The sequence below is a fragment of the Cytobacillus sp. FSL R7-0696 genome, from assembly GCF_038006865.1.
Taxonomy (GTDB): domain Bacteria; phylum Bacillota; class Bacilli; order Bacillales; family Cytobacillaceae; genus Cytobacillus; species Cytobacillus kochii.
On the sequence record NZ_JBBOWA010000001.1, the window covers coordinates 346,030 to 403,700 of the forward strand.

General features: G+C 36.1%; 55 protein-coding genes and 1 pseudogene (2 of these 56 only partly in view). 20 read left to right on the forward strand and 36 right to left on the reverse strand.

The window, feature by feature from the left end; genetic code table 11:
• The 4 genes from MKX29_RS01850 to MKX29_RS01865 form a co-directional block, all read right to left on the reverse strand.
• On the reverse strand, positions 1 to 887 hold the 5' portion of the coding sequence (locus tag MKX29_RS01850; protein WP_341103611.1) for an amidohydrolase. Its footprint begins 289 nt before the window's first position; only the first 887 of its 1,176 coding nucleotides appear in the window; its start codon is at positions 885 to 887; its stop codon lies beyond the left edge, outside the window.
• A 1-nt stretch (position 888) separates the two neighbouring features.
• Positions 889 to 2,115, reverse strand: a complete 1,227-nt coding sequence (locus MKX29_RS01855) for a Zn-dependent hydrolase (protein WP_373370952.1) — start codon at positions 2,113 to 2,115, stop codon at positions 889 to 891.
• A 31-nt stretch (positions 2,116 to 2,146) separates the two neighbouring features.
• The gene (locus MKX29_RS01860; protein WP_341103615.1) at positions 2,147 to 3,337 is read right to left on the reverse strand and encodes a hypothetical protein; all 1,191 of its coding nucleotides are present in this window, start codon (positions 3,335 to 3,337) and stop codon (positions 2,147 to 2,149) included.
• A gap of 292 nt (positions 3,338 to 3,629) precedes the next feature.
• Complete coding sequence (locus MKX29_RS01865) at positions 3,630 to 4,775, reverse strand: DUF2515 family protein (protein WP_341103617.1); 1,146 nt, start codon at positions 4,773 to 4,775, stop codon at positions 3,630 to 3,632.
• Between the two features lie 99 nt (positions 4,776 to 4,874).
• Here MKX29_RS01865 and shc point away from each other — a divergent pair, with 99 nt between their 5' ends.
• Complete coding sequence (shc, locus tag MKX29_RS01870) at positions 4,875 to 6,752, forward strand: squalene--hopene cyclase (protein ID WP_341103619.1); 1,878 nt, start codon at positions 4,875 to 4,877, stop codon at positions 6,750 to 6,752.
• Between the two features lie 90 nt (positions 6,753 to 6,842).
• Here shc and MKX29_RS01875 read toward each other — a convergent pair whose 3' ends face one another.
• From MKX29_RS01875 to purU, 4 genes are all read right to left on the reverse strand, one after another.
• Entirely contained in the window at positions 6,843 to 8,264 is a 1,422-nt protein-coding gene (locus tag MKX29_RS01875) for an amidohydrolase (protein ID WP_224935664.1), read from the reverse strand.
• 20 nt (positions 8,265 to 8,284) lie between these two features.
• Complete coding sequence (locus tag MKX29_RS01880) at positions 8,285 to 8,977, reverse strand: small-conductance mechanosensitive channel (RefSeq protein WP_289433233.1); 693 nt, start codon at positions 8,975 to 8,977, stop codon at positions 8,285 to 8,287.
• Positions 8,978 to 8,989: 12 nt separating this feature from the next.
• Complete coding sequence (locus tag MKX29_RS01885) at positions 8,990 to 9,712, reverse strand: DUF5058 family protein (RefSeq protein ID WP_341103623.1); 723 nt, start codon at positions 9,710 to 9,712, stop codon at positions 8,990 to 8,992.
• A gap of 231 nt (positions 9,713 to 9,943) precedes the next feature.
• Complete coding sequence (gene purU / locus MKX29_RS01890; protein ID WP_341103625.1) at positions 9,944 to 10,843, reverse strand: formyltetrahydrofolate deformylase; 900 nt, start codon at positions 10,841 to 10,843, stop codon at positions 9,944 to 9,946.
• 267 nt (positions 10,844 to 11,110) lie between these two features.
• Here purU and MKX29_RS01895 point away from each other — a divergent pair, with 267 nt between their 5' ends.
• Entirely contained in the window at positions 11,111 to 11,488 is a 378-nt protein-coding gene (locus MKX29_RS01895) for a hypothetical protein (protein WP_095370035.1), read from the forward strand.
• A complete protein-coding gene (locus MKX29_RS01900) occupies positions 11,485 to 12,033 on the forward strand; it encodes an endolytic transglycosylase MltG (protein ID WP_224935656.1) in 549 nt (182 codons plus the stop codon). The genes MKX29_RS01895 and MKX29_RS01900 overlap by 4 nt, the downstream gene beginning before the upstream one ends.
• A gap of 161 nt (positions 12,034 to 12,194) precedes the next feature.
• Here MKX29_RS01900 and MKX29_RS01905 read toward each other — a convergent pair whose 3' ends face one another.
• Positions 12,195 to 12,356: a hypothetical protein gene (locus MKX29_RS01905; RefSeq protein WP_224935654.1), complete on the reverse strand. Its 162-nt coding sequence runs from the start codon at positions 12,354 to 12,356 to the stop codon at positions 12,195 to 12,197.
• Positions 12,357 to 12,575: 219 nt separating this feature from the next.
• On the opposite strand from MKX29_RS01905, the gene MKX29_RS01910 reads away from it, so the two are divergent.
• Both MKX29_RS01910 and MKX29_RS01915 read left to right on the forward strand, forming a co-directional pair.
• Positions 12,576 to 12,905, forward strand: a complete 330-nt coding sequence (locus MKX29_RS01910; protein WP_224935652.1) for a hypothetical protein — start codon at positions 12,576 to 12,578, stop codon at positions 12,903 to 12,905.
• A gap of 87 nt (positions 12,906 to 12,992) precedes the next feature.
• On the forward strand, positions 12,993 to 14,195 hold the full coding sequence (locus MKX29_RS01915) for a CynX/NimT family MFS transporter (RefSeq protein ID WP_341103629.1): 1,203 nt from the start codon (positions 12,993 to 12,995) through the stop codon (positions 14,193 to 14,195).
• A 42-nt stretch (positions 14,196 to 14,237) separates the two neighbouring features.
• Here the strand turns inward: MKX29_RS01915 and MKX29_RS01920 are convergent, their stop codons facing one another.
• Positions 14,238 to 15,098, reverse strand: a complete 861-nt coding sequence (locus tag MKX29_RS01920) for an AraC family transcriptional regulator (protein WP_341103631.1) — start codon at positions 15,096 to 15,098, stop codon at positions 14,238 to 14,240.
• Between the two features lie 277 nt (positions 15,099 to 15,375).
• Here MKX29_RS01920 and MKX29_RS01925 point away from each other — a divergent pair, with 277 nt between their 5' ends.
• Complete coding sequence (locus MKX29_RS01925; RefSeq protein ID WP_341103633.1) at positions 15,376 to 17,049, forward strand: BCCT family transporter; 1,674 nt, start codon at positions 15,376 to 15,378, stop codon at positions 17,047 to 17,049.
• A gap of 27 nt (positions 17,050 to 17,076) precedes the next feature.
• Here the strand turns inward: MKX29_RS01925 and hemG are convergent, their stop codons facing one another.
• A complete protein-coding gene (hemG, locus tag MKX29_RS01930; protein WP_341103635.1) occupies positions 17,077 to 18,462 on the reverse strand; it encodes a protoporphyrinogen oxidase in 1,386 nt (461 codons plus the stop codon).
• Positions 18,463 to 18,645: 183 nt separating this feature from the next.
• Between hemG and MKX29_RS01935 the strand changes: the two genes are divergently transcribed.
• Both MKX29_RS01935 and MKX29_RS01940 read left to right on the forward strand, forming a co-directional pair.
• Positions 18,646 to 19,335: an ABC transporter ATP-binding protein gene (locus tag MKX29_RS01935; RefSeq protein WP_224935641.1), complete on the forward strand. Its 690-nt coding sequence runs from the start codon at positions 18,646 to 18,648 to the stop codon at positions 19,333 to 19,335.
• Complete coding sequence (locus MKX29_RS01940) at positions 19,332 to 20,666, forward strand: ABC transporter permease (RefSeq protein WP_289433226.1); 1,335 nt, start codon at positions 19,332 to 19,334, stop codon at positions 20,664 to 20,666. Before MKX29_RS01935 ends, MKX29_RS01940 begins: the two co-directional genes overlap by 4 nt.
• An 86-nt stretch (positions 20,667 to 20,752) precedes the next feature.
• Here the strand turns inward: MKX29_RS01940 and MKX29_RS01945 are convergent, their stop codons facing one another.
• The 7 genes and pseudogenes from MKX29_RS01945 to kynU all read right to left on the reverse strand — a co-directional run bounded on the left by MKX29_RS01945 (position 20,753) and on the right by kynU (position 27,014).
• Positions 20,753 to 21,817 (reverse strand): C45 family autoproteolytic acyltransferase/hydolase, encoded by a 1,065-nt coding sequence (locus MKX29_RS01945; protein WP_289433225.1) that lies wholly within the window; start codon positions 21,815 to 21,817, stop codon positions 20,753 to 20,755.
• Between the two features lie 233 nt (positions 21,818 to 22,050).
• A complete protein-coding gene (locus MKX29_RS01950) occupies positions 22,051 to 22,473 on the reverse strand; it encodes a GNAT family N-acetyltransferase (RefSeq protein ID WP_224935635.1) in 423 nt (140 codons plus the stop codon).
• 94 nt (positions 22,474 to 22,567) lie between these two features.
• Complete coding sequence (locus MKX29_RS01955) at positions 22,568 to 23,467, reverse strand: hypothetical protein (protein WP_341103641.1); 900 nt, start codon at positions 23,465 to 23,467, stop codon at positions 22,568 to 22,570.
• Positions 23,464 to 24,006 (reverse strand): signal peptidase I, encoded by a 543-nt coding sequence (locus MKX29_RS01960; RefSeq protein ID WP_308937080.1) that lies wholly within the window; start codon positions 24,004 to 24,006, stop codon positions 23,464 to 23,466. Before MKX29_RS01960 ends, MKX29_RS01955 begins: the two co-directional genes overlap by 4 nt.
• 266 nt (positions 24,007 to 24,272) lie before the next feature.
• Positions 24,273 to 25,124, reverse strand: a complete 852-nt coding sequence (kynA, locus tag MKX29_RS01965; RefSeq protein WP_445662687.1) for a tryptophan 2,3-dioxygenase — start codon at positions 25,122 to 25,124, stop codon at positions 24,273 to 24,275.
• A complete protein-coding gene (kynB, locus tag MKX29_RS01970) occupies positions 25,121 to 25,759 on the reverse strand; it encodes an arylformamidase (protein ID WP_224935629.1) in 639 nt (212 codons plus the stop codon). Before kynB ends, kynA begins: the two co-directional genes overlap by 4 nt.
• Positions 25,759 to 27,014: pseudogene (gene kynU / locus MKX29_RS01975) on the reverse strand (kynureninase). Before kynU ends, kynB begins: the two are co-directional and overlap by 1 nt.
• A gap of 190 nt (positions 27,015 to 27,204) precedes the next feature.
• Here kynU and MKX29_RS01980 point away from each other — a divergent pair.
• Together MKX29_RS01980 and MKX29_RS01985 are read left to right on the forward strand one after the other, a co-directional pair.
• Positions 27,205 to 27,654, forward strand: coding sequence for a hypothetical protein (locus MKX29_RS01980; protein WP_095370049.1), 450 nt, complete (start codon positions 27,205 to 27,207; stop codon positions 27,652 to 27,654).
• Positions 27,642 to 27,929 carry a YxcD family protein gene (locus tag MKX29_RS01985; protein WP_224935623.1) on the forward strand — a complete coding sequence of 96 codons (288 nt, stop codon included), beginning with the start codon at positions 27,642 to 27,644 and terminating at the stop codon, positions 27,927 to 27,929. The genes MKX29_RS01980 and MKX29_RS01985 overlap by 13 nt, the downstream gene beginning before the upstream one ends.
• A 68-nt stretch (positions 27,930 to 27,997) precedes the next feature.
• On the opposite strand, the gene MKX29_RS01990 is transcribed toward MKX29_RS01985, so the two are convergent.
• Together MKX29_RS01990 and MKX29_RS01995 are read right to left on the reverse strand one after the other, a co-directional pair.
• Positions 27,998 to 28,963, reverse strand: coding sequence for a bile acid:sodium symporter family protein (locus MKX29_RS01990; RefSeq protein WP_341103645.1), 966 nt, complete (start codon positions 28,961 to 28,963; stop codon positions 27,998 to 28,000).
• Positions 28,964 to 30,379, reverse strand: a complete 1,416-nt coding sequence (locus tag MKX29_RS01995; protein WP_341103647.1) for an FAD-binding oxidoreductase — start codon at positions 30,377 to 30,379, stop codon at positions 28,964 to 28,966.
• A gap of 175 nt (positions 30,380 to 30,554) precedes the next feature.
• Between MKX29_RS01995 and MKX29_RS02000 the strand changes: the two genes are divergently transcribed.
• Both MKX29_RS02000 and MKX29_RS02005 read left to right on the forward strand, forming a co-directional pair.
• Positions 30,555 to 31,271 (forward strand): FadR/GntR family transcriptional regulator, encoded by a 717-nt coding sequence (locus tag MKX29_RS02000; protein ID WP_224935617.1) that lies wholly within the window; start codon positions 30,555 to 30,557, stop codon positions 31,269 to 31,271.
• 49 nt (positions 31,272 to 31,320) lie between these two features.
• On the forward strand, positions 31,321 to 31,797 hold the full coding sequence (locus MKX29_RS02005; protein ID WP_224935615.1) for a glutathione peroxidase: 477 nt from the start codon (positions 31,321 to 31,323) through the stop codon (positions 31,795 to 31,797).
• Positions 31,798 to 31,897: 100 nt separating this feature from the next.
• Here MKX29_RS02005 and MKX29_RS02010 read toward each other — a convergent pair whose 3' ends face one another.
• The 4 genes from MKX29_RS02010 to MKX29_RS02025 form a co-directional block, all read right to left on the reverse strand.
• Complete coding sequence (locus MKX29_RS02010) at positions 31,898 to 32,869, reverse strand: proline dehydrogenase family protein (protein WP_224935611.1); 972 nt, start codon at positions 32,867 to 32,869, stop codon at positions 31,898 to 31,900.
• A 398-nt stretch (positions 32,870 to 33,267) separates the two neighbouring features.
• The gene (locus MKX29_RS02015; RefSeq protein WP_341103650.1) at positions 33,268 to 33,978 is read right to left on the reverse strand and encodes a LutC/YkgG family protein; all 711 of its coding nucleotides are present in this window, start codon (positions 33,976 to 33,978) and stop codon (positions 33,268 to 33,270) included.
• Positions 33,968 to 35,404 carry a LutB/LldF family L-lactate oxidation iron-sulfur protein gene (locus MKX29_RS02020; RefSeq protein WP_095370056.1) on the reverse strand — a complete coding sequence of 479 codons (1,437 nt, stop codon included), beginning with the start codon at positions 35,402 to 35,404 and terminating at the stop codon, positions 33,968 to 33,970. Before MKX29_RS02020 ends, MKX29_RS02015 begins: the two co-directional genes overlap by 11 nt.
• 9 nt (positions 35,405 to 35,413) lie before the next feature.
• Positions 35,414 to 36,139: a (Fe-S)-binding protein gene (locus tag MKX29_RS02025; RefSeq protein ID WP_224935606.1), complete on the reverse strand. Its 726-nt coding sequence runs from the start codon at positions 36,137 to 36,139 to the stop codon at positions 35,414 to 35,416.
• A 334-nt stretch (positions 36,140 to 36,473) separates the two neighbouring features.
• Between MKX29_RS02025 and MKX29_RS02030 the strand changes: the two genes are divergently transcribed.
• From MKX29_RS02030 to MKX29_RS02045, 4 genes are all read left to right on the forward strand, one after another.
• The gene (locus tag MKX29_RS02030; RefSeq protein ID WP_224935604.1) at positions 36,474 to 36,941 is read left to right on the forward strand and encodes an RNA polymerase sigma factor; all 468 of its coding nucleotides are present in this window, start codon (positions 36,474 to 36,476) and stop codon (positions 36,939 to 36,941) included.
• A gap of 2 nt (positions 36,942 to 36,943) precedes the next feature.
• Positions 36,944 to 38,134, forward strand: a complete 1,191-nt coding sequence (locus tag MKX29_RS02035; protein ID WP_224935601.1) for a hypothetical protein — start codon at positions 36,944 to 36,946, stop codon at positions 38,132 to 38,134.
• 3 nt (positions 38,135 to 38,137) lie between these two features.
• Positions 38,138 to 39,487, forward strand: a complete 1,350-nt coding sequence (locus tag MKX29_RS02040) for an MFS transporter (protein WP_341103654.1) — start codon at positions 38,138 to 38,140, stop codon at positions 39,485 to 39,487.
• Between the two features lie 100 nt (positions 39,488 to 39,587).
• Positions 39,588 to 39,746 carry a hypothetical protein gene (locus MKX29_RS02045; protein WP_224935597.1) on the forward strand — a complete coding sequence of 53 codons (159 nt, stop codon included), beginning with the start codon at positions 39,588 to 39,590 and terminating at the stop codon, positions 39,744 to 39,746.
• Between the two features lie 86 nt (positions 39,747 to 39,832).
• On the opposite strand, the gene MKX29_RS02050 is transcribed toward MKX29_RS02045, so the two are convergent.
• The 6 genes from MKX29_RS02050 to MKX29_RS02075 all read right to left on the reverse strand — a co-directional run bounded on the left by MKX29_RS02050 (position 39,833) and on the right by MKX29_RS02075 (position 46,055).
• Positions 39,833 to 41,125 (reverse strand): globin-coupled sensor protein, encoded by a 1,293-nt coding sequence (locus MKX29_RS02050; RefSeq protein WP_224935595.1) that lies wholly within the window; start codon positions 41,123 to 41,125, stop codon positions 39,833 to 39,835.
• 278 nt (positions 41,126 to 41,403) lie between these two features.
• Positions 41,404 to 42,105, reverse strand: a complete 702-nt coding sequence (locus tag MKX29_RS02055; protein ID WP_224935592.1) for an ABC transporter ATP-binding protein — start codon at positions 42,103 to 42,105, stop codon at positions 41,404 to 41,406.
• Positions 42,098 to 42,853: an ABC transporter ATP-binding protein gene (locus MKX29_RS02060; RefSeq protein ID WP_251163084.1), complete on the reverse strand. Its 756-nt coding sequence runs from the start codon at positions 42,851 to 42,853 to the stop codon at positions 42,098 to 42,100. The genes MKX29_RS02055 and MKX29_RS02060 overlap by 8 nt, the downstream gene beginning before the upstream one ends.
• Positions 42,853 to 43,842, reverse strand: coding sequence for a branched-chain amino acid ABC transporter permease (locus MKX29_RS02065; protein ID WP_289433211.1), 990 nt, complete (start codon positions 43,840 to 43,842; stop codon positions 42,853 to 42,855). Before MKX29_RS02065 ends, MKX29_RS02060 begins: the two co-directional genes overlap by 1 nt.
• A complete protein-coding gene (locus MKX29_RS02070; RefSeq protein WP_224935586.1) occupies positions 43,839 to 44,699 on the reverse strand; it encodes a branched-chain amino acid ABC transporter permease in 861 nt (286 codons plus the stop codon). Before MKX29_RS02070 ends, MKX29_RS02065 begins: the two co-directional genes overlap by 4 nt.
• A gap of 132 nt (positions 44,700 to 44,831) precedes the next feature.
• Positions 44,832 to 46,055 (reverse strand): ABC transporter substrate-binding protein, encoded by a 1,224-nt coding sequence (locus MKX29_RS02075; RefSeq protein ID WP_289433208.1) that lies wholly within the window; start codon positions 46,053 to 46,055, stop codon positions 44,832 to 44,834.
• Positions 46,056 to 46,844: 789 nt separating this feature from the next.
• Between MKX29_RS02075 and MKX29_RS02080 the strand changes: the two genes are divergently transcribed.
• Both MKX29_RS02080 and MKX29_RS02085 read left to right on the forward strand, forming a co-directional pair.
• On the forward strand, positions 46,845 to 47,942 hold the full coding sequence (locus MKX29_RS02080; protein ID WP_444507177.1) for a CotS family spore coat protein: 1,098 nt from the start codon (positions 46,845 to 46,847) through the stop codon (positions 47,940 to 47,942).
• Positions 47,939 to 49,297: a glycosyltransferase family 4 protein gene (locus MKX29_RS02085; protein ID WP_341103662.1), complete on the forward strand. Its 1,359-nt coding sequence runs from the start codon at positions 47,939 to 47,941 to the stop codon at positions 49,295 to 49,297. The genes MKX29_RS02080 and MKX29_RS02085 overlap by 4 nt, the downstream gene beginning before the upstream one ends.
• Positions 49,298 to 49,726: 429 nt before the next feature.
• Here the strand turns inward: MKX29_RS02085 and MKX29_RS02090 are convergent, their stop codons facing one another.
• From MKX29_RS02090 to MKX29_RS02100, 3 genes are read right to left on the reverse strand one after another with little or no spacing between them, the layout of a single operon-like run.
• On the reverse strand, positions 49,727 to 50,917 hold the full coding sequence (locus MKX29_RS02090; RefSeq protein WP_341103664.1) for a glycosyltransferase family 4 protein: 1,191 nt from the start codon (positions 50,915 to 50,917) through the stop codon (positions 49,727 to 49,729).
• Positions 50,917 to 51,870 (reverse strand): NAD-dependent epimerase/dehydratase family protein, encoded by a 954-nt coding sequence (locus MKX29_RS02095; protein WP_251163091.1) that lies wholly within the window; start codon positions 51,868 to 51,870, stop codon positions 50,917 to 50,919. Before MKX29_RS02095 ends, MKX29_RS02090 begins: the two co-directional genes overlap by 1 nt.
• Positions 51,867 to 53,147 (reverse strand): UDP-glucose dehydrogenase family protein, encoded by a 1,281-nt coding sequence (locus MKX29_RS02100; protein ID WP_341108172.1) that lies wholly within the window; start codon positions 53,145 to 53,147, stop codon positions 51,867 to 51,869. Before MKX29_RS02100 ends, MKX29_RS02095 begins: the two co-directional genes overlap by 4 nt.
• 208 nt (positions 53,148 to 53,355) lie before the next feature.
• Here MKX29_RS02100 and MKX29_RS02105 point away from each other — a divergent pair, with 208 nt between their 5' ends.
• Positions 53,356 to 54,183, forward strand: a complete 828-nt coding sequence (locus tag MKX29_RS02105; RefSeq protein ID WP_341103666.1) for a UTP--glucose-1-phosphate uridylyltransferase — start codon at positions 53,356 to 53,358, stop codon at positions 54,181 to 54,183.
• Between the two features lie 328 nt (positions 54,184 to 54,511).
• Here the strand turns inward: MKX29_RS02105 and MKX29_RS02110 are convergent, their stop codons facing one another.
• Complete coding sequence (locus MKX29_RS02110) at positions 54,512 to 55,597, reverse strand: CotH kinase family protein (RefSeq protein ID WP_341103668.1); 1,086 nt, start codon at positions 55,595 to 55,597, stop codon at positions 54,512 to 54,514.
• A 157-nt stretch (positions 55,598 to 55,754) separates the two neighbouring features.
• On the opposite strand from MKX29_RS02110, the gene MKX29_RS02115 reads away from it, so the two are divergent.
• Positions 55,755 to 55,916 carry a hypothetical protein gene (locus MKX29_RS02115; protein ID WP_341103671.1) on the forward strand — a complete coding sequence of 54 codons (162 nt, stop codon included), beginning with the start codon at positions 55,755 to 55,757 and terminating at the stop codon, positions 55,914 to 55,916.
• 186 nt (positions 55,917 to 56,102) lie between these two features.
• Here MKX29_RS02115 and rlmD read toward each other — a convergent pair whose 3' ends face one another.
• Together rlmD and MKX29_RS02125 are read right to left on the reverse strand one after the other, a co-directional pair.
• A complete protein-coding gene (rlmD, locus tag MKX29_RS02120; RefSeq protein WP_341103673.1) occupies positions 56,103 to 57,500 on the reverse strand; it encodes a 23S rRNA (uracil(1939)-C(5))-methyltransferase RlmD in 1,398 nt (465 codons plus the stop codon).
• A 17-nt stretch (positions 57,501 to 57,517) separates the two neighbouring features.
• Positions 57,518 to 57,671, reverse strand: the 3' end of a protein-coding gene (locus MKX29_RS02125) for a DNA-3-methyladenine glycosylase family protein (protein WP_341103675.1). It continues 710 nt past the right edge of the window; 154 of the gene's 864 nt are visible here — the last part of the coding sequence; its start codon lies beyond the right edge, outside the window — the gene reads right to left on this strand; the stop codon is at positions 57,518 to 57,520.

Below are 57,671 nucleotides of genomic sequence, written 5' to 3' on the forward strand. Positions count from 1 at the left end.
GTCCCTCTCGTATACTCAACCACTGCTTTGCCACCGTATAGACCAGCAACATGATTTGCATAGTGAGTTAATTGCTCCTCTATGTGATCTCTGACTGCAGGTTCAAAACAACGAACGGTTCCCTCAAGTTTAGCATTTTCGGCAATGACATTAAATCTAGTTCCAGACTCAAGCTTTCCTACCGTTACAACTGCTCCTTGCTGTGGATCAATTGTTCTTGAAACAATCGACTGCAGATTCATCACAAAGGAAGAAGCCATCACTATTGCATCTATACAATCATGTGGAATTGCACCATGTCCCCCTTGGCCTTGAAAAGCTACATGAAAAATATCAGCAGATGCAAATTGAGGTCCCGCGGTACAAGCAATTTTATTTGTGTCCATTTGGGACCAAATATGAATACCAAACACATGATCAACCTCTGTCATTGCTCCTTGCTCGACCATTGCTAATGCACCTCTGGCTGCTTCTTCAGCTGGTTGAAAAATAAGACGAACACTTCCACTTAATTCTTCCTTCATACTATTTAGAACATCCGCTGCTACTAATAGCATGGCTGTATGTGCATCATGGCCACAAGCATGCATTTTCCCTTCTACTTGTGATGCGTATGATAATTCTGTATTTAGCTCTTCTACAGGCAAGGCATCAATATCCGCTCTTAAAGCTACTTTTTTTCCAGGCTTACTGCCAGTAATTTCAGCAACTATACCAGTCGGTTTCATTCTCCGATAAGGAACTTGTAAATCTTCCAAGTAGTTAGCAATAAACTCTGTTGTCTTTATTTCTTCCCATGATAATTCTGGCTCACTATGAAGCTTTCTTCTTAATTGAATCACTTCATTCGCTCTCGCAAGTATTGCCTCTTTAATATAATTGTTCATCCTAGTTCACCTCCGTGAGATGTTTTGCTGCTTCAAATAAAACATAAACTGCTTTTTCAATATCTTGATGGTCTGACCATTCTTCAGGGCAGTGGCTTAATCCATCTTTGCTTGGGATAAAAATCATAGCCGCCTTCGTTTGTTCAGCAAATACCATGGCATCATGTCCAGCCCCACTGAAAATCGATTGATGAGATATTTTATATTTCTCGCAGCCCTTTTCTAATTGCTTCTTCATCTCATCATCTAATATTGTTGGTGACATATATAATTGTTCTGCAATAGAGATGGATATTTTCTCACTTTGTAACTGACGAATAAAAGTTTGTGTTTCCTCTAGTAGAGTTTTCAATTTAGCTTCTTCTGTTGACCGTAAATCAATCGTAAATGTAACCGAACCAGGGATAACATTTGCTCCATTCGGATAGACTGATAGTTTACCAACTGTAACGACAGTCCCTTCTCCGTAAGATTCAGCAATCTTTGGCAGCTTAGCAATCATATGTGCTGCCATTACAAGCGCATCTGCACGACCATCCATTGGTGTTGTTCCTGCATGACCTGCCTTTCCCTTAATTGTTATCTCCAATTGTGATAAACCCACAATGCCTTCTACGATACCAATTGAGGTCTTCTCATTTTCTAAAATCGGTCCTTGTTCAATATGCAGTTCTAAGTACGCCTTCATCGTATCTCTGTCACGCTTCTTTACGAGGTCTGGGTTCAAACCAATACTCTTCATCGCTTCAACTGTAGAAACTCCTTGTGAATCCGCCAACTCTCTAAATGTCTGGTCTGTAAGCTTACCAGTTATACTTCTAGAGCCCATTAACCCGCCACCAAACCTTGACCCTTCTTCTTCTACTAGTGCCACAACTTCCAATGGATACTTAGGTTTAATGCCATTCTCTTGGAATAGCTTTGCCACTTCCAATCCAGCTATCACCCCAGCAGGGCCATCATAATCACCACCATGTGGAACAGAATCAAAATGAGAGCCGATTAAAACGCTTGGCCCATTCACCTCTCCAGCCAATTTACCAAAAATGTTCCCTACACCATCTTCCGATACAGTTAATCCGTAGTCTCTCATGACTTCCTTCAAATAGTTTCTTGCTTGTAAATCTTCATTTGAATAAGTTAGTCTCGTTGTACCGTTTCCAGGCGTACTTGTATACTGACCAAGTGTTTTTATATGTTGATCAATTCGAGTTAATACATTACTCAACATTCATCACTCCTTCATTTCGATTGCGAATTTATAAGAATTGCACAAATAGACCTGCTAAAATAACCGATACGATCGTGACGGTTATAAACCCGCCCACTAACATTGGTGGCAACATATGACTAGTGAGGATATTTCTTTCCTCTTCATCATCTGTTAACGATTTAATTACTTCATTGGTAATAATGTAATCCGCCGGAAATCCATATAATGCCGTTAAAGATACAGCAAAGGCCATCTCTTTACTCACCTTAAGCATCTTACCGACGATCATTGAGAAAATGTACATACCGATTACACCAATGACGATTGTCGCAATTAAAGGATAAATTATTTCTAGCATCATACTTGGTGTTGCTTGCTTTAGTCCATCAAAGATAAATAACATCAGTGCCATAATTGCGAAACCAAATCCATTTGCTTTTTGTAACGACTGCTTCTCTAAAAATCCAAAACTTGTAGCAATCACACCAAATAATAAACAGAGGACAAACGGACTAATTGAAACAACCGGGGCTAATACAGTTGACACAAGATAGGCAAAGAAAGCAACAATACCTAGACGGAAAAACTTAAAAAAGTCTGTATTGTACTTCTCAGGTAGCCATTTAAACAACTTTAATTCTACTTCTTCAGTTGTGGCTGCTGTCTCCTCAACAGAATCCTTTATTTTCAATTCACCTTTACGTACTTGCTGAAGAAGCTTTTTCCCTTCCTTTTTCAAGACAAAGGATGTCAGTGGATAACCAGCAAAACCTTGCATAACGTAAATGACAATGGCAAATACGGATAAAGATACAAGTCCCGCTTCGGCAGCTGCGTCTGACATCAATAATGCCGATACCACACCACCAACAAGTGGTGGAATAGCCACTACCATTGTTTGAAAATCAAAAAGTAGTACACCAATAGTAAATAAAATGACAATAATGCCCAAGATTCCAGAAAGAGCAATCACTAACGTTTTCCACTGCTGCTTTAATTCCCGTAAAGAAAGCAATGTACCCATATTGGTAATGAGCAAATACATTAATAATGTTGCTACAGACGATGGGATACCAGCGACTTCAACAATATCCGTAGGGAAGAACGTCCAATATCCAAGGAGAAATAACGAAGCACATATAAACATGGATGGCACCCATGCCTTTGTTCTGGTAGCTACCACATCCCCAATAAATAAAATTCCAATTACAATTACAAAAGCCATTAGCTGAGACATACATGCCACTCCTTTAAATTCGATTTTGATATTTTACAATAGTATCACGCTCCTTTTTAAATTAAAAGAACATTTTGTCTTTTATTATTATTTTTAATAATCTTTTTATTTGAAAGCGCTTTTATTTCTATAAATTCACTTAAATAGCATATAATTGTTAGCTAGTTCATCACTTCTCTTAACATGAAATAAAGGTAAACGATTACTGTCACCTATTACGCATAGTAAGAATTAAAAGTGTTGTTCCAAAAAAAAAGACATACCCCCTGAATTAAAAAGGTATGTCTTTGCATTACGATAATAAACTTTTCGCAGCAACTGCTAGCTCCAATCTTTCTAAGGATTTCATATACGCCAGTTTCACGTTATGATCTTTTACATTCATTTCTTTAAATAGCATTTTTACTATGCCCTCATTCTTAAACCAATCTTCTACCCCCGGCTTCTTATGACTAGTATCTTTCCATACATGAACAAGTACAGGACTAAATAACTTTTTCGCACCGCTTTTTAAATGACCATCTGCAATTCTTGGCTTATAGGTTTTTGTCGGTATTCCCTCCTGAACGACGCAATAGACATTCCTCCAGTAATCACTCCTTGACCCTGTATGGGGATGTTGGTTCGCCCACTTCACAAAGCTTCGTAGTTGAGAAGGGTTTTCGTATAGAAGTGTGTACAATTTAAACCCTAATTCTATTCTCTGATTCAACTTTGTAAATAAATGAACAACTAAACCTTTTAACTGTGATATCCCATGTGTCTGATACGGAAAAAGAATATAGTTAAAAGCAAAAACATCTTGTAATTTGAACTCAAGTGTTGAAGTCACTTCTTCTTTAAAAATTGGGTTTTGTACCACCCTTTTTTCGATATAGTTTTGTTCATTAATAATAAGCGCATGCGTAAGTATCTGTGATTGCTTTTTCTTCCAAAAAATGGACCATACAGCTTGCATAAATGAAGAGACTCCTAAATGAGAGAGCAAATGAAATAACGGCTTACTTTGTCTGACACTTTCCTCGTATAGCAATAACTGTGGATATGCATCTTGAAAAATCAACCAATTGGCTCGTTCCATAAATTGAAAGAACGCATTCTGTTCTGCCTCACTTAATATCTTTGATAATAAATCCCCCTTTAAATCTGTCATATTCCATCCTGCATTTCTGGAGACAAAATGGGCTAGCAAAGCCCAATGCACTTGGGGGTATTTCAAATAAAACGCGAGATAAGCATTCGTTCTTGTCACATTATTGAGATTACAAGCTGTTGTTTGTTGGATTATTTTTTCTAGAATCTGTTGTTCGTCAAGATCAAGTTCAATTATTGAATTCTGCTTGTTTTTCTTTAATAAGGTCACTAATTCTTTTTTTAGCTTTCTCCTAGTAATAGAAGATTTTAAGCTTTTTCTTCGCCATTTATAAATTAAAAACATGGAAAACACCACCATTATGAATGATAATTTTGTCCAATGAATACTCATGTATTAATATTGCTTACATTGTGAGGAAAAGTAACGAAAAGGGTGAATATCATGAAGGTCTCAAATGGAATCAATCATTTAATTTCTACTTTAAGAGCTGACCAAACAGCTTCGGGTACTTGGGAATATCCTTTTGAATCTAGTATATCCACTGATACGTATATGATTATTTTATTAAGAAGTTTGGAAATTGATGATGAAGAGATGATAAAACAATTGGTTAAAAGGATACTAAGTAAACAAGAGGGAAACGGAGCATGGAAACATTATTACGATGAAAGAGGAGGCAGTCTTTCCTTAACTGTCGAGGCATATCATGCATTGTTGTATTCAGGTTATATCAATAAAAAAGATGATCGAATGAAAAAAGCGAAACGATTCATTCTACAACAAGGAGGTATAGAGGAAACCCATTTCCTAACCAAGCTGATTCTTACCATCACAGGGCAGTATGAATGGCCAAAGTTCTTTCCCCTACCAATTGAACTAATGCTTATCCAGCCTGTCATGCCAATCAATTTCTATAGCATCTCCGTATACGGCAGAGCAAATATAGTTCCCATTATGGTTATCGCAGAAAAGAAGTTTCGTTTTCGAACAGCTGGCAGTCCAGATTTATCAGATCTGTTCACTTCAAGAGAGGAAGCAAATTTTAGTTGGTCCCGTTCCTCCGAATGGCGAACCATACACAAAACAATCAAATCAAGTATTAAGAAAATGATAGGCCTACCACAAGAATTACACCAACTGAGTATGAGCCGTGCAAAACAATATATGATGAATCACCTAGAACCAGACGGGACCTTATTTGGCTATATTAGCTCGACATTTTTAATGGTGTTTGCATTACTTTCATTAGGACATAAAAAAGATGATCCGTTAATCGAGAATGCGGTAAAAGGATTATATGGATTCAAAACACAAGTAAAGGGTCATACACATATCCAATTCACTACTGCTTCTGTATGGAATACAAGCTTGCTCAGTTATTCTTTACAAAAAGCTGGATTAACACCAAATGATCCAATGATAAAGAAAGCAACTAATTATTTACTTAGTAGACAACAATATAAATTTGGAGATTGGATCATTCATAATCCCAAGACTAAACCAGGAGCTTGGGGGTTTTCTAACATCAACACTTTTCAGCCAGATACTGATGATACCTCGGCCACTCTTCGTGCAATTACAAACCCTGCAAAAATCGATGGTAACATAAAAGACGCTTGGAATTTAGGCGTGAATTGGCTCGTTTCCATGCAAAATGATGATGGCGGTTGGCCAGCTTTTGAAAAGAATACCAATAATAAGTTACTAGCTTTAGTACCAATCCAAGATAGTGAATTTATTCTCACCGATCCAAGCAGTGCCGATTTAACAGGAAGAGCCATGGAGTTTTTAGGCAATTACACACAAATGCCACACCAACATTCTCATTTCGACAAAAGTATTGAATGGCTTAAAACACACCAAGAAAAGAACGGTTCATGGTATGGCCGATGGGGCATTTGCTATATTTACGGGACTTGGGCAGCTCTTACGGGATTATCAGCAATTGCATATGATAATAAAAGTGAAATGATCAAGAAGGCTACGAGTTGGCTCCGATCCATTCAAAATGCTGATGGAGGTTATGGGGAATCCGCTTTAAGTGATAAACAAAAAAAATATATCCCATTAGGTGATAGTACGCTCACACATACTGCATGGGCCATAGATGCATTAATTTCGGTAAGTCAGAAGCCAGATGAGACAATTAAAAGAGGCATAAAATACCTCCTCACATCTTTGGACAATGACGATTGGCGCGAAGACTACCCTGCAGGGCAAGGCCTCGCTGGTGCTATTTATTTTCATTATCACAGTTACCGTTACATTTTCCCTCTTTTAGCCTTATCACACTATCGTGAGAAATATGGAGAGGAATGAGGAAATCAAAATTAAAAAGGCCTTAGCAATTTTCTAATGAATATTGTTAAGGCTTATCTCTCGATCATTCCTATCCTATCAACTTCCTTGCTACATACGAACTGATTCTTTCATGCTATTTAACGATGGTGGTCGTAAATCATTAGGAATTGCTGCTTCATATTTCTTTCCAGCAGTCTCTTTAACAAACTCTTCTCTTGCCACATCGATTAAATTTGTATCCGTCAATAAATCAAATAAAGTTAATGCCATTGATTTTGCTGCTAAATGCATCCCCTTCAGTCCAATGGATGACCCATAAGAAGCTGTAGCCTGCCAAGAATGGGGTTGAACACCAACTGGTGCACAAGTTGTCATGATTTGACCTACAGGTGTAATCCAGCTTACATCACCAACATCTGTTGATCCACCTATACATTGCCCTTTCAAATGTTTGAAATGATTTTTACCCGTTGGTAATAGACTTTCTAGTTCAATACCGAACTGCTTCTTGGACATTTCAACAACATCGTTATCAACTGTTTCTACCAGCTTTTCTGCAAATTTTAATTCATCTTGATTAAATGAAAACGACACACCTTCCATATTTTTTAACATTACCTTATTAAGTGTGTCATTAGGCAAGACATTATACGCATATGCCTTTACTTGATGCTCAACTTTTGTTTCAGTCATTAGTGCTGCACCTTGTGCAATTTTCTCTAATCGGTTGAACATACTATCTACTTGTTCTTTCGTAGTCGCACGCAAATAATACCACACACTTGCTTGATCAGGTACGATATTAGGTGCCAGCCCGCCATTAGTAATGACATAATGTATCCTTGAGCCATCTAATACATGCTCTCTCATATAATTTGCTCCAACATTCATTAATTCCACTGCATCTAATGCACTTCTCCCTGCATGAGGAGCTCCAGCAGCATGAGCAGTTATTCCCTTAAATTGATATTCTACCGAAACCATTGCTTGCATGGACATATTGACAACAAAATTTGCTACACCTGGATGCCAAGTTAATGCACAGTCTAAATCATTAAACACTCCTTCTCTTGCCATAAATGTTTTCCCAGAAAGAACTTCTTCTGCAGGACATCCATAATAACGAATTGTTCCATTTATTTTACTCGTTTTCATTGCTTCGCTCATCGCGATAACAGCTTCCACACCAGCCGTTCCTAACAAATTATGGCCACATCCATGGCCAGGTCCACCACTAATAATTTCTTCCCTGTTTGTAGATACCGCTTGCGAAAGTCCTGGTAAGGCATCGAATTCTCCTAATATTCCAATAACAGGCTTCCCACTTCCATATTCGGCAACGAATGCTGTTTGTGCTCCTCCTACGTTTTCTTGAATATCAAACCCAGCCTCTTGTAATACTTGTTTTTGTAAATCCGATGCGTATTCTTCCTCATACGCAACTTGCGGATGATTCCATATATCTTTTGCCATATCTGAAAAAAAGGCTTCTTTCTTATTTATCCAATCTACAAGTTCTTCTTTGATCATTATAAATTCCTCCCTTTTAATTACTTTCTTTTCTCTAATGATATACAAATGATGATAGTTAAGATGATACAGATAATTCCTTTAAAAAAAGTGGGAATAGGTATTAGATTTACAAATAATCCTACTGATAATGCAATACCTCCGTATAACGGCTTCTTAAGGGCAAATTGCGCAAATATACCTCCAAAAATAGCAGGAACAATATATATAAATGTTCCTTGAATCGATTCCGGAATAATTGATACGAGATAAGATCCTGAAACAATAATGAAAATTAGTATGGCCATATTCATTAGTGATGTTGCTCCTATTGCAAGAGCCGCAACAATTTCACCTTTTTTCGTTCCAGGTTCAGCACCAACAGCATTTTGAGCTGCCGCAGCAGACGGCAAGCACATATTAGCAATATTTCCTGTTAAAAAGGCTTGATAGGTACCAGATATCCCTAAAGTTGGGTAATATGATATTGGCTCCATAAACCAGGCATACCCGATGGCGGCAGCATAAGCTATCAACCCTGTAATAATGGGTTGCCAACCTGGATGAATACCTAATACAAAGGAAAGATATAAGGGAAGTGAGATTGTCAATAATATTACTAATCCAACCGTCATACGACCCCAAAAATGTGATTTTTGATGAAAGATATTCATCTCATATGAATGAATAACCTCATTTTTTTTAGCCACTATATTACTTTCGGAAACCGCCATACTATTCCCTCCTTAAAGGACAAAATAACTAACTGTTAAACCAACAATAATCGATACACCTAATGACCATTCATGTAAGAATTTGAGTTGATGACTTTTATTTGCGATAAAACTTACGATTAGCATCGTAGTAGCTGCAGTTAAAGCAACAATTGCTGTTTCCACCCCTTTAAATATTTCACCTGCAACAAAGTTACCAAAAACCGCAAGCATAGCAGCACTTGACACAATCATCATAATGGGGAGTTTACCAGCCGTCGTTTGTTGCTTATTTGATACCTTCCTTTCAATATTTGCTAATGATTTAGTAAAAAAGAAAACAAAAAGCAGCCAACCACATCCGCCAATACATAAAACCCATGCTACAGTCGCAAACGCTTCTGCTGTAAAACTTTCAGATCCAAGTTCTGTTCCATAAGCAGTTGCAGCCAAATTGGCCCCCATCGATTCAGTAGCAGCAGAACCAATAATGCCTATTCTCATTAATGTTAAAGGGTCACCTAGTAAGGTAATTAAAGATACAGCTACAACCACAATTCCAAATGAGGGCCCTATTGCGTTTATCATCCCAACTTTTAAAGCGCTGTTTACATCTTGCTTACTTAGACCTACACTTTCTCTCGTTTTCATTGCCATTTGAATAAATTTAATTCCTTGGAAAATGACTACACCAATGACTGTAAGTGAGATAATCCACACAACTGGATGGCTTGCTATTTTTATTGCCTCCTCCATCATCATCCTCCTAAAATTTATAATTTTCTGTTTTTTTATGATAGTTATATTGAAAAACAATTTATACAAGCTGTCAATTATGATGTAAGGAAATCTAACAATTAAAACTCCGCAAAGATAAGGATATTTACTTACTTTACTAATTCTTTTTGAATAAAAAAGCGCTTTCATCGTTTTTTTAGAATAAAAAAATCGAGGAAAATTCCCCGATTTAGGTATTACGATTTATTTTTAAAAAACAACGGTTTTATTACCATATACAATCACGCGATCTTCAAGATGCCACTTTACAGCTCTCGCTAATACACTGCGTTCGATTGAGGCTCCTTTTCTCTTCAAGTCCTCTACTTCATCCCTATGATCAACTCGACTTATATCTTGCTCGATAATCGGCCCCTCATCTAAATCATTGGTTACATAATGTGAAGTTGCACCGATAATCTTTACTCCCCGAGCATAGGCACGATCATATGGTTTCGCACCAACAAATGCCGGTAGAAACGAATGATGGATATTAATGATTTTATTAGCTTGAGCAGAAACAAATCGAGACGTCAAAATTTGCATATAACGAGCGAGAATGACAACATCTATATTATACTCTTCAAGTAATTGTAGCTGCTGTGTTTCCACTTCTTCACGATTTTCTTTCGAAGCAGGGATATGATAAAAAGGAATTCCTAATGACTCAACAATCTCTTTTGCCTCTAGATGGTTACTGATAACTAATGGAATTTCCATCATCATATCGCCATTCTGCCATTCTAATAGTATCTCTCTTAAACAATGGAGCTGCTTTGAAACAAAGATTGCTGTTCTTTTTAATTCACTATTTTGTTGTAACTTCCATTCCATTTCGAAATCTAGAGCAACATTTATAAATGACTCTTTCATTTGTCCAAATTTTTGTTGAAGGTCAGGACACTCAAATTCAATACGCATAAAAAAGTTGCCGCCTTCATGATCAGTGGAATATTGACTGGATTCGATAATATTAGCTTGATGTTGAAATAAAAATTTCGAGATATGGGCGACAATACCTGGTTGATCAGGACATTTGATGAGCAGGCGACCCCTGTTTTTATTTTTCTCTTTATAAACTTTTGCTTGATTATTAAATAATGTATTCATGTTGCACTCCTTCAAACTATTTATTGCATTTTAACCTTTTCTTTCATAAAGACGCAAACCTTTTACAAAAAAAACACACTCATTGTACATTGCTTGAATTTAGACCCCATTCTCTTATACTATAATAGAAGCAGGCAACCTGTGTTTTTATGTTACAAAAATATGACTTTAGTGGCATTTTTGACATAAATAATCGTATTTCGACAAAAAGGAAGGTATAATTATAAAATCACAGGATAATAGTTTCATATAAGGAGGAATTATAAGATGGAATGGGTATTAGCCATTTTACTTGGTGCAGCTGTTGTGTTGCTCATTTTATCATTTGTTAAGGGTAAACAATCGAAATCAGAACAAGAACAACATATTGACCAGGTTTCTTTTTCCTTAATGGATGAAATTCACCAACTGCAGCAAAAAGTAAAATTCATGGAAATAGATGCTGAGATAACAGCGGTAGAAGCAGGTACATCTGAAGTACAATCGGATCATAGATTACTTCTACGTGAAATGATTGACCTACATAGAAGAGGATACTCCAACGAAAGCATCGCTCAAAAACTAAAGATGTCATTACAAGAAGTGAATAACCTACTAGCTCCATACGAAAAACGTAGTACGGAAAGGAGTAAAGTAGCTCAATGAGTGAGAAAACGATGCGCAGCTTTGCTGGTGGTTTAATTGTCGCAGCAGTCATTCTCGGGATTACTTATTTCCTTAGTCCGGCCGATAGCAAACAGACAGAAGCTGCCGAGCCAAAAGCAACAGAAGAAGTCGATCAACCCGTAGAAGCAACGAAAGAAGAAATTAGTACAGAAGAGATGGAAGAAGCCCTACAATCTCAAGGATTTATTATTCACAGTGAAGAAGAATGGAACAATATCAATAAAGATATGAAAGATATTGCAACTGTTAAAGAAGAAAATGAAAAGCTTAAAAAGCAACTTAACGATGCAAAAGCAAATGAAAACGAAAAAGCTGTTTACCGTACGATGCTCACAGTTACCTCTGGTATGACTAGTATCGACGTCGGTAATGCGCTTGAGTCTGCAAAAATCATTAAAAATGGTAAAGACTTTTTTGATGCCGTAGAGAAAAAGGGTCTAGAAAATGATCTACGTCCAGGGACTTTTGAAGTAAATAGTGACATGTCAATGAACGAACTTGTAAATAAGGTATTTAAGAAGTAACCATCATGGGAAAAGCATCTGATGTCATCAGGTGCTTTTTTATTGCCTTCCTAACTCTTCATTCATAAACCTCATAAACAAATAGTGAGTAGCAACTGTTTCCTCATTCCAATCAAAGCGGTATCAGATAGTTAGCTGGGCATATGTGACTTGCTCGTTCATTATGTGTAAAAATCGGAAAGGTAACTACGCAAATTTTGATTTGCTCGGTCATCAAGCATGAATACTACATTGTTAGCTGGGCAAATCCCATTGGCTCGTTCATCAAGTGTGAATTCCACATTGTTAGCTGCCCAAACTTGATTTACACTTACATAAAGCATAAATTCTCCAACTGAGTAAAAGTCGATTTTCCCCTACCTTTAAAGACATTCCGTTAAATAATAGAGCAAAAACTACATAACTCCCTAACGTTAATTAAGTTTCTAAGAAGAAAATGAATAATCGTGGTATATTAATGTCAAAATACTCCTATATCATTCTATATCGACCAAAATTGAGTGAAGTTTAAATTGATAAAAGAAGATTGGGGAATGTTCATTATGAGTATTTATGTATATCAATCATTTCAACTAAAACAAGAAAACTTTCAAGAAGGCATTCAAAATCTCGCTAATATCAAAAGCTTTCGCAACGAAAACTACAGTCACGAGATTGAAATCCTCTGCCCTATTTCTGGTAATGACCATACCTATTGCCTCATTGCCAAATATGAAGGACTCGCTGAGATGGAACTGCAAAATAAAAAAATGTTTGAAGACGAGAAGTATAAAAAAATGATTAGTGATTTCTTCATCGAGCATACTGTTCAGAATAGTATAGAGACCCAATTGTTACGAAGCCTCCAATTACCACCTAAGACCAATAAATAATAGATAAACATTTCATTGCCCTATACAAATATCAGAAAATTCATTATAATTAACGCGTCTTTGATTACTTGAAAAGAGGCGTTAATTATGACAGATAGAAGCGTTCAAGGTAGGAATATACTTATTTTTATAGGGATTATCACAATTGCATTCAATTTACGCCCTGCGATTACTTCAGTTGGCCCCATTATTGGTGACATACAACATGAATTGCAGTTTAATACGAGTACAGTGAGTTTACTAACCACGTTCCCTTTATTAGCCTTTTCGGCTATCTCCCCCTTTGCGCCTTTTTTTGCAAAGAAATGGGGAATTGAGAGGGTGCTTTTTTGTGGGCTAACACTGATAGGTCTAGGTGTCTTCATGCGCTCTACTAATTTTATGTTCATACTATTTCTTGGTACCTTCATGATCGGATTAGGGATAGGTATTTGTAACGTGTTACTACCTAGTCTTGTTAAAGCACAATTCCCCTTAAAAATAGGGCTAATTACTGGCATATATACGCTATCAATGGGGGTATTTGCTGGTTTTGCACCAGGTATTAGTGGCACACTTTCTAGCTATGGGATTGCATGGAAAACCAGTCTATTAATTTGGGTAATCCCTGTTTTACTTGCTTGTCTTCTATGGATACCATTTATTAAAAAGGCACCTAAAAAAAATCCTGTTCCGCTCCTTTCATTCTCTACATTGTTTAGGTCGGGAATAGCATGGCAAATCACCGGTTTTATGGGATTACAATCGTTTATCTATTTCGGTTTTTCCACATGGTTACCAGAGATATTGATAGGAAAAGGTTTCACGTTAGAAATGGGTGGTTGGATGCTTACTATCATGCAATTCTCGGGGCTACCAGCAAGTTTTTTTATTCCTATTTTAGGAGAACGATTATCACATCAAAAATGGATTGGGTTAGGGATTGGTACAACCCTTATCACTGGTTTATGCGGGTTATTTCTCACTTCAAATATGGTGATCACATTTCTGAGTATTATCCTCATTGGTCTTTCTTTAGGCGCTGCGATAAGTCATTCATTAGCATTAATGAGTCTACGATCTATGAACAGTGAACAGGCTGCCTCTCTTTCTGGCATGGCCCAATCTTTTGGTTATTTATTGGCAGCATGTGGTCCTTTCTTACTTGGACTTCTTTATGACCTTTTTCACCAATGGCATACAGCATTTTTTGCCCTTATTACTATTGCCGTTCTTTTTACTTTATGTGGGATCGGGGCTGGAAGAAATGTTTTTGTGCAGGAAACCACAAACCTCAAGCAAACCTCTTAAATCATTTAGCTGGGTTCATGATTACAACCCAGCTTTTTTTACTTACAACTCTTTGATTACAGGGATCCAAATTTCTGAGTAAAAATCGCTACGATTAGAGCCATCTTCAGGATATACCTCTAACTCAGCGGTTCCCGCATGTCTATAACCGCTTGTTGGAAACCATTCTGAGAATATTTGTTTCCACGTTTGCTGGATTGCTTTAGGCATCTCTCCTTTCACTTGAAATACGGCCCAAGTTGAGGCTGGAATCGTTATTGTTTCAAAGCTAGTAGAATGGCCCTCATGATTGACAGCAATCCAATAGTCAATCTCCCTTTGATTTATATGATCCACGCAAACACCAAGTACACCTTTTATTGAGCCATTATTTAATGAAAGTAAGCGATCACAAGTCCCATCTTGATTGACTTGATTCCATAACTTTGGGATTTCTGCTAGGTTTTCATCTTTTTCAAGGGAATAATTTTTTCTTAGGCCTACTACTTGAAAGCTTTCTTTTGAAATAATCGTATGATTCATTGGTTCGGCTCCTTCTAATGTTACATGTATTTTTAAGGGCTGATATAATTTCAACTTTCCACGGTATTTCTTTACTTCTGATGGTGAGATATGATGTTGCTTTTTGAATGCCTTAGTAAATGCTTCTGGGGTTTCATAGCCATATTTTAGAGCAATATCAATAATTTTCTCACCATTATTACCAAGCTCAATGGCTGCACCCGTTAATCTTCGTCGCCTTATATATTCCCCTAGCGTCATATCCGTTAAAATCGCAAACGTTCGTTGAAAGTGAAAAGGAGAAGTATTCGCTTGTTTGGCTACCTCCTTACTGTTTAACTTTTTCAACAGGTTTGCTTCAATATAATCCAACGCTTTTTGTATATCTGTTACCCAACTCATAGACTCTTCTCCCTTCGGTTTGATTGTATATCGCATCATTTATTTACGCCTGTCATTTATTGCTCTGTTTGGATAGGTTAACTCCGGTCGCATAAAGGAACAAAAATACTTCCTATCACTGCAATATTCCTTATTCCACACACCATTTTCACACGATAAGTGTACATAATATTTATCTTAATTCGAAACACTAGAAAAGGTAAAAGAATTACAGTAGGGATTTTTCCATTTAATATCAGGAGTTACGCTTTGACAATAAAAAAGGTGGTATATGATAGTGAATAATGAAACTAAACATCAGAAATTCGGGGCCGTCTTTTATTGGTCAGTCGGTATTTTACTTGTTTTAATTTTTATCGGTGCATTCGCTCCAAAAGTGATGGAAAACTATACAGCTGCTATTCAATCAGCCATCACCTCTACTTTTGGCTGGTATTATTTAATCATAGTCACGATTTTTGTCTGTGTTTGCTTATTTTTAATTGTTAGCCCATATGGGAAATTAAAACTGGGGAAGTCAGATGAAAAACCAGAATATAGTTATCCTACTTGGTTTGCCCTTTTGTTTAGTGCTGGGATGGGAACAGGTCTTCTTTTTTGGGGAACAGCAGAACCTATTTCTCATTTCGCTATTGATTCTCCTACAGGGCAAACGGGTACCGATCAAGCAGCTATGGACGCTTTAAGGTATGTCTATTTTCATTGGGGTATTCATGGTTGGAGTATATACGTCCTTATTGCTCTTTGTCTTGCCTTTTTCAATTTCCGTCGAGGGGGAGATGGTTCAATTAGCTCTACACTATCTCCTATTATGAAAAATACAGACGGTCCGTTAGGTAAAATAGTGGATATTATCGGGATTATTGCCACTGTTGCAGGAATCGCAACTACTCTTGGCTTTGGAGCTAGTCAAATAAATGGTGGGATTTCTTACATTTGGAATATCCCTAATTCTTTTCTTATCCAATTAGTGATTATTATCATTATTACAGTCATTTTCTTAATATCAGCCACTACTGGGATTGATAAAGGTATTAAAATTTTTTCCAATGTCAATATGATACTTGCCCTTGTACTCCTAGTCTTTTTTATTGTTTTTGGTTCGACTGTTTATTCTTTAAATTTGTTCACAGATACGATTGGGAAGTATATACAAAGACTGCCAGAAATGAGCTTTAGATTAACACCAAATAATGAACAAAGTAGAGAATGGATTAATAATTGGACAATTTTTTATTGGGCATGGTGGATGGCATGGTCACCGTATGTTGGCACTTTTATAGCAAGAGTATCTAGAGGAAGGACCATACGTGAGTTTACTATTGGAGTATTGCTTGTACCTACCATCGTTACATTTATTTGGTTCGCTTTCTTAGGAGGCACAGCTATCGATATGCAAATGACAGGGATAGCTGATTTGGCTTCGATGAATACTGAGCAAATGCTATTTGGGACATTGAAAGAGATGCCTATAAGTTTTATCACATCTCTCCTCTCTCTCATCTTGATTTCCATTTTCTTTATTACTTCAGGTGATTCAGCTACGGTTGTATTAGGTATGCAATCAGTAAAAGGTGTGTTAAATCCTTCTAATCGTAATAAACTCATTTGGGGCGTCTTATTATCAGCCATTGCTACTGTATTGCTTTACTCTGGAGGGCTTCAAGCACTACAAAATACAATGATTATTGCTGCATTCCCATTTTCCTTTGTAATGATTCTAATGACTATATCCTTAATAAAAGAACTTCAGCAAGTGAAAAGAGAAATAGAGCTTTCAGGAGCAACAAAAGATAAATTGATGTCAAGAAGGTTACAAAAGCAATTAATCAAACAAGAATTAAAAGAAGAAAAACGTTGGATTGAAAGTAAAATGGAAGAAGAGAAAAAGCGCTTAAAAAAGAAAAAGAAAGAAAAAATGGAAGAACTAAATAACAAGAAGGAGGAATAACCTTCCCCCTCTTGTTTTTTTACTTCTTCACAATGTAGCTGTTATTCTTCTAGCCACTTCAATACCATTCTCCATACAATCCGGAATCCCTGAACCATAGTAAGAACTTCCTGCTATATACACACCAGGATATTTCTCTATAAGTGTTTGTTCAATTCCTTTGATTAATTGCGGGTGGTCCAGTGTATAAGTAGGCATTAATTCATTCCATTTTGTTATATCCCATACAATGGGTTCAGCTGCTAGTTTTAAGCTTTTCTGTAAATCTTCTCTTGCTAGATCAAGTAATCCTATATCTTCCATATCCTTCACTCTACCGAATGAAGGATGGCTACTTTTGTAAAAGAGACGGACAAGGAGATTTCCACTTTTAGACGTATGTTTCCATTTTCTACTTGTCCATGTACATGCATTACAATGTAGCTCATTATTGTTTGAAGTAATAAAGCCAGTTCCATCTTCGGGTAAAACCGCATCAGGAACATCAAATCCTATGTAAACACTAATGAGTGAGCTGTTTTTCATGTTAGAAAAATACTGATTCAACGCTGCGTCATCAAGTAATTGTTGCGCAACTTGATGTGGAGTGCTTAAGACAATATGATCTGCTTTCATCACTTCACCATTTGAAAAACTCACCTTATAATGTTGCTTTTCTTTTTGTATTGATTGTGCCTCGTATCCTTTTTTGATTTCCACTGCTCCAAGAGATTTTTCATATGCGTCAATAATTGTTGAAAGACCATTTTTGAAAGAGAGGAACTTCCTTTCACCGCTACTCTGATATTTCTCTTTATGAGCATTGAACCCCATGATAATGCTTCCGTATTTCTCTTTGTATTCGAAAACAGCTGGCAAGGTAGATGAGATCGTCAATTCTTGTAGTTTCCCAGAATAAACACCCGATAATACCGGAGCAATCTGCTTCTCTACTAATTCTTCACCAAAATAATAGGTAAGAAAGTCACCAATACTATCTTCAACTGTAAATGGATTCTCATGGTGATAAACGTCTTTTAATGCTCGAACTTTACCTTCAGCAGAGACTAATGTACTTTTAGCCAATGACTCGATACTTGTCGGTATACCAAATACGGCATCAACTGGGATGGGCTTTATCTCGCCATCGGTAAATAAATAAGAGCGACCTGTCCCGTTATAAACGACCTCATCACTTAAATTCAGTTCTGAAAAGATTTCTCTCCCCATTACTTTCCTTGAGACAATAGAATCAGCGCCCGTTTCCATCATAAATCCACCCGCTTCAACGGTTTTAATTTTTCCACCTAGATGATTTTGTGCTTCAGTTAATATAATGCGAATGTCGCGATTGTTTGCGTTTTTCCATTTTTGTAGTTCATGGGCAGCTGACAGACCATTTATGCCACCACCGACGATCAACACCGTTTCCATTACGTACACCTCAACTTTTTCTCAATGATAATAGTTTATCACAACATCACTACTTCAACTCGATCTCTATCAACAATTGAATGACTTTTGCATTTAAAAAAGATTTTTTAGCTAAATATGTAGGGATACTTCATTTCACTTACGTCTATTATGTTGTATTCAAAAGAAAAGGTGGGAAAATGCATGATTGAGGTAAATAAGATTTATCATTCTTTTGAAATAGGTAAAAAAGAGAAGAAAACGGTCATACCTGTTCTGAAGGATGTATCATTCCAAATTAACAAAGGAGAAATTGTATCCATTGTAGGTAAAAGCGGATCTGGAAAATCAACCCTATTAAATATCATTAGCGGATTTATTAAACCAACTGAGGGTGAAGTTAAGATTAATAATCAAACTGTGACTGAGCTTTCTGAAGGAGAGTTTGCTTCCTTTAGACTTCAGCATATCGGTTTTATCTTTCAAAACTTTCAATTGATTCCAAGTATGACAGCATTCCAAAATGTTGAATTGCCGCTAACTTTTAAAGGGATGAATGAAAAGGAACGTAAACAAAAAACGTTAGAGACACTTGAGCGTGTTGGACTAGCAGAGTTCAAGGACCATTATCCCAGCGAGTTATCCGGTGGCCAGCAACAAAGGGTCAGTATTGCACGTGCACTTGTAGTAAATCCACCTCTTATTCTTGCTGATGAACCAACAGGTAGTCTAGATAGTGACACAGAGAAAAGCCTACTCGCTTTCATTAAACAATTAAATGAAGAATTAGGGATTACTTTTCTTATCATTACTCATGATGAAGAGGTTGCCGAGTTCGGTCATCGTACAATAGAAATTGTTGACGGTCATGTATTGGAGGAAGTAGCGAAATGACATTTAAAGATCAGTTTAAGTTCGTTAGACAAAATTTAAAGAAAAATAAATCTAGATTGTTTATGACAGTACTTGCTACTGCGATTGGTGTTGCATTCTTAATTGTACTTGCCTCTGTCGGCTTCGGACTTCATAAATCGATTATTTCTGATATGATGCAAAACCAATTGGTTACCCAAGTGGAGATATACGGGAAAGAAGATTCACAAGGACTAAAAAATGAAGATATTACTTATTTTGAAGAGATGGAGGGAGTGGAAGCCGTTACCCGCAGGAATGAATTGGCACAGATGCCTTTCTTCCATCTAGATGACTATACATCTAATACGAATGCCATCGTCACACACTTTCCATCAGAGATAAAAGCAGACTTCAAGCTCGCATCTGGGCGCTTACCTGAGGGGGAGAATGAAGTTGTTGTCGGTTATCACTTTACTGAAAGCTTAATTAAAAACGGTGCTAACCCTGAGAAATTGTACGATGATGAAGGAAATATCAACGAGGACTATGTCTATACTGATGACTTACTAAATAAAGAAATGGACATGGAAGTCATTAAATTAACAGATGGGAAAGAAACGAAGAAAACCATTTCTGTTAAAATTGTAGGAATCGCTGAAAAGCCTGCTCGTGATTGGGCGTATGAAGAGCATGTCTTTATTTCCGAAGAAATTTTACAAGAAGTTGAACAATTCACTGGCGTTATGCGCGGGGCAACTGAAATGTACGAAGGCGGCGAACTTGACGCCAATCAATCGGAAGAAGTCTATGATTATGTAAAAGTATACGCAAATAACGTTCAAGAAGTAGAAGGAATTAACAAGACTCTTGAAGATAAAGGCTATATGATTTATTCAATTGCCAATGAAATGAAACAAATTAATGTCATCTTCCTTATTATGAAAATTGGCCTTATCTTTATTGGTACGATTGCATTGATCATTGCATCCATTGGTATATACAATACGATGACAATGGCTGTAACGGAAAGGGCACCGGATATCGGTATTATGAAAGCGATTGGTGCACATCCACGTACAATTAAAAATATCTTTTTATTAGAAAGTACTTATATCGGCTTATTAGGCGCCATCTTTGGGACGATTGTTGCTTATGGTGTCAGCTTCCTAGTCAATTTATCTGTACCATTTATTATTCAAACAGCATTTGATGAGGCAGCTCCAGAAGGACTATTATTGTCATATATCCCTTGGTCACTGACCCTTATTAGTGTCGGTATTTGTTTACTCGTTACCGTATTCTCAGGTCTCCGCCCCGCAAAGAGAGCAACAAAAGTGGATGTTCTTAAGGCGATGAGAAGAGAATTATAATCAAAATCAGTACCATGAAAGGCCACCCTAAAGCCAGCTTGCGCATTTCTTCCTTTGCACAACTGGCTTTTTCTTTTTTTATCATTTCACTTAAACCAATTCGCCCCTTCATCCATATGAAGAAAAGGAATATCCGTGTCCACTTTACCAGTCATTCTCTCGATTGATAACTCTTTTCCTAATAGCCAAGAAGCAAAGTCAATCTCATAAGGTTGTTGATTTCCTCCCAATGCCATCCATACTTTTAGGCTACGCGGAAAATATACAGATGTATGAATAGTCCCCGCCCAGCTTCCATACAAATCAGAAAATACACCTTTACCTATACCATTCATCAATTGAAAAGCTTGCTCTGGACTACTCATTGCTGCGCGATTTTCTTCCATAACAGCTAAACGACGCTTTGAATCTGCTAATTGATGACGGTTTTCTGATAAGAGTTTCTCAAAATGGTTTGTACAGGATAGAGTTTCACGCACTGTCACTTCTCTTGGGGTGGTTTCCACTGCCGCACTTCTTCCCTTTTTATCATGAACAACATAAGTAAAGGAATGACGATGAGGAATTTCTTTTAACATCGCAACTGCTTCTTCAACATCTTGACATGACTCTAAAATAAGTCTGCCAATCATACAACAAATAAAACCATCACCTGGTCTTCTTCTATTCATAAAGTTATAGCCCATTGCTAAACCACACTCATTCATACCATCCATTCGCCCTGTTACTCGTTGCGATGGACCAATCATACTATAGCCCATTCCATCAGTCGGTTGGAATAGTGTATATCGCCCTTCATATGTTTTGGGATGATAATCATAATTGCGGATTAAATAATCCTCACCTATATATATAGAACAGCCTGATTTATGATGATTCACGCGATAGCCACCGTATTCTTGTAATACCCGCTCTATTGGCCATTCTAATGCCTCTTGTAAACCCATTAGTTCATCCCAAACACCTGGAGCAAAGTGTGTAATCATCGACTTTGCTTCTTTTACATTGATCGTAAAGCGTGGCTTTCTTACCTTCCACTGGTCTTCTCTATTTTTTACGGACAATGAGTCCTTTAATAACTCCCCTTGCAAGAAACCATAATCATAATGATTACCTCTAAATTGAATAATATCACTATAGATTTTCTTCATATGTATCCTCCTCACAGTTGCTCTCAACATAAGCATACTGGAAGTCCTTCGGAAAATAAAGACAACCCGCCAGTGCAAATTAAAAAGCAGGAAACCATTAACTTTTCAACTAATATTTAACTTGTTGCGTTTATAACCATTAATGTTAAATACTTCCATTTCAATCTTTGCCAATACAAAAAACGAACAAAGCTATTGAAATAGCATTTGCCCGTTTTAATGCGAGAACATGTTTATATCGTTCTCTTAATATTTCTCCCAGACTGCCTCTCATAATTACGTATAATCATGCTATTTCCCTTCGTCATGGCGAATCTTTCATAGTATGGAACTAAATCATCATCACAAGATAAGTCAATCATATAAATATCGCTCAGTTCCTGTAGCATCATCTTTACAAGTGTTTCTCCAATTCCTTGCTGTTGATAGTCTGGCCGTACTTCTAGTAGCGGAATGTATGCCGAGATCACACCATCACTGATAGCTGTAATAAAGCCTACGACTCTTTTGTTTGTTTCATCAATGGCCACAATCGCTTTATAGCTGTTGTGCATTAGGTATAGATGCGTTTCCGGTTGCGGATAATTCCCCCATCCTACAAAAAACCCTGATAGCATGTCTATCGTTATATTTTGTAGATTACTCGTATATATCATTCTTTAACCCCTTTTCTCGTTAGATTAGGCTGAAAAGAAGATATATATTGATTCATACAATAACAAACAACTTGCCCCCCATTTTATGTGAGTACTATTTATTCCCGGTAAACCATTTGTATAACTGTTGCGATTCAATAGTTAGATAAACATTCGTATCTTTTCTAAAATCGATTACACCACCCTGAGAAGTATTGACACGATCTGCTGTTAATTTCCAAACTTTTGGACCAGCGTAATATTCATGATCTGTCACAACTTTATACCATGTATTTCCTCCCTCTTGTGATTCTGTTATTGTAAAATTACCGACTTTTTTCTCGAACTCCCCATTCCCTTCTCCCATTTTTACTTCAATGACTTTATTGCCTTGGTCATTCTTATAAAAATTCACTTCTTTATTTGCTGTTGTTCTGATATCCCCTGAAGGTGTTGCCTTAAAAGCAATTGAACCAGTATAAAACGGAGGTCCTTCCTCTTCATCTACTTGCGTAGCGGCAACTTTCAATTTTAAGTTTCCTGTTTTCCCTTGGAAGTTAATATCATTGTCACCATGTGGCCACCTTGCGAAAATACGAAATTGCTCGTTATCGACTGTCGGTTTAAATGTTGAAGTATGATCGATTTCCTTCCACTCCCCATTCACTTTTCTTTCTAATGACAAAACAATTGGCGAGTTGCCATTGGCAGGGAATAATTTACCCGATGGAATTAAATCTACTTGATAAGTAACGGGCACCTCCGTATCATTCTTTTGAATTTCAAAAGCATAAACTTTGACAGGATCCATCCCTGGGTAAAAGTTTTCACCTAAGGAGAATTGTCCATCCCCAATTGTCTCGCCGCTTTCATTCACTGCGTTCACATTAAATTTTGCTGCTTGAACTGTGTTTCCTGTACTCGTAAAACTTTTAGAAAAATAAGCAACTGTCCCAAAAATAGCTGTAGCAATTAATAATAATGCCAATGAACTTAACGATAATTTTGTTTTCAACTCTTCTCCCCCTCAAATTCATTTATGATTTTTTTGTTCCTTTTAAATAACTTGTCTGAAAAAATAATGACAAGAACAATGAAAAACATCAAACTTAAACCAATTGGACTGATTAAGAATTCAGCTATAGAGCCTACTTTCGGCAACACCCACTCTACTTTACCTGTTAGATGTTCAGACCGTATCTTCGTCTCATCCTCTGTATTATTTGCATCGCCTTTCGTCTTAAAAAAAGAGCCAGACTCATCCTTAGCTACTTCAGTTACTCTGTGAGTGACAAAGTCTGCCCCATTTCGGTATGTAATCACATCATTCTCGTTGATTTGATTAAACGTAGATTGTTTAATCACAACAACATCACCTGGTGAGATACTCGGCTCCATGCTTCCTGTTAATACAATAAGAAGGCTTCTCCCAAATAGAGATGGTGGCTTTTCTTGATTTTGGTCACTAGTGATTAGCGTGTATAAAGAAAGAACACCTAATAAAATGAGAAGGACAAATAAACTATTACCAATGACCGAAATGACCTTTCGAATACTCCCTCCTCCCTTCTCGTTTCAATTGTTCTTCAATTAAGAATAAATATAGTAATATTAGGAAAATATGACAAGAGAGTAAATACCTAAATATTCAGAAATTTAAGTATAAAAATCAAAACCTGTAATAAACCAATACTTTTTACCTAATGATTTATTATTCCTATCTTATCATTTGTTTACGTAACAATTTGCTATAAAAGTAGAAAAAAGCCCCTGTCATCAAATGATATAAAGGGCTTTTTGGACTATTACTATTTATTCATTTATAATTCTGTTCTAATCATCCATAACTCAGGAAAGAATTGTTGATCGATGACTTTCTTTAGATAACCGACGCCAGATGAGCCACCTGTACCTTTCTTGAAGCCTATTATTCTCTCTACTGTTTTCATATGCCTAAATCTCCATTGTTGAAACGAATCCTCAATATCTATTAGTTTCTCTGCTAATTCATAGAGCTCCCAATACTTCTCGTTATTTAAATACACCGATTTCCATGCTTCTTTTACCGACTCATTATATTCATAAGTATCTTCTACATCTCTACAAAGTATCGTCTCATCAATTGTTAAACCATTACGCTGTAAACAATGGATACTCACATCATAGAGACTTTTTGCTGCATATGATTTCAACAACTCTTTTTTCAAGTCGGCATCTTTTTGATAGATTTTCAGCACATGCGGTGTTTTATACCCTAGCGCGAATTCAATCATACGATATTGATAAGATTGAAAGCCTGAAGCTTGTCCGAGGAAAGGTCGAAACTCGATATACTCAGATGGTGTAAGAGTAGATAGAACGTCCCAAGCTTGTATAATTTGTGATTGTGTTTTCGTTACCCTAGATAAGCATTTTTGTGCTGTCGACAAGTCATCAGCTTCAATGGCCGCAATACTTGATTGAATTTCATGTAAGATAAGTTTCATCCATAATTCAGATACTTGGTGAATAATAATAAACAACATCTCATCATGGTGACCAGACAACCTTTTTTGCGCGCCCAGTACTTGATCTAGTTGCAAGTATTCACCATATGTCATATTCTCATCGAATGCGGTGTGTATCCCCTTTTCATTCTCAAACGGGGGCTGCCCCTGTTTTTTTGTCATCATGCACCCCCTCCTTCTAATTTTCTTATTACTGCTCTTACTGGACTGCCATCTCCGCCTTCAATTCTTAGTGGAAGAGCAATCAGTTCATAGTCTCCCTGTGCAATATCATGAACAACGATATTTTCTAGTATATGAATATTATGTTGATGGAGCTTATGGTGAATAGGTAATGCTTTACTATCCAATTCATCCACTGACGGAAAATCAACACCAATCAGTTCCACCCCACATTTTTTTAAATATAACGGGACATCTTCACTGATGACAGGGACCCTTGTTGGAAAATGCTTTGGCTTAGGCTCACTACTCGTTTTGATTAATAGTCGCTTTACATTCTGTAATGGGAATTGATCTAATAGGGCAGTCGTGATTCTTTCTTCACCTGATAAATCAATCAATTTAGCTCTACCAATATACAAATTAATATCTAATTCATTTGTCTTTTTACCATCTTCTATAAAATGAAACGGTGCATCTACATGGGTACCGATATGTATACTTGTAGACAGTTGACCAATATTAACCGAACCAGTCTCTTCTCTCGTTGCAGATAAGTTAAAAGAAAAAGCCTCATCTCCTGGCCAATGTGCCATCCCATTGTGCAGTGGCTGAGAAATATCTATCCAATGTCCCATCAGGCAATCACTCCTCGTATATTTTCGAACTTTTTATATGTTTCCTCTTCCATGATTTTCTTCAATATGTTTATTGCACGCCAAACATCTTCAAAGGAATTATATAAGGACACAGGGGCTAAACGGATCCCATCTGGCATGCGAAAATCAGGAATAACACCTTCCTCCTTTAAAGCTTTGCAAATTCTCGCAGCCTCTTTATGCCCAAGTAAAATATGTGCCCCTCTACTCTCATCTGTTCGGTTGTATAGTTGAAAGGCAAAAGGTTTTAATTCATTGTGAATTAAGTCCATCATATAATCTGTTAATTGCAATGACTTTTGCCTAATAGCATTAATCCCTACTTCATCAAACATAGAAAGCGCTCCCAATAATGGGGCCATACTTAAAATTTGTGGCGTGCCCATTTGATATGCACTTGCGTCATCTGCTACAGTCATCTCATGTTCCATATCAAATTGCTTCTGTTTATGAGAACCAAACCATCCAGCCAAGCCAGGAGCTGTTCCATGATGACATTCATTGATATATAAACCACCTACAGCACCAGGCCCACCATTTAGATGTTTATAGTTGCACCAAAAGGCAAAGTCCATTCTGTTAATGAATGGGGAATGGCACCAATTGAATGACATAAATCAAATCCAATTAGTATGTCTCTTTTATGAGCTTCTTCGACTAACCTTTTCATTTCTAGAATCTGTCCACTTCGATACAAAACACTTGGTAAAATAATCAGTGCAATTTCTTCATTCATCGCTGCAATAATATCTTCTTCGCGAATAAATTGACCATCTCTACTCTTAATACTAATGAATTGTTCTTCTGAAAAGCCTCTCATACGAAGATGACTTTTGATCGCATAAATATCAGACGGAAAGTTTAGCTCATCTGCGATAATTTTATTTTTACCTTCTTTTGGTTGGAAAAAGGTAGCTAATATTTGATGCAAATTAACTGTCGTAGAATTTGATGCGATAACTTCTGCTTTCTTAGCACCTACGAGCATGGCCAAGCTTTCCCCAATTGTTTCGGCCATATAATACCACGGAGCCCCTCCCTCGGTCCAACCATCAATTGCGTATTCCTTCCAGGATTGAATTACTTCATGTAGTGATTTTTCAGCTCTTTTAGATAATAACCCTAAAGAGTTGCCATCTAGATATATTAAATCGTCTCTCAGGTAAAATTCCTTACGATATTTTGCCAGTTGATCTTGTTGGTCCTTTTCTTTTGCAAACGCAAGTGAGTATATGTTCAAGTAAACACAACCTTTCTGAAAATTATCTATATCGCGAAAATTATAGCTGACTTCTATCATCATTGCAATGAATAACCGTTTAAATCATTTATGTCAAAAAACGCACAATCTAATTTTGCTTACAAATTGTTAACCTATTTTGATATAATAAGTAGTAATACACTATTAGGGGGAACTATAGATAATGAAGAAAATTTTTGCAGCTATACTTACTGCAGCACTTGTCTTTTCACCAGTAGGAACAACAATCTTCCAAGACCAGGTTTCAACTGTTGAGGCGAAATCTTATAAATCAGGTAAAAAAGGTGTAAACTTTAATAAAAGCACGACAAACAATAACAACCAATCGAACGTTCAAAATAATCAGCAACAAAAAAACAACACAGCTACAAATCAACAACAAAAGAATAATGGTGGTTTCTTTTCTGGCGGATTAATGAAAGGACTTATGTTAGGTGGACTAGCAGGATTATTATTTGGCGGCCTGTTTGGAAATATGGGTATGTTAGGTAGTATTCTTGGTTTACTTGTCAATGTTTTAGCTATCGTCTTTGTCATTATGATTATTCGTAAAATCTTTACGATGATTAAAGATAAAAAGAAAAAACAGGAACCAAATCCATGGAACAATTAATTATTCCTGAACAAGATATTGTCAATGCATTATGTGTGTACATTTCTCGTAAAAAACAAGTGAAGCTAGAAGAAGTCGAAATTGAGCTCATGTATGATGACGATTATGGTTTCTCTGCCGAATCTCATGTTGGCGGCCGTAAGCAAGTCTTGATTACAGCGAATATGATCGAAGCATTAAGATTATGGTTAGATGAATTTCTTAATCGTGATCCATATGCAGGTATAAACCTCGTACTTGACGATGAACAAGGAATTATCGCTGTTGTACAGTAAACTAGTATATTCTCTTATTTTTAAAAAAGAGCATCCGTAGTGGATGCTCTTTTATTATTGGTATATAGTTAAATTGCTTTTGTTTCTTTAGTGATTACCTCTTTTTCTTTTGCTGGTTTTTTGGACCAGTACGTAGCTAAGATAGGACCAGATATATTATGCCAAACAGCACCTAAAGCACTTGGAATAGCGGCAACTGGACCAAAGTGAGCAGTTGCTAGTGAAACACCTAACCCTGAGTTTTGCATGCCCACCTCAATAGCAATCGCTCTTCTCGTACCTTCATCCATTTTGAAAACCACGCCAGCCATATATCCTAATAGTAAACCTGCTGCATTATGGAGCATCACCGCAATAAAGACAGAAAGCCCAGAAGAAGCAATTTTCTCAGCATTCCCTCCTACAACAGCAGTTACGATAATAATGATTGCTGTAACAGAAATAAGTGGAACAACGTTAATACTTTTTTCTACGATAACCGGGAATATTCTCTTCACTACTAAACCAAGTATAATAGGAACGATAATTACTTGAACAATTGATACAAACATACTCCACGCATCAACGGGCATCCATTGACCTGCTAGAGCTAAAAGTATGAGCGGTGTAGCTATTGGTGCAATCAAAGTGGATAACGATGTCATAGTTATCGATAATGGTACATTTCCTTTTGCTAAATACACCATTACATTAGAAGCTGTACCACCTGGGACTGATCCTAATAGTACTAAGCCTGCTGCTAATTCTGCCGGTAATTGCATAAGGTAGGCAATAGCGAAAGCCATCAAAGGCATGATTGTAAACTGCGCCACAAAACCCAGTAAAACAGGGAGTGGGTGAGAAAATACTAATTTAAAGTCCACCGGTTTTAAAGTTAAACCCATACCGAACATGACTACGCCAAGTAACAAGGTAATGTATCCGCCGAAGACTACGAATAACGGTGGATATAGATAAGCCACAACTGCTGCAATAATAACAAGAAAAGCGAAATATTTTCCTGCGAGATTACTAACCGCCTCCAGAATCTTCAATTAACTCTCCTCCTCCAAATTAAAAGGAATAACCTTATTTGGGTTTAAAATGTGATTTGGATCTAAAACATTCTTAATGTTCCTCATCACTTCTAATGCTTTCCCATGCTCTTGTTCTTGATATTTCATTTTTCCTACCCCAACACCATGTTCGCCAGTACAAGTGCCACCCTTTTCTAAGGCATACAAGACAAGTTGTTCATTGAAATGTTTGGCTTTGTTTACTTCTTCTTCATTATTCAAATCAATCATCACAAGCGAATGGAAGTTTCCGTCTCCTACATGTCCTGTCAGGCCACCAATTAAATTAATCTCATCTAGGCATTTTCTAGCATATGTAACAGCACCCGCTAATTCTGAGATCGGTACACATACGTCTGTTACCATCATTTTCTTACCTGGATAGCCATGCACATAAGCGTAGGCTAAATTATGTCTTGCATCCCATAAAAGATTACGAGCAGCCGTATCTGTTTCAAATGTTATATCTTGACAATGGAAATCAGCTACAATTTCTCTCATGAATTCAACATCTTGTTGAAGCCCAGCTTCATTACCATGAAATTCTAAAAATAGCGTTGGTTTAATCTCGTAATTAGTCTCACTAAAAAGATTCACTTGATTAATTGAAGCTTCATCTACCAGTTCAACTCTGCCAATCGGAATGCCAGCTTGTAGGATGCCAACTACAGCACCAACTGCATCATCAATTGTAGGAAAGGTTGCTCTACCAGCCATTTGGAATTCTGGAATACCGTACACTTTTAACGTCAACTCAGTAAAGCAGCCTAAAGTCCCTTCTGACCCGACAAATAATCCATTTAAATGATAGCCAGAAGAAGATTTGGCGGCTAAACTACCGGTATGTATGATCTCCCCATTAGCTAAAACCACTTCTAAATCTAGTACTTGATCTCTCATTACACCATACTTAACAGAAGTGGTACCACTTGCATTGGTTGCTGCCATTCCGCCTAATGTAGCATCAGCACCTGGGTCAACTGGAAAAAACAAACCGTATTTTTTCAACTCTTTATTTAGTTGCGAACGAGTCACACCAGGTTGAACCTTTACTAAAAAGTCTTCTTCCTTTACTTCTAAAATTCTATTCATTTCAGTAAAATTCATCGTTATTCCCTTTTTGTAAGGAATGACATGTCCCTCTAAACTCGACCCAACCCCGAAAGGAATAATCGGCGTTTGGAATTCTCCCGCCTTTTGTATAATTTGACTTACTTCACTAGCATTTTTGGGATAAACAACAATATCAGGATGACTACCTTTATGATAGGATTCATCTTTACTATGTAAGTTAAGAATGGTTTCATTAATAGATACTTGTTCATCTGTTAAAAAGCTCAATAAAGCGCTTACTAATTCTTGATTATTCGTTTGACTGCCCTCTGTTGTTTTCATTGTTTAGTCTCTCTCCTTACAAATCAAAATTGCACAGACCAATTATTGAATTTTGAGAAAATTGGTCTAACATGTTCTCATTGTACAAGAAAATTCAAAAAAATCAATAATTAAAAATTTAAAATTGCTGCATTTTCCCTTTTTTTGTATGATGATATGAAAGGGAGTGGAAATCATGTCGCAAAAGAAAAAAACACATATGATTATTACAGAACAATTAGAAGGATATATTATCAACCAAAAACTTTCATCAGGAGATCGCCTCCCCCCTGAAAGAGTACTTGCAACTCTCTTTTCCTCTAGCAGAACATCAATTAGAGAAGCATTGAAAATTTTAGAAATGAAAGGTCTGTTAGAGATTAAGCAAGGGAGTGGAACATACATTAAATCAGTTGATTGTTTAACTTCTGAAGCACCTATCCTTTCTGCTAATCCGAAGACAAATATATATGAAATGTTAGATTTACGAAAAGTTTTAGAAGTGGAGTGTGCTGGATTGGCATCAACTAGAGCGACATCAACAGATATAGCCAATATCCGCCATTCGCTTTTAGCGATGGAAACGGCATCCACGTCCGAAGACGGCATCCACGCGGATTTTCAATTTCACTTACATATCGTTTATGCGTCACACCATTCTATATTTATTAAACTTATGACTAACCTTACTGAACATATGAAAAATACTATAAAAGTAACGAGGTCAAACCGGTTTGCCGAAGACAATAAACGGGAAAAATCTACTATGGAAGAGCACCGTGATATTTATCTAGCAATTGCATCAGGAAATGGTAATGAAGCGCGGCAATTAATGAACAACCATATTAATAGGGTAAGAAAAGAATTAAGCGAATCAATGCTTTTCAATGAACAAGCGGAATCCTACCTATAAATAGTAAAGTCGGCTAAAATAAACCTACTTGATGTTTGGAGGAATAATAATGAAAACGATTTATGACTTTGAAGTAAAAAAAACAAATGGTCATACTCAACAGTTAAAAGATTTTGAAGGAAAAGTAATCCTAATCGTTAATACGGCAAGTAAGTGCGGTCTTACTCCTCAGTTTGAAGGATTGCAAGAGCTATATGAAAAGTATAAAGAAAAAGGCTTTGTCATCCTTGGATTTCCATGTGCTCAATTTAACAACCAGGAATTCGCAAATATCGATGAAACAACAGAGTTTTGTCAAGTGAATTATGGTGTCTCCTTTCCAATGTTTGCAAAAATAGATGTAAACGGTGATAACACAGATCCACTGTTTGCTTATTTAAAAGAAGAGAAGAAAGGTGTACTTTCAAAGAATATTAAATGGAATTTCACTAAGTTTCTTATTGACCGGAATGGGGAGGTATACGACAGATACGCACCAACAACCGAACCTGAAAAAATAACAAGTGACATTGAAAAATTGCTCTAAAATTAACATAAGGAAACCCCTATTAAATATAGGGGTTCCTTATGTTCTATTTTCTATAATCAAAAAAAGGCTCCTATTCGGAACCTTTTATTATATCAGTTTATTTTTTCTTTTTAGATAATCTACCGAGTAAGAATGCACCCGCAGCAACACCAAGAATGGTATTTGTCTTTTTATTAAATACTTGTTTTGCAACGAGGTTGATGTTTTGTGGTCTTTCTGCGAGACGTCGCATGTAATAGCCGTACCAGTCATCACCAAACGGAATATATGTGGTAAAATTATAGCCTTCTTTCGCAAGCTCTAATTGCATTTCTTTTCTGAATCCATATAACATCTGGAATTCAAATTGATCATTTGCAATATCGTGTTCCTTTACAAATTTCTTCACATGATTAATTACATGATGATCATGTGTTGCAATAGACGTGAATTTACCATGTAATAAATGATATTCTATTAGTTTAATATAGTTGCTATCGATTTCTTCTTTCGCAGTATAAGCAACTTCAGTTGGTTCTTTATATGCACCTTTTACAATACGTAAACGATAATTTTTATATTTTTCTATATCTTCTATTGCTCTATAAAAATAGGCCTGGATAACAGTCCCTATATTATCATAACTTTTTGATAATTCATCCAATAAATCAAATGAAGGTTGTAAACGGCCATGATCCTCCATATCAAAATTGATAAAGATGCCATATTCATGAGCCTTACTTACTATTTCTTTTAAGTTCTCCAAACAAAAGGAGTAATCAATGTCTAAGCCTAATTGAGATGGTTTTAACGAAATATGGGCATCGACTTCATGCTCATGAATCGCTTCAACAACTGCTAAGATTTGTTCTTTTGCTGCAGTCGCATCCTCTTTTTGATTAACAAATTCCCCTAGATTATCGACTGTACATGCGATACCATGGGCATTTAATTCCTTAATCCTAACAATCGCTTCTTCAATATTTGTACCCGCAACGACACTTTGAGCACCCAGTTTTAAACCATATTTTTTTGCTGCACTATTTAAAAATTGATTTTGAGATAAGCCTATAAATAGATCTTTCAGCATAGCGATTACTCCTTGTCTATTAATTTTTACATGGTCATTATATCATAAATTAGCAATAAAAATTATTTTGCGAATAATTATTTTTTTCCTACATTTAAGAAGAAACAATGATTTCTTTCTTTAAAATAAATGTACCACTAAAAGAACGGAAACAAACCAAAAAATTATATTTAAAAAATAAATAAGGGCGGATAAGAATAAAAAAATGGCCATTTCTAATAATTGTATATATGTATGATAATTGCGTGGGAGGAAATCTAGAGAAGCGCATTGACGAAAATAATAACAAACAACCGAATGAAGAAAACTAATCCATTTCATAAAAAAAACGAACAAACACTAATCCCTAGTATTTGTTCGGATTCTCATTTTGCATAATCCCTTGTTCCTCAGTAATCTTATAAATCAGAGATAATAATATATGTTGCATTTATGGGTCCATGTACACCGACGACTAAGTTCATTTCAATATCAGCAGAATTACTTGGTCCAGTTATAAAGTTAATACAACTAGGAATGACTCCTGTTTCTTTTATTTTTTCCTGGATATAGGCCGCTGCTTGTGTCATTCTCGGTACAATAGAACTTCTAGGTACAAGTATAATTGATTTTTCCGGTAAGAAGCTGACTGTCCTGCCTTTGTGTTTATCACTAAATAATACGACAGTTCCCGATTCTGCAAGGGTAATCTCACTAATCGTTAATCCGATGTTTGCTTTTTCAGCTATTGCGATATTTTCTACTTCAACTTCATGATTCCATTCATAGTACGCTACCCCTTGCTTATGCAATTCTTCAAGCTTGGCTGTAACTCCCCATGCTTTTAATCTACTATCACGCCAAGTTACGATGGATTCACCGCCGTAATCTGACACTCGGTCCTCTAATGTTTGCGGTAAGTTTGATAGATTTGTTTCAATCAAGTCCGTGTGAATTAATTTGCATTGGTTCTTTAGGACCGAAATTAATTCGGACTGCGATGCCCCCCTTAACACCCGCTTTTGCGGGGCATATTTCCACTCGGGTTTTTCTATCTTCTTCCTTACTTCTTCTTTTCCTAATCGTGCTGCAATTTTCTTAAGAAATATTTCTCTATTTTCAATCGCCATGATTCTTTTCCTCCTTGCCCCTTTGTTTAAACCAGTCACGGAATCTTTCCTTTTGCGGAGCAGGAAAATCACGGATTTCCGTCCACGCCTTTAATGGACCGACACCTTTTGTGAGCTTTGTCCCATCAGAAAATGGCCCAACAGCCTTTGAGGCAAATTTCCCACCCATTTTATATAAAGCAGGAGAAGCTGCTCCGAGACCAAAAGCTTTCATCGCTAACTTTTCAGATATGGGGGCTTTTCCTTCTTTTTCAACAATGACTTGCCTATGTTTATGAAGAAGGTCATGCAATGGTATTTTCACCGGACAAACCTCAGTACACGCCCCGCATAATGTGGAAGCATAAGGAAGCTCTTTATATTCTTCATAACCACCGAGTAATGGAGAGAGTACTGCACCAACTGGACCTGAGTAGATAGAACCGTATGAATGTCCACCTACATGACGGTAAACGGGACAGACATTTACACAAGCGGCACAGCGTATACATTGTAGGATCGATTGGAATTCTCCACCTAAAATATTTGAACGACCATTATCAACAATAACTAAATGAAACTCTTCTGGGCCATCCACTGCTCCCTCTTCTTTTGGGCCACTTAAAACGGTAACATAGCTGGGTAATTTCTGTCCGACTGCACTACGAGAAAGCATTCCTACTAATACTTCTAATTCTGTAAACGACGGCACAAGTCTCTCCATTCCCATTACAGTGATTTGTGTATCGGGCAAAGAAGTTGATAAATCGGCATTTCCTTCATTCGTTACGAGGCAAATTGAACCTGTTTCAGCGACGGCAAAATTACACCCAGTTATACCTATATCTGCTGTTAAATATTCATTTCTTAGCATTTTCCTAGCATGTTGTGTTAATTCTTCCGGTCTATCTGTTCCCTGGTAACCTAGTTTCCTTGTAAACACATCTCTTACTTGCTCTTTATTTTTGTGTAGTGCTGGAGCAACAATATGTGATGGAAGGTCATGATCATCAATTTGCAAAATATATTCACCTAAATCTGTTTCAATGACCTCACACCCAACCGATTCTAAATGATGGTTGAGATCAATTTCTTCTGTCACCATTGACTTCGACTTTACTACTTTCTTGGCATTTTTCTTCTTAATTACACCTTTAATGTAATCATTAGCCTCTTCTGGTGTTTGCGCGAAAAAAACATGTCCGCCTAACTTTTCTACATTTTCACTTAGTTGAAACAGATAATAATCTAGATTTTCTAATACATGTTGTCTAATTTCTTCCCCATGTGCTCGCCATTCTTCCCAATCACCCAATTCATTTGCTGCATCCTGTCTACGCACTTCTAAGCGATCTTGCGCCCCTGAAACCGCCCCTCTCATAAAGCGATTTTCTAAACCAGACGCTACTCGATCAGTAAATTGCTCATTTCCAATCCTCATTGGCATATCAATCACCTATCTTTCTGTTCTACTATTTAATACTTCAGCAATATGCATCACTTTCACTGGTTCACCCACTCTATCCATTCGACCACCAATATTCATTAAACAGCCACCGTCAGCGCCAATTAAAAGCTCTGCTCCTGTTTCATTAATATGGGCAACTTTTTCATCTACCATTTGTTCTGAGATGGCCCCCATCTTTACAGAAAATGTTCCACCAAATCCACAGCATTGACTTTTGTTTGGCAATTCAGTAAACTCTAATCCCTTTACATGTGATAATAATTTCATCGGCGCTTCTTTTACACCTAACAATCGTGTCATATGACAGGAAGTGTGATAAGTAGCTTTCGCCTGATAGCTTGCGCCTACATCCTCAACTTTTAACACATCAACGATAAACTCTGTTAATTCATACGTTTTTTTAGCTAATTTTTTTGCTTGCGGCCCCCAATGTGGATCGTCTTTAAATATATGCTCATATTCATGAAACATATAGGCACATGAACCAGATGGACAAACTACATATTCAGAATGACTAAAGGTTTCTATCATCCTTTTCATTGCATCCCTTGATTCTTTTACGTAACCACTATTGTAAGATGGTTGACCACAACATACTTGATTTTCAGGGAAATCCACCTCACAGCCAAGCCTTTCTAATAATTCTACAGTTGCTACCCCCGCTTTACTGTTAAACATATCGACTAGACAGGTAGCAAAAAGTGAAACCTTCATCTTAAAAACCCCCTTATCGCGCTTAGAAATAATCAGATAACTACTATCTATCGTACCATTGTTTGTATATTTATTAAATTCTAAATATTAATACGTTCTATTCATAAGACGAATAAAAGATGTATGCTTTAAGGGAAGGAAAAGTTTCCAGACAAGCAGTCATTGTAAAGGTGAAGAGAATTGATGTATATCATTCATTATTTAGGAATGTACAAAATGAAGGGTTCAAAATTGCACTTTTCTCAAATTTTTTTATTTTCCACCAACATTTGCAGCATCTATTTCGTTATCTATATGAAGCTAAGAAGAAAAACTACTTTTCCATGGAATAAAGGTGATTGTATTGCAATCTATTTATTTATCATTGCGCGATGATTTATATAAATTTGCTTCGTCTATTGCTTATGATGAGCATGAAGCACAGGATTTGATCCAACAAGCTTTAGAAAAGGCCATGCATTTAGATGATTTGTCTTCTTGGCCAAAATATAAGCAAAAAGCTTGGTTTTACCGTGTCATGAAAAATCAATTGATTGATCAGCGGAGAAAATTCAAACGAGAAATGAATATTGATCAAAATGAAGAAGTGATTTTACCTACCTTTATGAAAACCTCAATTGAAATGGTAGAGTTACTTAGTCAATTATCAGCTATTGAAAGTGATATCATTTTCAAAAAATACTGGATTGGTTTAAAAAGTGATGAAATTGCTATAAAGCTTGGTTTATCAGCTTCAACTGTTAGGTATCATTTAGCAAAAGCAATGAAAAAACTACGAAAGATCTTAGAGGAGGAACAATAATAATGGGAAAGAAATATAGTAATGTCGGGGTTTTAAATCTTATTCAAGCGACTGAAGAAAGCATTCAAGAAATAGAAAAGATTAATAATGTAGGGTTACTCGTCTATTCACAAAAGAATGCATACCTCGTGCCAAAATTAAATATAAAAAATATTGGCCAAACCATTATGGTAGAGAAGAATGTGAAAATGGCTAACGGTGTCTACAAGGTGGATTCTGCTTATTTAAAAATTGTAGATGACAATGAAACGGTGCTTATCAATGGAGCAGTCATTGTGAATGTAGATGTTACACTGGAAGAACTTCAGCAAAAAAACATCACATTTATTGTCAACGGTATCATCTACTCTCCATTTCACTTGAACGGCGCTATTCAATCCAAATTATTAACAACAAATGGTACATTAGTCAGTTATGAAGGGCCAGAACCTAAATTAGAAAATGGAAACCTTCATTTAACAACAGGATATTTAGAAGGGCTAGGTGAAGGCACAAATCTATTAGTAAATGGAGTAATAACAATTGATGAGCATGTTGATTTAACATTATTAAAGGAAAAGATCGCGAGGTTAGATATTAACGGGACGATTCGTTATTATGATTTTCAACAACCTTTAATCTCAGGAAAATTAAGTATTAACGGTAACCAAAACATGATCCCAAAAGGGTATCAAGTACTCTCAACTCAAACCCATTTAAATAAACATAATATTAAGAGATATAAACAACAATCGATTTATACAACCAAACCTATATTTATTGATTCAACTGTAACTAGAGAAGGATTGAATGAAGCATTCTCTTCTATTCATTCTTTATCTTATATCTTGTGCCCAGAAGGTACAGAAGATATTTTATTTGAAAAATTAGCCAATCTCGAAAATGAAGTTTTTGTTTATGTTAAAAACTATATAGCAGTAAAAGAGGAGACATGGTTTTCGACTAACTTTAAACAGTTAGATCCACAAACAACGATAATCATCCAAGATCAACTAACAATAAATGACACGTTAACTCATGCAGATATGGACCATATCTCAGAAATTATTTTAGCAGGGGATATTTTAGTTGTAGATGAAACAACAAAAGTGATATTAAAGAAAAAGATCAGTCAATCTTTTAAAGGTGAAATACATGTTTTACAAGATCATGATGAGCAAAAAGTAACTAATATTGGCGAACTTGTTTTATAACCCATGGATCATTATACTTTTGAAATAGCGAAAATCAAAATAGAAGAATTGCTGAGTACAGTGGAAACTCGCACTCAGCAGTTCCCTTCATCATGGCAACCACAAGAAGTTGCGCGTTCCATTTGGGAAATCAAAGGATACAGTAGGTTATTTATCTCTTATTGCCTATCAATGATTGGTCAATGGTTTGACATGGTAGCGATTATGGTCCTATTCGGATATGTATGGCAAACGAGTTCTTTTCTACTTGCTTTCATACCCATTGCTTATGCTTTACCACAAGTTTTATTTTCGCAATTTTCCGGCATCTTTGTACAAAAGCGCAATAAAATTATCCTTATGGGATGTGCTGATTTAGTAACGGTTTTCTTTACAATTTTGCTATTCTTTGCAAACACTCCATGGTTAGCACTCATTTTATTGGCACTCCGATCTTTTGTTGGTACTGTTCACTTTCCCGCTCAACAAGGTTTAGTTCATGAGCTCATTCCAGCTCATCTAAAACTAAAGGCTGTTTCCTGGAATGGAGGTGTGAATCAAGCAGCAAAAATCATTGCACCATTAATAGGTGGCGCATTACTCACCTTATTACCTGCAAAACATTTACTACTATTTAACGCATTCGCTTTTATGATTTCTGCTTGTTTATTATTTTCTTTAGGAAAAATCATACAAACAAAAGCAACGTTTTCACAATCATCGCGTGAAAATGTTGACAATACTTTTTTAAATCAATGGAAAGCCAGTTGGAAAAGTTTATATCGTGCTCCAACTTTAATGATTGTCTTGTCACTAAATATAGTAGGAATGTTCATTATCCAATTAGTTGACGCACAATTCCCTGCGCTATTTCAACTAGTTGCACCAACAAAACCTGCATATATGACACTATTGATTACAAGCATTGGGTGCGGTTCAGTCTTAACAATCTATATCATTAGTAAAAAAGAAAGGTTTGTGCGCTTAGAGAGATGGCTTAGTTTTGCCCTTCTTAGTCTTGGCTTAGGGTTTACTGGCCTTAGCTTTTTAGAAAAAGGCTTTTCCCTTAGCTATATTCTCCTTCTTGGTGTCTTGTGCGGGATAGGAACTGGCATATCTATTATTATTACTAACTATTGTATACAAACAATTCCACAGGAAGACGAAGTGAGTGCCATTGCAGGTATTTATCAATCATTAACAAGTTCAACGATTTTCATCTCCCCTCTTGGGGGAGCCTATCTTATTCACCTTTTCGGGATTCAAAATATATTCTTAGTAAGTGGCTTATCTCTAATTATATTAACTTTTTTACCTTTTCTCATGAATAAAAAGACAGCTATTTACACATTTGTTAAAAGTAATAAAAGCTAGGTACAACCATGTGTACCTAGCTTTTACTTAAATAAATTTTGTTTGATTTTTACACAAATGGGTAAATAAGTAGGGACAGAAATAAATAGGAGTGTTGATCATGTTAACAACAGCGGAACAATTTCTTTTTCTTCGTGATTTATACTATTTAAAAAAACTCCTACAAAAAACACCCAAACATCAAAGAAAGACAAAGGACCAAATAGCTGAGCAGATTCTATTAATAGAAAGTGTTGTACAGTTTAAGATAAAAAGCTAGACTGGATTGAACAACACTTCTGTCCTCATTTTTATAAAGGATTTAGCATACCTTTTCATTTACCCATGTAATATTCTTTCTAATCGTCACATATCTTGTGCAATTGAGGTTAAATTCTCTGCTGTAAACGCGACCTCTTCAAACCCTTTTCCTAAAAGATGGACTACGTTAACAATTCCATCGATTTCTTCCATAATCTTATGATTCTGATGCATCGTATCTTTCATTGTACCAACAATATATTCAAAATGTTCTTCTGTCGCTTTCATATGAGATTGACCGTTTTGGACTGTATTACTTACTTCCTGAAGTGATTCACTTAATTTATCAATTTGTCCATTTGTATTAGCGATTAATTGTGAGACATTTTCTACAGACGATCTTGTTTGATCCGAAAGTTTTCTCACTTCCTCTGCCACTACCGAAAACCCACGTCCATGTTCCCCTGCTCTAGCGGCCTCAATAGCAGCATTGAGGGATAATAAATTCGTCTGACTCGATATATCCGTTACAATTGTAGTGATTTCATGCATTTCATCCATCACATACAATAAACTTTTAACATCTTGTTTAATTTCTGCAACAGAGTCGACAATCGTCAACATTAACTCACCTTGTTCATTGATAAATTGCTTGCCGTTTTCCGCATACTCCTTTGCTTTTAGAGAAAAATCTTGCCCCTTTTCAGCATGCTCGACTACTTCTTCTGCTTGAGCGATTAATTCTTGGAAAGATGCGTTAGTTTCCTCAGAAATGGCTGCAAGGGTTTCTGTTTCTGTTGCTACATTTCCCCTTATTTCTTGTTTCTTTTCTTCTTCTCTTGCTTTTAATGTTTCTATTTCTGTATCATAAGCCTCTAAAACCAGTTGTTGTTCAAAGCTAAAAATTTTCGTTACGGCAGCAATTAGGTGACAGCAATCACGCGAAGTAAGCTCCATCTTTTCTACAAGCTGGATAATCGATAATAATAATCCTTGGAACGCAGACATATACCATTTCGTTTGTAAGCCTATTTTCACATGCACGTGAGCAATCCGTAACCGTTTCGCCACATACTCTTCATTTATTATACCGGCAAACATTTCTTCAATATGTACCCTCAATGTTCCTTTTAAGCGCTCTACCGTACTATAATCTTCAATAATTTCAATAAGTGATTGCTCTTTGTAAATATTATCATAGAATTGATTAACTAATTGTTCACTGTTCTTTTGAATGATTGGCTGCATCTTGTTTATGAGACATAAATCAGTTTCACTTAACTGAATTAATTCCATTTGTTGTGTGAACTTAGATGCGTCACCAAGGTCCAATACACCCTTTCCTTCTTCAACCTCTTCATTTAACTTTTTACTTGTTCTTTTTTTAAACAAACTCATGAATGCTTCCCCCGAATGATTTAATAGGTAAATTATACTATTAATATCGGTTGTTTTTGAAATAATTCCATATTCTTTCATAAATATAGATACCCATCAAATTCATCTTTCTATTCAAAGGTCCTTTTAAAATGAGAGAACATTTTCGACTGTAAAAAGTTCAAATAATGTAGGAGGTAATTTGAAACAATATAAAAATAATCACGAAGCAGTTCAAAAACATCAACTGTTCGTGATTGATTTGATACACTTAATCGATTTCATGATACATCGTTACTTTATACACCTAAATGGACTTTTAATAATTCATCATTATGCAATAGCTCAGCAGGAAACCCTTGCCAAACGACTTCTCCCTTGTTTAAAATAATCACTTCATCTGCCACACAACAGGCTAAATCAATATTTTGTTCTACGATTAGCATCGATAACCCTGTTTTCTTGACATCTAAAATGATATTTTTGATTTGTTCAATAATAACAGGTGCAAGTCCTTCAGATGGCTCGTCCATTAATAAGAAGTCTGGATTAAGTAAGAGCGCACGGCCAATGGCTAGCATTTGTTGTTGGCCACCTGATAATTCATTGCCCATATTCTCTTCACGTTCTTTTAATATCGGAAATAATTGATAAACTTCTTCAATTGTCCATTGTTTTTCACTAGATATACTTTTTCTTTCAGCTATTAATAAATTTTCTTTCACCGTTAAAGAGGGAAAAACCCGTCTCCCTTGAGGGACAAGACCAACACCAGCTTTAGAAATATGGTTTGGTGTTCTACCAACAAGCTCTTTATCCTTAAACTGGATGGTACCTTCTTTAGGCACAACTAGCCCAGCGATAGAATGAATCGTTGTGGTTTTGCCAGCACCATTTCTACCAAGAAGTGCAACACACTGACCCTTATTCACCTTTAAATTAACACCGTGTAATATATGGCTATGACCATAATAAGAATGTACTTCCTTTAGCTCAATCATGACTCAACGCTCCTCCACCAAAGTAAATTTCTTGGATCATTTGATTTCCTCGAATTTCTTCAGGGCTAGCCGTCATCATCGCTGTCCCATGGTGGAGGACAGTAATTTTATTAGCCAAACTAAACACAACTTCCATATCATGTTCAATAATAACCAAAGTAATATGATCAGGAATTTTTTTGATTAGCTTAACAAATCTACTTGTTTCTGTTGGCGACATACCTGAGGTCGGTTCATCCAAGAGAATAATTTCCGGATTTGTGCTCAAGGACAAGATAATCTCTAATAAACGTTGTTCACCATAGGAAAGTTCTTTGACCAATACATTACGTCGCTCTGTCATTTCCCATTCTTTTAGTAACCTATGACATTCTTCTGCTAAATCATTATAATTCTGCATAGGCTTAATCATATTGAGGCGATATTTCTTTTTCCCCATAATCGCTAAACGCACATTTTCTTCAACTGTTAATTCCTCAAAAAGATTATTCTTCTGAAAAGTTCTCCCCATCCCCTTCTCGGTTCTTTTAAAGGATGGAATATGATCAATACGTTTGCCTGCTAAATAAACTTTTCCTGAAGATAATGGCAATGTACCATAAATACAATTAAATAAAGTTGTTTTACCAGCTCCATTGGGGCCGATAATCACATGACGTTCTCCCTTATTTACTTCAATATTGACACCTTTTAAGATATGCAATGCCTTAAATGATTTATTTAAGTCTTCAATTTTCAATAATGTCATCAGCTTGCTTGCTCCTTTCCTTTAACTTGTTTATCTACAGGAGCATTCCGAGATGATTTAAATAACTTTAAGCCAAATGTCGAAACAAACTGGATGAGATGCAATATCCCTCCTCTTTTTAGAAGAACAATTGCTATGAATAATAATCCTAAGATGAGCGGCCAGCGATCCGTCATCGTACTAATATAGTTTTGCAGGAAAACAAATGCCCCAGCACCTAATGCCGGACCAAAAATCGTACCCATACCACCAATAAAAACCATGATCATTACTTCTGCCCCCATATGCACACTGAAGAGTGCTGGAGAAACAAATTGTGTTTTATAAATGTATAAACCTCCAGCTAAACCTGCCATACTACCGGCAATTAAATAAGCAAACATTTTATAAGTCTTCGGGTTATAGCCTAAAGCAATCATTCTGCCTTCATTCTCCATCATCCCTTTTAGCACTTTGCCTGCAGGGGCATTAACAAAAAGTTTCAAGAGAAAATAAGTAAGAACAAAGAAAAATCCCATCATGTAAAAAAGACCGATATTAGAAGTAATCTCCCCAAAACCAAAATTAGCTGTCACACTTGCACTATAACCATCATTTCCACCCCAGAACTTCATTCTTGAAGTAATTAAAAATAAGACTTGAGTAAAAGCTAATGTAATCATTAAGAAGAATACTCCTTTATTACGAATAGCAATATAACCTGTAACGAGTGAGAAACAGAGTGAAATTAGTATAGCTGCACCTAATAGTAAATAGATATTTGCTGTATATTCACTCAAAATAGCAACGGTGTAGGCACCTAAACCGAATAGTGCACAATGGCCTAATGATGGCATTCCTCCAAAACCCATAATCAGACCCAAACTCATGGCAAAAATGGCGAAAACAAGAATTTCTGTTGATAAATACACCATAAATGGAGAAATGATGTGAGGCAGAATTAAGACAGTCATAAGCAAAAGAATAGTTGATAATAATGCTTTTTTCATGATTCCACCCTTCCGAATAAACCTGTTGGTTTAACCATTAAAATTGCGACCATTAATATGAAGATAAAGGCCATCGCAAACGTAGGCATATAAATTCTTCCGAAAATATCGACAAACCCAACAATCATTGAAGCAATAAAAGCACCTTTCCAACTGCCTAAACCACCAATGATGACGACAATCATTGAATTAACAAGAATCTCCCATTCCATCATCGGGTACATTCCAAGTATAGGTCCACTTAGCACACCCCCGAAAGCAGCCAAAGCAGCACCAAAGATAAACACCCCTGAAAAAATGATTTTCACATTAAATCCAAGTGCTGATACCATTTCCATATCATCTACACCTGCTCGAACAATCATTCCTACTCTTGTCTTTGCCTCAAAATACCAAAGAACGAAAGCAAACAGAATACCCATAGCAATGACAAACAGACGATAAGCAGGAAATGTCATTCCCACAAAATCTAGTGAATAGTCAAAGAGTGCTGGAACTGGAATAGAGAGAAAGTTACCTCCCCAAATCCATAACGCCAAATCACCGAGTACAAAAACGAGACCAACAGTTAGCAACACCTGATCGGTTTCACTTCCATGCACTCTTGATATAAGCAATTTTTCAATAATAAGAGCAAAAATGGAAATTACAATAACTGCTAAAACCATTGATAACCAAAAATTCATTCCGCTCCTAGAAAACGAATAAGCAACATATCCTGCGAGTATAAAAAAAGATCCATGGGCAAGGTTCATAATCTTCATTAAACCAAAGATAATGGAGAGACCTGCAGCCATTAAAAATAACAACATGGCATACGCCAATCCTGAAACGGTGTTAGCAATAAAAAATTCCACTTGTTCGACTCCCTTCAGAATAAATACCTTAGAAGAAATAACTTCCTCTGTATATTTTTTGGAAAAGGCATGGATGGAGTATCATGCCTTTCCCTTACAACTCTTTTACAGGTAAAGAGTCCCTTTTAAATCTTATTTTGCTTTCTCGTATCCAGGATCTTCTGCCGGCATTTGCACTTTTTCATACGTACGAACGAGTTCAAAGACGATTTCTCCATCTTTCTCGGCACCTTTTAAAATATAGTGATTTTGGATTGGGTGATTCGTTTTTGGATCCAACTCAATTGGGCCACGAGGGCTATCAAATGACAAACCAGCTTTTAGAGTTTCAATAATATCCCCAACTTCTGTACTACCAGCTTTTTGAATTGATTCTGACATAACTTTGGCCGTATCATAGCCGTTAATAACATAGTTGTCGGGCACTTTATCATACTTCTTGGTATAATTTTCAACGAACTTTTTGTTTAACTCATTTTCTAAACCCACATGATAATGAGACAGTGTATAACCATTAACTACTGCATCATCAACTGCTTCAACTGTTGAAGGGGCATTCAAAACAGAACCACCATCGACAAGAGCGTAATTCTTAGCTAATCCAAATTCCTTAAATTGTTGCACAAATCTCGGACCGTCCGCACCTGGTATAAACATAAATACAGCATCAGCATCATGCTGTTTGATTTGATTAATATAAGAAGAAAAATCACTTGTACCTGAAGGTGCCCAAAGAATATCTAATACTTCTCCCCCGTGTTCTTTAAAATTAGCAGAAAAGTCAGTCGCCTGTTCGTGCCCAGCCACATAATCAGAAGCGATAACGACTGCTTTTTTACCAATATTCTCAGCCATATCAACACCTAATGTGCCTGCATAATTGAGAGAGGAAAAACCAATTCGCCAAACATAATCACTTTTGTCTCCCCATGATAAGCTATTACCTGAACCGACTACATTAATGATTGGTACACGTTTATCCTTTTCAGCAGCTTCTGTGAGAGCATATGAAATACTACCAATTGTACCTCCTCCAAGGTAATCCACTTCCTGGTTCAGGGTTAACTGTTGATAATTCTTCAAGGCTTTTTGAGGATCTCCAGCATCATCCTCGAAAAAAAGTTCTACTGGTCTATCACCAATTTTGTAATCATTCTCTTCGAAGAAAAGCTCTACCCCCTCTTTCACCCCTTCACCCATAAAAGCAAAATTGCCTGTTAAAGCAAGTGTAAAGCCTAATTTAATTGGTTCACCTTCACCATCTCCTGACGCTTGTCCACCACCACTCCCACAAGCTACTAGAAACATACTTAGCACTAACATAATAGCCAGTAACGCCCTTTTGTTCTTCTTCATTTACCCTTCCCCCTTATTTTCAATTTTCAGACCATTTAAACCAAATCAACTATAGAGCTTTTGTTTCTAATAGAAAACACTGTTGTCTCAGTGTTTTCTTGTCATTTATTATAGTGGATAAGAAATTGTATGAAAAGACTAAATTTTTTATAAATTAAATATATTCAGTATAAAGTTTTATTAGTAAATCTTTATACTCATTAATTTTTAATAAATATCTGTTTTTCCATCACATTTTATTATTTAACAAAAGAAAATTACATTATATTTTTTATAAATCTCATGTAAAGACATCTTACATATCTATCAATATACTGATAGATATGTAAAAATAATGACAAATATAAAAAAACAAAAGGACATCAATGTTTTAAATAAAAAACACTGATGCTCTTTTGTTACATAATTTTAAAAGTAAGATGTGCTATCATCCCCCGTCTGACATATCCCTGACAACTCTTAATTTGCTAAAGCATTTAACGTTAATGAATGGTGTTTTATCACATCTCACACAAAGAAATTCTGTTCTTAGTGCCACTTATCATCAAATTTCTCCATATTGCTTATTACATATTCTCCCTTTTACTTCACTCGTTACACTTTTATTCCAATTGAACAAGTTAAATGGAAAGGAATTCAAACTTAAAAATAAATATCTTCTTGATTCACCTTTTATTACATGGGCTTATACACATTATTTTTCATTTTCATATGGACAAATGTCCAACCTATTTTTACCAAAGTGAATAGGATGTAAAGACAAATTACCCAAGGAAAGGAATGACTAGTTTGGAGCAGCTTATTACACCATGGGATTTAGATGAGACATTAGCTGATTTATATGTGCCACCATTTATTGAAGAAATGGCTCAACAAGTGATTAAACAATACAATTTTAATGTGAGTAGCATGGAAGTTATTACAACAAAGGCAGATAAGGGTGGACTAATATGGAAGATTAATACGAGCATAGGACCCAAAAGTTTAAAAATACTCCATCGGAAACCCTCCAGGAGTTTATTTAGCATTGGTGCACAGGAATATTTAGTTAATGAAAAAAAGGCTAGAATACCACCGATTGTAAAGACAAAATCGGGTAGCAATATAGTGGAAATGGGAGGGAAAATCTGGTTTGTTGCCGATTGGATTGAACCTCTATATCAAGTATCTGCCGATATTGAAGGAGCAAAGCTATTGAGTAACGCTATTGGAGAGTTCCATCAACTTTCCAAAGGATATGTTCCTCCTAAAGGAGCAGAGAATGCTTCAAGACTTTTACGATGGCCTAATGCATATAAAAAAGTAGTGAGAAAAATATCTTGGTTTAAAAATGTAGCCAACTTATATTCAGAAATGCCCACGAGTAAGACGATTTTAAGTACAGTTGATATGTTTGAGGAGCAAGCAAAAAAAGCATTGACTATGCTGGAGCAATCCTCTTATCAACAGTTGGTCGCAAAGGGAAATAAAGAATGGGGATTAGTCCATCAGGATTATGGATGGTCGAATGGACAAATGGGACCTGGAGGTATGTGGATCATCGACCTTGATGGTGTAGCCTATGATTTGCCTATTCGTGATTTACGCAAACTCATATCTGGTTCTATGGATGATCTAGGAAGATGGGATATTGATTGGATTGTAGGCATGCTAGAAGCGTACAATGAAGCTAACCCTATCACTGACGAGTTGTTTGAGATTCTCTTGATCGATTTCTCATTACCAAATTTATATTATAAAAATGTAAAAGATATGTTATTCGAACCAACCATAGCATTAAATAGTGATTTGGATGCTATTGTCCAGCGAATCGTTGAAATAGATAAGACCAAATGGCCAATTCTTGAGCAATTACGTAAAGAATGGAGAGGGGAAAAAAGGAAATGAAAGTGCTAATAGTCTGTACGGAAAAACTCCCAGTTCCACCAGTAAAAGGAGGAGCAATACAAACATTCATCGCTGGAGCTATTCCAAACTTAAGTAAAAACCATTCTATTACAATAATCGGAAAGAACGATGACACATTACCGGATAAAGAAATAAAAGATGGTGTTCATTATGTAAGGGTTCCAGGAGGATTATTGGAGACTTACAGGGAAGGTGTCGTAGATTATCTTAAAAACAATACTTTTGACTTAATTCACATTTTTAACCGCCCCCGTTTAGTATTACCAATACGGGAAGTGGCACCAAACTCACGACTCATATTAAGCATGCACAATGATATGTTCAAGAGGGAAAAAATAGATACTGAAGAAGCCCAGAAAGCAATTGATCAATTAGATAAGATTATTACCATTAGTAATTATATTGGTAATGAAATAGTAAAGCTTTACCCCGATGCCCAACCTAAAATTCAAACGATTTATTCAGGAGTGGATTTAGAGCGATTTGTTCCAACGTATTCTGTCAAGGGTCAAAGGATTAGAGCTTCCATGCGTCAAAAACACAAACTAGAATCGAAAAAGGTAATTTTATTTGCTGGACGACTTTCAGTGAACAAGGGAGCAGATATACTTTTACGATCCATGCTAGATTTGGCTAAAAAGCATCCTAATGCGGCCTTGGTTTTAATGGGAAGTAAAGGCTTTAGTGATAATAGAATGACTGATTACATTGCTTATATTAAAGCGATTGCAGAACGCCTTCCTATACCTGTTATAACTACTGGCTTTGTTCATCCTGATGAAATTCAAGACTGGTTTGCTACTGCCGATATATTCGTCTGTCCTTCTCAATGGGAAGAGCCGTTAGCACGCGTACATTATGAAGCAATGGCGGCTGGGTTACCTATTGTGACAACTGCTCGTGGAGGAAACCCTGAAATAATCGAGATTGGAAAAAATGGGTTTATCGTTGAACAAGCAGATGATCCTCGAGAATTTGTAGCTCATTTATCCAAATTACTTTCTAGTCCTTCTCTTTGTAGAGAAATGGGTCAATATGGTCGTAGCTTTGTAGAAAAAAATCATAATTGGAATCGAGTCATCGACGATATTTCCCAAGTTTGGAGCGGGATTGATTATAAAATTAAAAATAACGTTGACATTAGTAGTACTTCAAACATGAATGGCGAGAAAGAAGAACAACTGTTAACCAAAAAAGCTGTAGCTGAGAAGATTTCGCCTATAGAGAAAAAACCTATCCGACCAAAACAAAAGCAGCCAATTAAGAGGATTACTACTGCTTCAATACCATGGATTAATAAAGAAATATTAGCTAATAAAGCAAGCAACTATTGAATCTTAGACTGAATCAACGATGGGGTGCAGAAAATGACGAAGCCGTTGAAATTTTACAATCATAAAATTTCAACGGCTTTATTTAAATAGAGATAAGGAAAACTTCTGATATGGTAAAGTGACTGTAACAAGATAAAATTAGGAATAAGGCTCCTACTGTTTAAAGATTAAACACAATGAAAAGTCAGTTTGCCTTTAGATTTAGAAATGATATTCTTTAAAAGTTATTGCTTATGTACAAGAAGGCTTGTTAGTATATCACCGACGAATGATGCTTAAAATCACCTGATCACCTACACACCAATAGTTTTTATCGGTCGCAAAATCTTGCTTTTTAACTGTCATTATTCACATCATGTTTACTTACAATAAAAAAGGTGAGCAAAAGGTTAGCTAGCAACCTTACTCACCCTCATTTTTGTTAATCGATTAGAATCGAAAGAGTGGCGACCGAAACATTTTACGATAATTATCTTTGTTTTGTTTTGGAATCAACTCAGAATAAACGTTGGTTAACCGGCTAGCAACATGATGAAATTGGAAATTTGATTCCACTAATTCTCTTGCATTTCGGGTAATGCTATTAATAGTATCCGGGTTCTTTAAATAGAAATTAATTCCTTTTGCAAATTCACTAGCTTGATCATACTTTTCAATTAAATAACCCGTTTCTTTATGAGAAACTACCTCTGCATTTCCTCCCCTATTTGTTGATATTATAGGGATACCAGCAGCAAAAGCTTCATAGTGAACCCGAGCTAAGGGTTCTTGCCATTGGGAAGAACAACAGAAAATATCACTCATTAAAAAGATGTTAGAAATTTCACTTGCAGGAATAAAATTCGTGAAAATAACTTTGTCACCTAACGGTTCGGCTAGTTTCTTCAAATAACGAATATAGTTATTTATTCCATCATCACTAAACCACTTTCCCCCAGCAATCACAAGTACAGTATGAGGGTATCTTTTAGCAATAGCTTTAAAGGCGGATATTAGAAGATGAGGTCCTTTATTTTTAGTGAGCCTTCCTACAAATAATATGACCTTTTTATCTCCAATATTGTATTTTTGTCGATATTCTTCTCTAATTTGTTTTCCTTGCTCTGACCAGACAGGAGGATATTCTACTAAATCTACTCCTGAGTAAACTACTTTTGTTTTTGATTCTGCTTCTGGAAACCTCTCCACCACAGTTTGTTTTATATATTCACTAACCGTAACAATCCTATCAACAGAGTTTACAATTTCCTTTCCATTCTCCAGTGATACCTTTTTTTCAGAAAGCATATCATTATGAAGTCCTAAAACAAACTGACTTGAAGGGGAAGCTTTTTTATAGAGAGGAATATTTAATGGACGGTTAAAAACATGAATAACGTCAAACCTTTTTTCAGTAAGTATTTTAGCAATATCAATTTCATAACTTTCAGATGGTAACCGAATGTATTGCACTTCGTTACGCACTTCATAATTAGGTAGAGATGGATCGGTGACAGAGAAAATAGTTAAGTTATTTTCTTTACTAAGAAAAGGAACTACACCGTCAATCATCATTTGAATTGCACCTCCCTTTATAGCAGGAGAAGGGAGTTTTTCTGTACAAATTAAAGCAAGCCTCATTACTCTTCCTCCTTATAAATAATCTTTAAATCATTTATTTCTCGGAGAAGCCCTTCTTTTAACGGCACAGCTGGCTTATATTGCAGAATCTTCAATGCCTTTGAAATATCTGCCCAAGTATGTCGCGGTTCCCCGCGCGGTTCTCCAATAAATTCCACGTTGGCTTTTTTCCCTGTTAACTCTTCTAATATTTCAATGACATCCAAGATAGATTTCCGTTCTTTACCACCAATATTAATTGTCTCTCCAAGGGTACCCTCTGCATAAAGAGCAGCAAAAGTTCCTTCTACACAATCTTCTACAAACGTAAAATCACGTGTTTGTTTGCCATCACCGTATATTGGAATAGGTTTATTCGTTAAAATGCATTCGATAAATCGATGAAATGCCATATCAGATCGCTGTCTAGGTCCATAAACAGTAAAGTACCGAAGAATAGTTATTGGAAGACCATCATTTTCACTGTATACCTTACATAAATACTCTCCTGTTAGCTTCGTTACACCATAAGGAGAAAGTGGTGAAAGTGGGCAATCTTCTGAAACCATACCAACCTTTTCTCCATATACAGAAGAGGTGGAAGCGTAAATAAACTTCTTTAAAGAAACATTCTTACAAGCCTCTAATAGCCGTTGGGTGACAAGAATATTATTTTCCTCATACAACTTGAAGTTGTTACCCCAGCTTGAACGAACACCAGGTACAGCAGCTAAATGATATATCACATCATCTTTGGCAAGAATTTCACTCCAATCAATGCCTAGTAAATTCTTATTTATAAATTGAAAACGTGGATGAATCAACAGATTTTCTATATTTCTTAGTTTAGTTGACTTCTTGGATGGGTCTATAAAACCATCAATGCCAATAACCACATTCTCTTCTTCCTTTAATAACCTCTCACATAAATGAGAACCGATAAACCCTGCGGCTCCTGTTACGATAATCCTCATTGTCTAGCCACCCCAATATATTGAAGTTGATGTTTTCTTACGATTTTAGGGTCAATGATATTCCGTCCATCCACTAAAATATTTCCCTTCATTAACTCATTTACCTTTTTCCAGTCTACGGTTTTAAACTGGTTCCATTCTGTTGCAATAATTAATGCATCTGCTCCTTTAATAGCTTCATACATATCATGATGAATGGTAATGGCAGGTTCAAAAGAATTGACAATAGGATCATAGGCGTGGACCTCTGTCCCTCTTTCCAATAATTTCTCAATTAATAATAATGACCTTGATTCACGTATATCATCTGTGTCGGGCTTAAAAGCTAAGCCCCAAACGGTTATTTTTTTCCCATCCAAGTTTGTTAATTTATTTGTTAATTTATCAATATACAAATCAATTTGAGAGTCATTCACATTTTGAACGGCCCTTAACATCTCAGGATTGACATTTCTTCGTTTGGCAGCGTATTCTAATGCCCGAATATCCTTTGGAAAACAAGACCCACCATATCCTAATCCTGCATTCAAAAAATAGGGACCAATTCTATTGTCTGTTCCTAGCGCTTTTGCAATATGCGTTACTTCCACATTATAGGCGTCACAAATACGGGCGATTTCATTAATGAATGAGATTTTTGTTGCCAACAAGGCATTATTGGCATATTTAATCATCTCTGCTCCTGTTAATGAAGTAATAATATAAGGTGCTTGTAACTTCTCATACAGAATTTGAATTATTTTAATAGATTGAGTGCTTTTTCCACCCACAACAATTTTATCCGGGTTCATCATATCAAATACAGCGTTTCCTTCTCTAAGAAACTCTGGATTGGATACAACGTCGAACATACGCGAGTCGATCCCTTTTTCTATTAATGTTTGATGAATCCATTCATTGGTACCTGGTAGTACCGTACTTTTAATAATGATTGTTTTATGAGAGGTTATTGTCTGCACCAAGGTGTCAATGACTTCGTTAATCGCTGTTAGATTTTGACTCCCATCTTCTTTTGTAGGAGTACCAACTGTGATGTAAAGAATTGGGCATTCCTTTATCATACGCTGGATATCCGTTGAAAAATGAAGAAGACCTCTTTTTTTATTTCGAACAATTAGTTCCTTTAATCCTGGTTCATAAATAGGGATTTCTCCCTCAATTAATTTTTCTATTATCAATTTACTCTTATCAACACAGTAAAGCTCATGACCTAAATCCGCCAACACAGCACCAGTAGTTAAACCAACATACCCTGTACCAATGACACATATTTTCACCATTATCATCCTTACTTGCTCATGTTAAAAACATTCAATTTAACATTATCTTATTTAGCTTCAAACAAAACGTGAAAGGGGGATTAATATTTAAGGTAAAAGTGGTAAAAAAACAAAAACTATATGGTTATGTACCTTTTCTTATTGGACAAATTACCAAGTAAAATATATTAGATTAATATATAGAAAGTGAAGAGGAGAGGTTATGATGAAGACAGTAAAAAAAGCAATCATTCCTGCTGCAGGTTTCGGTACAAGAAATTTGCCAATAACAAAGGTGCTTCCAAAAGAAATGTTCCCGATCGCAGGTAAACCAGCCATACAATATATTATTGAAGAAGCCATTGAATCAGGAATTGAAGAAATCTTAATAGTGGTATCCCGTAATAAAAATATGATTTTAGATTATTTTGACCGATCTCTAGAATATGAAGCCTTTTTAGAAAAGACCGGAAAACAACATTTATTGAATAAAATTGTCGGACCTGCTATTTCTATTCAATATGTACGCCAACCCTTTGCAGATGGACTAGGTACAGCAATACTCTTAGGTAAAAGATTTGCAAGTAAAGATCCATTTGCTGTTCTTCTTCCTGATGATATATTTCTACAAAGGGGCCAGCCCGCTTTACGAGAGCTTTTAGACGTATACGAAAATTATCAATCTACAGTAATTGCTCTGGAAAAATTGAATGAAGAGTTATTAAAATACTACGGCGTAGTGAAAGCGATTGATTTACAAGATAATACCTATAAAATATCTGATATTGTAGAAAAGCCTCGCTCCACTCCCCCATCTAATTTAGCCGTAAGTGGGAGATACATTTTTGAACCATCTATTTTTTCATATTTAGAAAAAGGAAGTAAAGGAGTTGGAGGTGAAGTTCAACTAACCGATGCAATACAAAAATTATTAAAGTTAGAAAAGTGCTACGGTGTGGAAGTATCTGCAAAACGCTATGACATCGGTACAGATAAAGGATATTTCAACCTTATTCAAAAATTGATGAGTAATTTTAAAAAAGAGGATGAATAGTCCTTGTTTGCCTTGCTTGATTTATCCTGCAATTAAATATCCATTCATTCCTTATTGGTGTACTACAAAACGAATGAACTTAACAAAATATAGAGAGATTCCGCAGCCCGATCTCGACCTTGTTTTGCTTTTGCAAACTAGTCCAATAATTTACCTCTTATCTCAGACAGAGGTTTTGTCTAGGGCTGCGTTCAAATTCTGCATAACCGAGACATGCTCGACTTTGTCTCCATGGGAACTTTCATACCCTGTTTATAAACTACCTTTGCACACTAATATGACTCCCATCTAAAATACTGAGAGTCTAGGCATGAAATATTATTTCCCTTTATTCCAGATCATTAAGATGATCTCTAAGATACTGATTGCGATTTAAAATAAATTGCAGGATAAATTCTTGTTCTTTATCAAATAAATCAATAGCATCCTTTTTATATGGATCTAATGCTATATGGGGACGCAATAAATTATGAAGGTTGATAATTCTTGGTTCAAATTCCGAAACTGTGAAATAATTCTCTAATATCTCTTCTAAAAGAATGCGGTATTGAACACGAAATTCCTTTACATCAAGAAGTCTTGCCGTGAGTGTATTAAAACCTTCGATAGGAACTCGATTAAACTTCATAACCCCTCCATTCCAATCCCTTCCAAATGTTGCATCAAAATCCCATGGGATCATTTCATACAATCCTGATTCTCCATTTCGATAAAGGGCATAATTTTGAATGAAAGCATCGTAGTTTTGTGTGCAAATCACACCACACAGCCAAATTAAATATTTTTTGACATCCAAGTACTTTACAATTTCTTTGCCAAACTCATTACGTGGTATCGTATTGATTTTTATTATTAGCTTTTCTAAATCAGAATCGTCCTCAGCATTCCCTATTTTTCTCACATACCCTGAAATTAATGAAGATTTGGGCTCACCTTTGGTGGTTAACAAAGAAAAATTAGTTTGATGATTCGTTGCATAATAAATAGGCCCATATGAAAGTTGTCTTTTTTGTAAAAAGTGATCATCAACAGATTCAAGCTGTAAGTAAGTTCCTGAGGGCCTTCCATTTATCTCAATTAAAACATACCTGCAATCAGGTGAATTGATTCCAATCTGCTCAAAAAAATCGAAAGATAGCTTATTTCGAATGAAAGAAGGATCGCAATACTCTGCATTAATGTGAATTTCACGTCCAAGAAACTCCTCATTATATGTTCCAAAATCAACTTTGTAAGATTTTTTTCTTAATTTACGTGTATGATTTCCTCTATAAGTAATACCGATATCAAATGAATGATTGTTTATAACTAATTTAGATGGAATTAATTCATCATGCCAAATATTTTTTTCTAAAAATTCTATCAGTTCTGGTTGCGTAGAAATACTTAATGTAGGTATAGTATTCTTCTGCATCTTATATCATCGCCTCCCTCACTTTACCCATTATCATATGAAAAAAATAATGCAAATGATCATTAATTAATTGGAAGTTTAGAACCAATGAAAAATTTTTTCATAAAATAAACTACCTTAAATATTAAGGATTATTATTAAAAGGTGGTTTTTATAGATGGGAAAAGAAGACGTAAAAAAGCTTCTAAATGAGGCAAAAGACGCTGGGAATGAGGAATTTCTAAGTAGAAACCCAGGATCAAAAGCTAATGATAACCGCTCTGGCTCTGGTTCTGGCTCTGGCTCTGGCTCTGGTTCTGGCTCTGGTTCTCGTATATGAACATTAGACATTTTTAATCATAATTACTCATGACATGCAGGTAAGAATTGCACAGTTTGATGAAGTATTAAAATTGTAATAAGTTAATATACGGTCGCTACACACTAAAAAAGCAAGAAGTTGATGTGGTCATTCTGACGTAGTTAAAACGTGATTAATCACATCAATTCCTTGCCAATCACTCTGTTATATCAAGGTTAATAAGACGACACACTCCACGTGGGCTGTTTGTGGAAACATGTCTACTGGCTGTATGCTTTTTACTTTATATTGACGGTGGAGAAAATCGATGTCTTTTGCCAGTGTAGATGGGTTACAAGACACGTAAACCAATTTTTTAGGTTTGACTTTTTGGATTGTTTTTAATAATGCTTGATCCAAACCTGTTCTTGGGGGATCGACAACGATAACATCTGGACGAAAGCCTTCTTTCACCCATTTAGGTAACCATTCTTCAGCCTTACCCGTTACATATTTAGCATGCTTCACTCCATGTTTAGCTGCATTTCTCTTTGCATCTGTGATTGATTCTTTTATAATATCCATTCCACGTATTTCTTTTGCTTGATCTGCCAACCATAATCCAATTGTTCCTACTCCGCAGTACGCATCAACAATCGTTTCTTTACCAGTTAGATTTGCTGCTTTTTTGACTTCATTATACAATTTGACGGTTTGCTCTGGATTGAGTTGAAAAAAAGTACGTGCCGATAATTCAAATTGGATATCCCCTAGCATTTCATATATAAACGTTTCACCCGCAAGTGGTATGGTTTCATCCCCAAAAATGAGAGATGTTTTTTGGCCATTGACATTTTGAATAATCGAACGTAAATTCGGAATCCGCTTGGTAGCTTCTTCTACTATTAGTGAAGACTTTGGAAGCTCTTTTTGTCTTGTAATGAGCACAACTTGCACTTCCCCAGTTTTCACACCCACTCTCGTCACAATTGTACGGATATCACCTTTGCGCGTGCGTTCATTATAAGCACTAATGTTTAAATATTGAAGAATACGCTTCATCGTATTTGTAACAGATATTGTTTCTGGCTTCTGCACGATGCATTCATCAATATCAATAAGCTGATGTGAATTCATGCTATATAATCCTGCAATCACTTCACCTTGCTTCGTCCCTACTTGAAATTGGCTTTTATTCCGGTATCTCCAAGGGTCCTCCATTCCGATTGTTTGTTTTATTTGAATGGTGCTTGGATCTATTTTGGTGTGTCTCTCTAACGATTGAATAACCATATCCCTTTTTTCTATTAACTGGCGATCATAGCGAAGATGTTGTAACTGACATCCGCCACACTCACCAAATAACGGACAAGGTGCCTCTACTCGGTAGGGAGAAGGTTTCCTCACTTTTTTTATCTTTGCTTCTGAAAATTTCGGTTGAACATTTGTGACTTCTACTACAACCTCTTCATCAGGCAGGGCACCAGGAACAAAGACCACTTTCTTTTTAAAATATCCGACACCCTCTCCGTTAATACCTAACCTTTTGATTGTTAAAGGAAACCGTTGCTTGAGTTTTAACTGAACGGCAGTTTCTTTTTTACGATTCGTTTGTTTATTCAAAAATAATCACTCCACAGTTATTCGATACTACGCCATAAATAATAGGTGGCATAGCTTAAATAAGGCGTCCAGTCTTTTGCATATAATTCCATTTGTTCGTAGGAAGGCTTCTGCTCTAATTGATAAAGCTTTTTTAACGCATTTTGCAAGCCAATATCTGCCATTGGATAA

Coding starts and splice junctions, on each gene's coding strand:
- MKX29_RS01860 (WP_341103615.1), bottom strand. CDS start 3,337: ATGTCTCAGCTAATGGCTTTTGTAATTGTAATTGGAATTTTATTTATT.
- MKX29_RS01865 (WP_341103617.1), bottom strand. CDS start 4,775: ATGTTTTTAATTTATAAATGGCGAAGAAAAAGCTTAAAATCTTCTATT.
- shc (WP_341103619.1), top strand. CDS start 4,875: ATGAAGGTCTCAAATGGAATCAATCATTTAATTTCTACTTTAAGAGCT.
- MKX29_RS01875 (WP_224935664.1), bottom strand. CDS start 8,264: ATGATCAAAGAAGAACTTGTAGATTGGATAAATAAGAAAGAAGCCTTT.
- MKX29_RS01880 (WP_289433233.1), bottom strand. CDS start 8,977: ATGGCGGTTTCCGAAAGTAATATAGTGGCTAAAAAAAATGAGGTTATT.
- MKX29_RS01885 (WP_341103623.1), bottom strand. CDS start 9,712: ATGGAGGAGGCAATAAAAATAGCAAGCCATCCAGTTGTGTGGATTATC.
- purU (WP_341103625.1), bottom strand. CDS start 10,843: ATGAATACATTATTTAATAATCAAGCAAAAGTTTATAAAGAGAAAAAT.
- MKX29_RS01895 (WP_095370035.1), top strand. CDS start 11,111: ATGGAATGGGTATTAGCCATTTTACTTGGTGCAGCTGTTGTGTTGCTC.
- MKX29_RS01900 (WP_224935656.1), top strand. CDS start 11,485: ATGAGTGAGAAAACGATGCGCAGCTTTGCTGGTGGTTTAATTGTCGCA.
- MKX29_RS01905 (WP_224935654.1), bottom strand. CDS start 12,356: ATGCTTTATGTAAGTGTAAATCAAGTTTGGGCAGCTAACAATGTGGAA.
- MKX29_RS01910 (WP_224935652.1), top strand. CDS start 12,576: ATGAGTATTTATGTATATCAATCATTTCAACTAAAACAAGAAAACTTT.
- MKX29_RS01915 (WP_341103629.1), top strand. CDS start 12,993: ATGACAGATAGAAGCGTTCAAGGTAGGAATATACTTATTTTTATAGGG.
- MKX29_RS01920 (WP_341103631.1), bottom strand. CDS start 15,098: ATGAGTTGGGTAACAGATATACAAAAAGCGTTGGATTATATTGAAGCA.
- hemG (WP_341103635.1), bottom strand. CDS start 18,462: ATGGAAACGGTGTTGATCGTCGGTGGTGGCATAAATGGTCTGTCAGCT.
- MKX29_RS01935 (WP_224935641.1), top strand. CDS start 18,646: ATGATTGAGGTAAATAAGATTTATCATTCTTTTGAAATAGGTAAAAAA.
- MKX29_RS01940 (WP_289433226.1), top strand. CDS start 19,332: ATGACATTTAAAGATCAGTTTAAGTTCGTTAGACAAAATTTAAAGAAA.
- MKX29_RS01945 (WP_289433225.1), bottom strand. CDS start 21,817: ATGAAGAAAATCTATAGTGATATTATTCAATTTAGAGGTAATCATTAT.
- MKX29_RS01950 (WP_224935635.1), bottom strand. CDS start 22,473: ATGATATATACGAGTAATCTACAAAATATAACGATAGACATGCTATCA.
- kynA (WP_445662687.1), bottom strand. CDS start 25,124: ATGATGACAAAAAAACAGGGGCAGCCCCCGTTTGAGAATGAAAAGGGG.
- kynB (WP_224935629.1), bottom strand. CDS start 25,759: ATGGGACATTGGATAGATATTTCTCAGCCACTGCACAATGGGATGGCA.
- MKX29_RS01980 (WP_095370049.1), top strand. CDS start 27,205: ATGAAGAAAATTTTTGCAGCTATACTTACTGCAGCACTTGTCTTTTCA.
- MKX29_RS01985 (WP_224935623.1), top strand. CDS start 27,642: ATGGAACAATTAATTATTCCTGAACAAGATATTGTCAATGCATTATGT.
- MKX29_RS01995 (WP_341103647.1), bottom strand. CDS start 30,379: ATGAAAACAACAGAGGGCAGTCAAACGAATAATCAAGAATTAGTAAGC.
- MKX29_RS02000 (WP_224935617.1), top strand. CDS start 30,555: ATGTCGCAAAAGAAAAAAACACATATGATTATTACAGAACAATTAGAA.
- MKX29_RS02005 (WP_224935615.1), top strand. CDS start 31,321: ATGAAAACGATTTATGACTTTGAAGTAAAAAAAACAAATGGTCATACT.
- MKX29_RS02010 (WP_224935611.1), bottom strand. CDS start 32,869: ATGCTGAAAGATCTATTTATAGGCTTATCTCAAAATCAATTTTTAAAT.
- MKX29_RS02015 (WP_341103650.1), bottom strand. CDS start 33,978: ATGGCGATTGAAAATAGAGAAATATTTCTTAAGAAAATTGCAGCACGA.
- MKX29_RS02020 (WP_095370056.1), bottom strand. CDS start 35,404: ATGCCAATGAGGATTGGAAATGAGCAATTTACTGATCGAGTAGCGTCT.
- MKX29_RS02025 (WP_224935606.1), bottom strand. CDS start 36,139: ATGAAGGTTTCACTTTTTGCTACCTGTCTAGTCGATATGTTTAACAGT.
- MKX29_RS02035 (WP_224935601.1), top strand. CDS start 36,944: ATGGGAAAGAAATATAGTAATGTCGGGGTTTTAAATCTTATTCAAGCG.
- MKX29_RS02040 (WP_341103654.1), top strand. CDS start 38,138: ATGGATCATTATACTTTTGAAATAGCGAAAATCAAAATAGAAGAATTG.
- MKX29_RS02045 (WP_224935597.1), top strand. CDS start 39,588: ATGTTAACAACAGCGGAACAATTTCTTTTTCTTCGTGATTTATACTAT.
- MKX29_RS02050 (WP_224935595.1), bottom strand. CDS start 41,125: ATGAGTTTGTTTAAAAAAAGAACAAGTAAAAAGTTAAATGAAGAGGTT.
- MKX29_RS02055 (WP_224935592.1), bottom strand. CDS start 42,105: ATGATTGAGCTAAAGGAAGTACATTCTTATTATGGTCATAGCCATATA.
- MKX29_RS02060 (WP_251163084.1), bottom strand. CDS start 42,853: ATGACATTATTGAAAATTGAAGACTTAAATAAATCATTTAAGGCATTG.
- MKX29_RS02065 (WP_289433211.1), bottom strand. CDS start 43,842: ATGAAAAAAGCATTATTATCAACTATTCTTTTGCTTATGACTGTCTTA.
- MKX29_RS02075 (WP_289433208.1), bottom strand. CDS start 46,055: ATGAAGAAGAACAAAAGGGCGTTACTGGCTATTATGTTAGTGCTAAGT.
- MKX29_RS02085 (WP_341103662.1), top strand. CDS start 47,939: ATGAAAGTGCTAATAGTCTGTACGGAAAAACTCCCAGTTCCACCAGTA.
- MKX29_RS02090 (WP_341103664.1), bottom strand. CDS start 50,917: ATGAGGCTTGCTTTAATTTGTACAGAAAAACTCCCTTCTCCTGCTATA.
- MKX29_RS02095 (WP_251163091.1), bottom strand. CDS start 51,870: ATGAGGATTATCGTAACAGGAGCCGCAGGGTTTATCGGTTCTCATTTA.
- MKX29_RS02105 (WP_341103666.1), top strand. CDS start 53,356: ATGAAGACAGTAAAAAAAGCAATCATTCCTGCTGCAGGTTTCGGTACA.
- MKX29_RS02110 (WP_341103668.1), bottom strand. CDS start 55,597: ATGCAGAAGAATACTATACCTACATTAAGTATTTCTACGCAACCAGAA.
- MKX29_RS02115 (WP_341103671.1), top strand. CDS start 55,755: ATGGGAAAAGAAGACGTAAAAAAGCTTCTAAATGAGGCAAAAGACGCT.